Source organism: Butyrivibrio sp. XB500-5 (assembly GCF_003625505.1).
In the GTDB taxonomy this organism is placed as follows: Bacteria; Bacillota; Clostridia; order Lachnospirales; family Lachnospiraceae; genus Butyrivibrio.
Genome location: NZ_RAIS01000006.1, coordinates 115,344 through 173,014, shown reverse-complemented (window position 1 = coordinate 173,014; position 57,671 = coordinate 115,344). Strand labels below are relative to the sequence as shown.

General features: G+C 42.2%; 51 protein-coding genes (2 of these 51 cut by a window edge). 38 read left to right on the top strand and 13 right to left on the bottom strand.

The features are described from left to right. The 3 genes in view from D6856_RS11765 to D6856_RS11755 are tightly spaced (at most 35 nt apart) and all read right to left on the bottom strand, a layout consistent with a single transcriptional unit that may run on beyond the window. Positions 1-399, bottom strand: the 5' portion of a protein-coding gene (locus tag D6856_RS11765; RefSeq protein ID WP_092243112.1) for an aspartate carbamoyltransferase regulatory subunit. It extends 45 nt beyond the left edge of the window; the window shows 399 of its 444 coding nt (coding positions 1-399); the start codon lies at positions 397-399; its stop codon lies beyond the left edge, outside the window. Positions 400-420: 21 nt separating this feature from the next. Next, entirely contained in the window at positions 421-1,368 is a 948-nt protein-coding gene (pyrB, locus tag D6856_RS11760; RefSeq protein WP_092243273.1) for an aspartate carbamoyltransferase, read from the bottom strand. 35 nt (positions 1,369-1,403) lie between these two features. Beyond that, complete coding sequence (locus D6856_RS11755; protein WP_158588925.1) at positions 1,404-2,414, bottom strand: DUF5050 domain-containing protein; 1,011 nt, start codon at positions 2,412-2,414, stop codon at positions 1,404-1,406. 111 nt (positions 2,415-2,525) lie between these two features. On the opposite strand from D6856_RS11755, the gene pheA reads away from it, so the two are divergent. The 8 genes from pheA to D6856_RS11715 are packed head-to-tail and all read left to right on the top strand — an operon-like array spanning position 2,526 to position 11,460. Continuing rightward, positions 2,526-3,653: a prephenate dehydratase gene (gene pheA / locus D6856_RS11750; protein WP_120687036.1), complete on the top strand. Its 1,128-nt coding sequence runs from the start codon at positions 2,526-2,528 to the stop codon at positions 3,651-3,653. Between the two features lie 51 nt (positions 3,654-3,704). Beyond that, positions 3,705-5,252 (top strand): Ppx/GppA phosphatase family protein, encoded by a 1,548-nt coding sequence (locus D6856_RS11745; RefSeq protein WP_120687035.1) that lies wholly within the window; start codon positions 3,705-3,707, stop codon positions 5,250-5,252. 16 nt (positions 5,253-5,268) lie between these two features. After that, the gene (locus D6856_RS11740; RefSeq protein WP_120687034.1) at positions 5,269-7,440 is read left to right on the top strand and encodes an RNA degradosome polyphosphate kinase; all 2,172 of its coding nucleotides are present in this window, start codon (positions 5,269-5,271) and stop codon (positions 7,438-7,440) included. A gap of 41 nt (positions 7,441-7,481) precedes the next feature. Beyond that, on the top strand, positions 7,482-8,066 hold the full coding sequence (locus D6856_RS11735) for a Maf family protein (protein WP_120687033.1): 585 nt from the start codon (positions 7,482-7,484) through the stop codon (positions 8,064-8,066). A gap of 13 nt (positions 8,067-8,079) precedes the next feature. Then, entirely contained in the window at positions 8,080-8,334 is a 255-nt protein-coding gene (locus D6856_RS11730; RefSeq protein ID WP_092243098.1) for a glyoxalase, read from the top strand. A gap of 18 nt (positions 8,335-8,352) precedes the next feature. After that, a complete protein-coding gene (locus D6856_RS11725; RefSeq protein WP_120687032.1) occupies positions 8,353-9,171 on the top strand; it encodes a Cof-type HAD-IIB family hydrolase in 819 nt (272 codons plus the stop codon). Continuing rightward, entirely contained in the window at positions 9,172-10,023 is an 852-nt protein-coding gene (locus D6856_RS11720; protein ID WP_120687031.1) for a PHP domain-containing protein, read from the top strand. It abuts the gene before it with no gap. A gap of 60 nt (positions 10,024-10,083) precedes the next feature. Next, entirely contained in the window at positions 10,084-11,460 is a 1,377-nt protein-coding gene (locus D6856_RS11715) for a TrpB-like pyridoxal phosphate-dependent enzyme (protein ID WP_120687030.1), read from the top strand. A gap of 67 nt (positions 11,461-11,527) precedes the next feature. Here D6856_RS11715 and D6856_RS11710 read toward each other — a convergent pair whose 3' ends face one another. Beyond that, the gene (locus D6856_RS11710; RefSeq protein WP_158588924.1) at positions 11,528-12,403 is read right to left on the bottom strand and encodes a helix-turn-helix domain-containing protein; all 876 of its coding nucleotides are present in this window, start codon (positions 12,401-12,403) and stop codon (positions 11,528-11,530) included. 260 nt (positions 12,404-12,663) lie between these two features. On the opposite strand from D6856_RS11710, the gene D6856_RS11705 reads away from it, so the two are divergent. Genes D6856_RS11705 through D6856_RS11695 form a run of 3 tightly spaced genes read left to right on the top strand, consistent with a single transcriptional unit; the run spans position 12,664 to position 16,236 of the window. Continuing rightward, positions 12,664-13,611, top strand: a complete 948-nt coding sequence (locus D6856_RS11705; RefSeq protein ID WP_243114083.1) for an ABC transporter permease — start codon at positions 12,664-12,666, stop codon at positions 13,609-13,611. A 12-nt stretch (positions 13,612-13,623) separates the two neighbouring features. Next, complete coding sequence (locus D6856_RS11700; protein ID WP_120687028.1) at positions 13,624-14,508, top strand: carbohydrate ABC transporter permease; 885 nt, start codon at positions 13,624-13,626, stop codon at positions 14,506-14,508. Between the two features lie 42 nt (positions 14,509-14,550). Next, positions 14,551-16,236 (top strand): extracellular solute-binding protein, encoded by a 1,686-nt coding sequence (locus D6856_RS11695; protein ID WP_120687027.1) that lies wholly within the window; start codon positions 14,551-14,553, stop codon positions 16,234-16,236. Between the two features lie 84 nt (positions 16,237-16,320). Here the strand turns inward: D6856_RS11695 and D6856_RS11690 are convergent, their stop codons facing one another. Further along, entirely contained in the window at positions 16,321-17,196 is an 876-nt protein-coding gene (locus D6856_RS11690) for an AraC family transcriptional regulator (RefSeq protein ID WP_120656889.1), read from the bottom strand. A 268-nt stretch (positions 17,197-17,464) separates the two neighbouring features. Between D6856_RS11690 and D6856_RS11685 the strand changes: the two genes are divergently transcribed. From D6856_RS11685 to D6856_RS11645, 9 genes are all read left to right on the top strand, one after another. Then, complete coding sequence (locus D6856_RS11685; protein WP_120687026.1) at positions 17,465-18,379, top strand: ABC transporter permease; 915 nt, start codon at positions 17,465-17,467, stop codon at positions 18,377-18,379. A gap of 14 nt (positions 18,380-18,393) precedes the next feature. Further along, positions 18,394-19,266 (top strand): carbohydrate ABC transporter permease, encoded by an 873-nt coding sequence (locus D6856_RS11680; protein WP_120687025.1) that lies wholly within the window; start codon positions 18,394-18,396, stop codon positions 19,264-19,266. 38 nt (positions 19,267-19,304) lie between these two features. Then, complete coding sequence (locus D6856_RS11675; protein ID WP_120687024.1) at positions 19,305-20,963, top strand: extracellular solute-binding protein; 1,659 nt, start codon at positions 19,305-19,307, stop codon at positions 20,961-20,963. Positions 20,964-21,047: 84 nt separating this feature from the next. Beyond that, the gene (locus tag D6856_RS11670; RefSeq protein ID WP_120687023.1) at positions 21,048-22,136 is read left to right on the top strand and encodes a Gfo/Idh/MocA family protein; all 1,089 of its coding nucleotides are present in this window, start codon (positions 21,048-21,050) and stop codon (positions 22,134-22,136) included. 45 nt (positions 22,137-22,181) lie between these two features. After that, on the top strand, positions 22,182-23,348 hold the full coding sequence (locus D6856_RS11665; protein ID WP_120687022.1) for a Gfo/Idh/MocA family protein: 1,167 nt from the start codon (positions 22,182-22,184) through the stop codon (positions 23,346-23,348). Positions 23,349-23,365: 17 nt separating this feature from the next. Continuing rightward, positions 23,366-24,538: a Gfo/Idh/MocA family protein gene (locus tag D6856_RS11660; RefSeq protein WP_120687021.1), complete on the top strand. Its 1,173-nt coding sequence runs from the start codon at positions 23,366-23,368 to the stop codon at positions 24,536-24,538. A 130-nt stretch (positions 24,539-24,668) separates the two neighbouring features. Next, positions 24,669-25,268, top strand: coding sequence for a bifunctional phosphoserine phosphatase/homoserine phosphotransferase ThrH (gene thrH / locus D6856_RS11655; RefSeq protein WP_120687020.1), 600 nt, complete (start codon positions 24,669-24,671; stop codon positions 25,266-25,268). 148 nt (positions 25,269-25,416) lie between these two features. Beyond that, positions 25,417-27,051 carry an Mbeg1-like protein gene (locus D6856_RS11650; RefSeq protein ID WP_158588923.1) on the top strand — a complete coding sequence of 545 codons (1,635 nt, stop codon included), beginning with the start codon at positions 25,417-25,419 and terminating at the stop codon, positions 27,049-27,051. Positions 27,052-27,282: 231 nt separating this feature from the next. Beyond that, positions 27,283-28,977 carry a zinc ribbon domain-containing protein gene (locus D6856_RS11645; RefSeq protein WP_147367836.1) on the top strand — a complete coding sequence of 565 codons (1,695 nt, stop codon included), beginning with the start codon at positions 27,283-27,285 and terminating at the stop codon, positions 28,975-28,977. Positions 28,978-29,053: 76 nt separating this feature from the next. Here the strand turns inward: D6856_RS11645 and D6856_RS11640 are convergent, their stop codons facing one another. Further along, positions 29,054-29,929 (bottom strand): phosphoribosylaminoimidazolesuccinocarboxamide synthase, encoded by an 876-nt coding sequence (locus tag D6856_RS11640; RefSeq protein ID WP_120687017.1) that lies wholly within the window; start codon positions 29,927-29,929, stop codon positions 29,054-29,056. A gap of 37 nt (positions 29,930-29,966) precedes the next feature. After that, positions 29,967-31,607, bottom strand: a complete 1,641-nt coding sequence (locus D6856_RS11635; RefSeq protein ID WP_120687016.1) for an ABC-F family ATP-binding cassette domain-containing protein — start codon at positions 31,605-31,607, stop codon at positions 29,967-29,969. Positions 31,608-31,780: 173 nt separating this feature from the next. Between D6856_RS11635 and D6856_RS11630 the strand changes: the two genes are divergently transcribed. The 4 genes from D6856_RS11630 (at position 31,781) to D6856_RS11615 (ending at position 37,964) form a co-directional block, all read left to right on the top strand. After that, positions 31,781-33,088 (top strand): MFS transporter, encoded by a 1,308-nt coding sequence (locus D6856_RS11630; RefSeq protein WP_092243045.1) that lies wholly within the window; start codon positions 31,781-31,783, stop codon positions 33,086-33,088. Between the two features lie 92 nt (positions 33,089-33,180). Then, complete coding sequence (locus D6856_RS11625) at positions 33,181-34,041, top strand: glycerophosphodiester phosphodiesterase family protein (protein ID WP_120687015.1); 861 nt, start codon at positions 33,181-33,183, stop codon at positions 34,039-34,041. Between the two features lie 109 nt (positions 34,042-34,150). After that, the gene (ppdK, locus tag D6856_RS11620; protein WP_120687014.1) at positions 34,151-36,979 is read left to right on the top strand and encodes a pyruvate, phosphate dikinase; all 2,829 of its coding nucleotides are present in this window, start codon (positions 34,151-34,153) and stop codon (positions 36,977-36,979) included. 73 nt (positions 36,980-37,052) lie between these two features. Continuing rightward, the gene (locus tag D6856_RS11615; RefSeq protein WP_120687013.1) at positions 37,053-37,964 is read left to right on the top strand and encodes a DMT family transporter; all 912 of its coding nucleotides are present in this window, start codon (positions 37,053-37,055) and stop codon (positions 37,962-37,964) included. Between the two features lie 89 nt (positions 37,965-38,053). On the opposite strand, the gene D6856_RS11610 is transcribed toward D6856_RS11615, so the two are convergent. The 6 genes from D6856_RS11610 to D6856_RS11585 all read right to left on the bottom strand — a co-directional run bounded on the left by D6856_RS11610 (position 38,054) and on the right by D6856_RS11585 (position 42,335). Then, the gene (locus tag D6856_RS11610) at positions 38,054-38,731 is read right to left on the bottom strand and encodes a hypothetical protein (protein ID WP_120687012.1); all 678 of its coding nucleotides are present in this window, start codon (positions 38,729-38,731) and stop codon (positions 38,054-38,056) included. A gap of 163 nt (positions 38,732-38,894) precedes the next feature. Then, the gene (locus D6856_RS11605; RefSeq protein WP_120687011.1) at positions 38,895-39,704 is read right to left on the bottom strand and encodes a hypothetical protein; all 810 of its coding nucleotides are present in this window, start codon (positions 39,702-39,704) and stop codon (positions 38,895-38,897) included. 81 nt (positions 39,705-39,785) lie between these two features. Continuing rightward, the gene (locus tag D6856_RS11600) at positions 39,786-40,589 is read right to left on the bottom strand and encodes a hypothetical protein (protein ID WP_120687010.1); all 804 of its coding nucleotides are present in this window, start codon (positions 40,587-40,589) and stop codon (positions 39,786-39,788) included. Between the two features lie 44 nt (positions 40,590-40,633). Then, a complete protein-coding gene (locus tag D6856_RS11595) occupies positions 40,634-41,302 on the bottom strand; it encodes a hypothetical protein (RefSeq protein WP_120687009.1) in 669 nt (222 codons plus the stop codon). 14 nt (positions 41,303-41,316) lie between these two features. Continuing rightward, on the bottom strand, positions 41,317-41,562 hold the full coding sequence (locus D6856_RS11590; RefSeq protein WP_092243019.1) for a hypothetical protein: 246 nt from the start codon (positions 41,560-41,562) through the stop codon (positions 41,317-41,319). A gap of 50 nt (positions 41,563-41,612) precedes the next feature. Continuing rightward, positions 41,613-42,335 (bottom strand): hypothetical protein, encoded by a 723-nt coding sequence (locus D6856_RS11585; RefSeq protein WP_120687008.1) that lies wholly within the window; start codon positions 42,333-42,335, stop codon positions 41,613-41,615. A gap of 217 nt (positions 42,336-42,552) precedes the next feature. Here D6856_RS11585 and D6856_RS11580 point away from each other — a divergent pair, with 217 nt between their 5' ends. The 14 genes from D6856_RS11580 to ilvN (D6856_RS11515) form a co-directional block, all read left to right on the top strand. Then, entirely contained in the window at positions 42,553-45,072 is a 2,520-nt protein-coding gene (locus D6856_RS11580) for a DUF342 domain-containing protein (RefSeq protein WP_158588922.1), read from the top strand. A gap of 196 nt (positions 45,073-45,268) precedes the next feature. After that, on the top strand, positions 45,269-45,952 hold the full coding sequence (locus D6856_RS11575; RefSeq protein WP_092243007.1) for a F0F1 ATP synthase subunit A: 684 nt from the start codon (positions 45,269-45,271) through the stop codon (positions 45,950-45,952). A 27-nt stretch (positions 45,953-45,979) separates the two neighbouring features. Next, positions 45,980-46,198: an ATP synthase F0 subunit C gene (gene atpE / locus D6856_RS11570; RefSeq protein WP_092243006.1), complete on the top strand. Its 219-nt coding sequence runs from the start codon at positions 45,980-45,982 to the stop codon at positions 46,196-46,198. Between the two features lie 35 nt (positions 46,199-46,233). Further along, positions 46,234-46,725 carry an ATP synthase F0 subunit B gene (locus D6856_RS11565; protein ID WP_158588921.1) on the top strand — a complete coding sequence of 164 codons (492 nt, stop codon included), beginning with the start codon at positions 46,234-46,236 and terminating at the stop codon, positions 46,723-46,725. Beyond that, positions 46,718-48,505 (top strand): F0F1 ATP synthase subunit alpha, encoded by a 1,788-nt coding sequence (gene atpA / locus D6856_RS11560; protein WP_120687005.1) that lies wholly within the window; start codon positions 46,718-46,720, stop codon positions 48,503-48,505. The genes D6856_RS11565 and atpA overlap by 8 nt, the downstream gene beginning before the upstream one ends. Next, complete coding sequence (atpG, locus tag D6856_RS11555; protein WP_120687004.1) at positions 48,492-49,430, top strand: ATP synthase F1 subunit gamma; 939 nt, start codon at positions 48,492-48,494, stop codon at positions 49,428-49,430. The genes atpA and atpG overlap by 14 nt, the downstream gene beginning before the upstream one ends. Before the next feature lie 18 nt (positions 49,431-49,448). After that, positions 49,449-50,840, top strand: coding sequence for a F0F1 ATP synthase subunit beta (gene atpD / locus D6856_RS11550; protein ID WP_120687003.1), 1,392 nt, complete (start codon positions 49,449-49,451; stop codon positions 50,838-50,840). Between the two features lie 2 nt (positions 50,841-50,842). Then, positions 50,843-51,268 (top strand): ATP synthase F1 subunit epsilon, encoded by a 426-nt coding sequence (gene atpC, locus D6856_RS11545; RefSeq protein WP_092242995.1) that lies wholly within the window; start codon positions 50,843-50,845, stop codon positions 51,266-51,268. A gap of 46 nt (positions 51,269-51,314) precedes the next feature. Continuing rightward, complete coding sequence (locus tag D6856_RS11540) at positions 51,315-51,818, top strand: hypothetical protein (RefSeq protein WP_147367835.1); 504 nt, start codon at positions 51,315-51,317, stop codon at positions 51,816-51,818. Positions 51,819-51,881: 63 nt separating this feature from the next. Beyond that, positions 51,882-52,940: an acyltransferase family protein gene (locus D6856_RS11535; protein WP_207667279.1), complete on the top strand. Its 1,059-nt coding sequence runs from the start codon at positions 51,882-51,884 to the stop codon at positions 52,938-52,940. Beyond that, positions 52,937-55,405 carry a homocysteine S-methyltransferase family protein gene (locus D6856_RS11530; protein WP_120687000.1) on the top strand — a complete coding sequence of 823 codons (2,469 nt, stop codon included), beginning with the start codon at positions 52,937-52,939 and terminating at the stop codon, positions 55,403-55,405. Before D6856_RS11535 ends, D6856_RS11530 begins: the two co-directional genes overlap by 4 nt. 32 nt (positions 55,406-55,437) lie before the next feature. Next, positions 55,438-57,069, top strand: coding sequence for a biosynthetic-type acetolactate synthase large subunit (gene ilvB, locus D6856_RS11525; RefSeq protein WP_120686999.1), 1,632 nt, complete (start codon positions 55,438-55,440; stop codon positions 57,067-57,069). 15 nt (positions 57,070-57,084) lie between these two features. Then, positions 57,085-57,567, top strand: a complete 483-nt coding sequence (gene ilvN, locus D6856_RS11520) for an acetolactate synthase small subunit (protein WP_092242978.1) — start codon at positions 57,085-57,087, stop codon at positions 57,565-57,567. Positions 57,568-57,634: 67 nt separating this feature from the next. Further along, positions 57,635-57,671, top strand: partial view of an acetolactate synthase small subunit gene (gene ilvN, locus D6856_RS11515; protein ID WP_092242975.1) — the start only. Its footprint extends 467 nt past the window's final position; the window shows 37 of its 504 coding nt (coding positions 1-37); the start codon lies at positions 57,635-57,637; the stop codon falls past the right edge of the window.

Here is a 57,671-nt window from a genome sequence, read left to right as displayed (position 1 = left end):
TTTGCATCTGTAAACTTCGTTCTTTTCATCCGCAAGATAGAAGATCTGAGGAAGCTCCTGCTCAATGGAAGAGATACATCTTGGGTTGTGGCATCTGAGCACTCCGTGGATCTCTTTGGGAAGTACGAGAGCTCTTTTTTCTATGATCTCACCTGCCTTGATAACATTTACTGTGATGTTGTGGTCTATGAAGGCGAGTATGTCGAGGTTAAGAGTATCTATGTCGCATTCGACCTTTAAGATGTCTTTTTTGCCCATAACCTTACTCTTGGCGTTCTTGATTATGGCGACAGTGGAATCGAGCTTATCAAGTCCGAGATGACGATAGATCTGCATTCCTTTTCCGGCTTGGATGTGATCGAGAACGAATCCTTCTTCAATTTTACCGATATTTAACATGAAATACCTCTTTCTGTTTGATTAAAATTTTCTGAGTAGCCCTTCATTCATATGAGCATCTGTCATATCAAGGAGTGTCAGGATAAGCGCCATTCTTACGTATAATCCGTATTGAACCTGCTTAAAGTATGCGGCTCTTGGGTCGCTGTCGATCTCGACTGAGATCTCGTTAACTCTCGGAAGCGGGTGGAGGATAAACATTTTTTCTTTTGCAAGCTCCATCTTTGCTTTGTCGAGTATATAGAAGTTCTTCAAGCGAATGTAGTCTTCTTCGTTGAAGAAACGTTCTTTCTGAACTCTGGTCATGTAGAGGAAATCGAGCTTTCCGATGACTTCTTCGAGTTTAATTACTTCTTCGTATGTGATGCCCTTGGAATCGAGCATTTCTGTAATGTAATCGGGAACACGGAGCTCTTTGGGAGAAACGAATACGAAGTGGATTCCCTCGTATCTTGTAAGAGCATTGATAAGAGAGTGGACCGTACGACCGAATTTGAGGTCTCCGCAAAGACCAATCGTAAAGTCACCGAGTTTACCGTATAAAGATCTGATGGTTAAAAGATCTGTAAGTGTCTGTGTGGGATGTTGATGACCACCGTCGCCGGCGTTGATAACCGGGATAGAAGATTTGGATGCTGCCACCATAGGAGCGCCTTCCTTGGGGTGACGCATTGCGCATATATCTGCGAAACAGGAAATAACACGAATAGTATCAGCGACACTTTCGCCTTTTGCTGCTGAGGAACTGCCTGCATCGGCAAAGCCGAGCGTCTTTCCTCCAAGTCTTAACATAGCTGTTTCAAAACTTAGTCTTGTTCTGGTACTGGGCTCATAGAAGCAAGTTGCAAGGATCTTGCCGTCACACTTATGTGAGTAGGCTTCCATGTTGTTTTCGATGTCATTGGCAACATCGAAGAGCGCCTCGAGTTCATCCACCGTGAAATCCAACGGATTCATCATGTGTCGCATGTTGTTCATACACTCTCCTCGTTATAAAATTATATTTATTTTACTTTCACATCAAAAATGGATGCAGGAGCTGATCCATCCAAAGGTATATGGTACATCACTTCGTCGTTTCCGTAAACCTTAAAATAGATATATTTTGATGTGACATTGAGACTGTTGGTCACGCCGTTAAACATTGTAACCGTGCCGCTTCCGGTAAGGTCGCAGCGCTTAAGGGCTTCGCGGCCGGAAGCAGAGGTTGAATAGTAAATATAGTTGTCATCCATAGTAAAGCAATCGACTCTGTCCATCGTGATCTTGTTCTGCTCACCGTTAAGAAGACTTGTTCTATAGATTGAGTAATTGTCGTCGCCGTTAAGATAGTATATATAACCGCCCTGAACAACAGGGAAGAAGTAATTGCCATATATAACAGGAGAAATTGAATCGCCTGCGTTGGTATAGAGCGCATGGATATTGTGGTCGTTTGTTACTCCTGTGTAGTAGATAACGCCGCTCTCATAGCAAACGGGAGATACATACTCCGTTGAAACAAGAGACGAATTGGTCTGATCGACGCGTATCTTATGGAGAGAGCCGCCGTTTGGCTTAACCTGATAATACAGGTATTCACCGCAAAGCTGAACTTCACCGCAGAAATCACGAAGAAGGCATGTCTGGCTGCGTCCGGAGGTCCGGCATCTGTAGATACCGAACTGATTGGTCGCGGTTCCGAGTCCCTTAACTCTGCCCGACACTTTGGTCGAATCCATATAGAAATATAAAAACTCTTTTGCTCCGCTGATATATTTGACGCCCATACTTGTAAGACGTTTGGGCTTTGATTCGTCGACATTCATAGAATAGAGACAGTTACTGTCGTTGGGATTGGAGAAATAAACCTTACCGTCCATTTCAAAAAAGAGGCCGGAATTATGAAGATTGCCGGCGCTGTTTCCTCGATCGGTCGGTGACATCGTAACCCGTTGTTCCGAAATATAAACTAGCAGGATACCGACAAGTATAAGCGTTGTCAATATTGTGAACAATACAGTTTTTAATTTCATATCTTTCCCCTCAATGTTTATCCTCATAATTATTATAGGCGCGTTATTTCTTGCTATCAAGCTGTATTTGTTCTAAAATTCAAATAGATAATAAGGTTTTCGGAGGACGAAATGGATTTAAAAGATCTGCGCACAGAAATTGATGCGGTCGACAAACAGATAGTTGAATTGTATGAAAAAAGGATGGATATAGCATCCCGAGTGGCCGATTTTAAGATAAATACGGGCAAAAAAGTTTTTGACAAGCAAAGAGAAGATGAGAAATTAACAGAGATTAAAAAGCTTGCAAAATCTGATTTTAACAGAACGGGACTTGTGGAGCTCTTTTCACAGCTTATGTCCATGAGTAGGAAGCTTCAGTATCAAAAGCTTGCCGAGGCGGGGGCTTCAGGTCAGCTTCCTTTTATAAAGATTGATTCTATAGATAAAAAGAATGCAAGGGTTTGCTTCCAGGGAGCGGCAGGATCATACTCCGAAGAAGCCATGAAACAGTTCTTCGGTGAAGATGTTAACAGCATTCCCGTGGACACGTTCAGGGATGCGATGGCTCTTTTGGAAGAGGGAAGTGCCGATTATGCGGTTCTTCCGATCGAGAATTCTACAGCGGGTATCGTAAGCGAGATCTACGATCTTCTTGCCGAGTATGAGCACTATATAATAGGCGAGCAGATCATAAAGATAAGGCATTGCCTTTTGGGTGTTCCCGGTGCAAAGCTTTCCGATATCAAGACGGTTTATGCACACCCTCAGGCTCTTATGCAGAGCGCAAGATTTCTTTCGGATCACAGCTATATACAGCAGGTCGGTATGAAGAACAATGCGTTTGCAGCAAAGAAGGTTTCTGAGGACAAAGACATAACTCAGGCCGCTATCGCAAGTGCGGGGGCTGCGAAGGTTTACGGGCTTGATATCATTGAAGAAGGCATCAATTCAGCCGATGCCAATTCAACAAGGTTTATCATCATTACCAATCAGAAGGTGTTCCTTAAGGATGCCAAGAAGATAAGCTTATGCCTTGAGATTCCGCATGAGGCGGGTTCGTTGTACCACCTTATGTCACATTTTATCTATAACAATCTCAATATGTCCAAGATTGAGTCAAGGCCTATTGAGGACAGAAATTGGGAGTACAGATTCTTTATTGATTTTGACGGTAACCTGGCAGACAGTGCAGTTAAGAATGCACTTAGGGGGCTGCGTGAAGAAGCGAGAATGCTCAGGATACTGGGTAACTACTAAGAAGACCTGACAGCTTAAGTTTTTACGTGATTTTCACAGAGGGTATTGATTATGATGGGTGAGGTATTTGCTGCAATTGATGTGGGTTCATACGAGATCGCACTCAAGATCTTCGAGCTTTCCAAGAGGAAGGGCGTAAGAGAGCTTGATCATATTAGACATCGTATGGATATCGGAAGTGAGACTTATGCAACCGGCAGGATATCAAGTCTTCATGTCGATGAGATGATAAGGATCCTTTCGGAGTATAAGAAGATAATGAAGGAGTATGGGGCTTCACATTATCAGGCATACGGAACGAGCGCGATAAGAGAGACCAAGGATATTTTGATCGTTCGAGATCTTATCGAGCAAAGGACCGGAATTCACATCGATGTCTTAAGTAACTCGGAGCAGCGCTTTATTGATTATAAGTCGATCGCTCTAAGGCACGATAAGTTTGAGAAAGTACTGGAGAAGCCGACTGCGATAGTTGATATCGGAGGCGGAAGTATTCAGATATCTCTTTTTGAAAAAGATACTTTGGTTGCCACTCAGAACCTTATGACAGGTGTGCTTAGGCTTCATACGACAATGGAGCAGGTGCACGCTTCAAGATTAAAATACTCGGAGCTGGTTTCGGAGCTGGTTAATTCAAGACTTTCCGTTTTCGCCAAGATGCATCTTAAGGATAAAAAGATAGAGAATCTTATCATAATAGATGATTATGTTTCTCCTATAATGCAAAAGGTTAGATCAGGTGATGACGGAGACGGCTTTGCCACAAGGGAAGAATTTAACAAGATCATCAAAGTGGCGGATGAAATGAGTGATTACGAAGTTGCCAAGAAGCTCGGGATTCCCGAAGAGAACGTTCCGCTTTTGCATGTTGCAAGTACACTTATAAAGTGTATTTTGGATGCTACTAAGGCAGAGAATCTCTGGGCTCCCGGAATTACGCTCTGCGACGGTATCGCATATGAATATGCGGAGAAAAAAGACTATATCAGATCGCCGCATGATTTTGAGCAGGACATCATAGCCTGTGCTCAGAATATCTCAAAGAGATATATGGGAAGTAAGTCAAGAAGAGAGACACTTAAAAAGATCGCGCTTACGATCTTTGACAGTACAAAAGAGATCCACGGTCTTTCAGACAGAGACAGACTTCTTTTAGAGATCGCGACAACGCTACATGACTGCGGTAAATATATAAGTCTTGTTTATCTTGGCGATTGTTCCTACAACATTATCATGTCGACCGAGATCATAGGTCTTTCTCATATTGAGAGGTCGATAGTCGCCAATGTTGTTAGATTCAATCACGAGGAGTTTGAGTATTATAACAGCGGATCTGAATTCTTTGACGGACTTTCAAGAGAAGACTATCTGAGGATTTCCAAGCTGACCGCTATCATGCGTGTGGCGAACGGACTTGACAGAACACACAAGCAAAAATTCAGGGACGTTACGGTCAGCATTAAAGACAGAAACCTTATTATCAATGTTGATACATCTGCGGATATTACACTTGAGAAAGGACTCTTTTTTAACAGAGCGGCTTTCTTTGAAGAAGTATTTGGACTTAAACCTGTTATTCGTCAAAAGAAATTGATGTAAATATGAGAGGGAATCTATGGCAAAGGGCGGACATAAAAAATTAAATGAATTTGATTTTGAAAATCCAAAGCTCTATATCAACAGGGAACTTAGCTGGATAAGCTTTAATTCGAGAGTCCTTTCCGAGGCGGAAGATGCTTCAAATCCGCTTTTTGAAAGGCTTAAGTTCCTTAGCATATCTGCGAGCAATCTCGATGAGTTTTTTATGGTAAGAGTTGCTTCGCTTAAAGATATGATCAATGCCGAATACAGTAAGCTTGATATCGCGGGCATGACTGCAAAACAGCAGCTTGATGCGGTACTTAGAGATCTGCACAGATTTGTGGATCATCAGTACAACATCTACAACGACATGCTCATTCCGCTTCTTGGAAAAGAGGAGCTGTATATCTGTGATCCCAAGAATCTTTCCGATAATGACAAGGATTATCTGAGCAGATATTTTGATGAGTTTGTTTATCCCGTTCTTACTCCGATGGCGGTTGATTCATCGAGACCTTTTCCGCTTATCAGAAATAAGACGCTCAATATCGGATCTCTTTTGAAAAAGAAAGAGGGAAAAGATGATGTCGATTTCGCAACGGTTCAGGTTCCGGATGTTCTTCCCAGAGTAATTGAGCTTCCGCAGGAATTTGAAGATGAAACAATAAGAAGAGTTGTTCTTTTGGAGCAGCTTATCATGGCGTATGTAGATAAGCTTTATCTTAACTACGATGTAATTACGAGTGCGCCGTACAGAGTTGAGAGAAACGCCGATCTTTCGATAGACGAGGATGAGGCGGAAGATCTTTTAAAAGAGATTGAGAAGCAGATCAAGCGTCGTCAGTGGGGACAGGCGATAAGACTTGAAGTGGACAAGAGCATCGATAAAAAGCTGCTTAAGTTTATTTCAAGAGAACTACAGGTCGATGACAGCGAGATATTCTCCGTTAACGGACCTCTTGATCTTACGTTTCTTATGAAGGTTTATAAGCTTGAAGGTTTTGATGAGCTTAAAGAGCACAGCTACAAGGCACCTCAGGCTGTTCCCGAGTTCGACAAGGGTGAGGATATATTTGAGGTTATAAGTAAGGGCGATATTCTTATGCATCATCCTTACGAGACCTTTGAGAATGTCGTTAAGTTTGTTGAGAACGCGGCTGTAGATCCCAATGTCCTTGCAATCAAACAGACTCTTTACAGAGTAAGCGGTAATTCACCGATTATCGCCGCACTTGCAAAGGCCGCAGATAACGGCAAGCAGGTTACGGTGCTTGTTGAATTAAAGGCTAGATTTGATGAAGAAAATAACATCGTATGGGCCAAGATGCTTGAGAAAGCGGGCTGCCATGTTATTTACGGACTAGTGGGACTTAAGACTCACTGTAAGATCACACTCATAGTAAGACGTGAGGAGGATGGTATCAAGAGATACGTTCATCTTGCGACAGGTAACTACAATGATTCAACGGCCAAGCAGTATACCGATGTCGGACTCTTTACCTGCGCACCTGCGTACGGCGAAGATGCGACCGCTGTGTTTAATATGCTTTCGGGTTATTCGGAGCCTCTTTCATGGAACAAGCTATCACTTGCTCCGTTGTGGCTTAAGGACAGGATCATCGATCTTATTAAAAGAGAAGAAGGGCATGCTCTTTCAGGTGAGCCTGCAAGGATCATCGCCAAGATGAATTCCATCTGTCACAAAGAGGTTATCGCAGAGCTTTACAGAGCAAGCTGTGCGGGCGTTAAGATCGATCTTATCGTAAGAGGTATATGCTGCCTTAAGGCAGGCATTCCGGAGATCTCGGAGAACATAACCGTCAGATCCATTGTCGGAAACTTCCTTGAGCATAGCAGGATCTTTTACTTTGAAAACGGCGGAAGTCCCGAGTACTATGCAAGCAGTGCGGACTGGATGCCTCGTAACTTGGAGCGTCGTGTAGAGATCATGTTCCCTGTTGAAAACGATAAGCTCAAAGCTAAGCTGTGGCACATTCTTGATACCGAGCTTAAGGATACCGAGAAGGCACACGTAATGAACGAGAACGGAGTGTACGTTAAACAGTCGGCTGTTTTGCCTGAAGGATCGAAAAAGATCAACTCGCAGAAGATTTTCGGAGATGAGGCTTCGAAGGCTGTCGGCGAGCTGAATACACAGAATTCAAGAGTATTTGTCCCTGAGATGAATCCGGACAATAGATTTTGAATGTTATAATAAACAAAAAAAGGAAAGAGGATTTATTTGTAATGCGTTATGTTTTGGCATCGGGTTCACCCCGAAGAAAGGAGCTCCTTTCAAAACTAATAAAAGAATTTGAGATTATACCGGCTGTGGGAGATGAGTCCACGACAAAGGTCAGACCGTTTGAAGTTGTCGAGGAATTGTCTTTCAAGAAAGCTTCAGAAATTTTTCACAAAATTTTTACCGAAGATGGCGCAAAGCCTGTTGTAATAGGCGCCGACACAGTCGTATCATATAATTATAAGATACTTGGTAAGCCTAAGGACAGAGAAGATGCAAGGAAAATGATATCTTCCATGCAAGGCAACGAGCACACGGTCTATACAGGGGTGACCGTTTTTTATCAAAAAGACGGGAAAGTAGAGCACTTTACGTTTTCCGAAGAGACTATCGTATATGTGACATCAATGACCGATGAAGAGATCGCTGCTTATCTCGAAACGGGAGAAGCAGACGACAAAGCAGGTGCTTACGGCGTCCAGGGACAGTTCGGAAAGTTTATTAACGGAATCAGAGGAGATTACTTTAATGTTGTCGGACTTCCTATAGCAAGGCTTTACCGGGAAATGAAAAAAAGAAGTTTGTTATAAGTGGAGGTTTTGTATGCACGAGTATGATGAAGCGGTTTTGAAATGTTTTCTTGAGAATCAGGGACAGCTTTTTCCTGAAAATGTAGCAGAGAACATGGAAGAGGCTGAGGCTTTTCTGGAGGATTCCATGGCGGTTGTTGTTGACGGCCCCGATGAAGTTATGGAATACTTTGAAGAGACAGGCGTTGACGTGGAAGATGACAACGTGCTTGATGCAGATGAGGTTTTTGACATAGGAGATGGCAGATATCTCATTGTAGAGGCTTGATGATCGGAGTTTTTTAATATGAGGATATCCGCTAAAAAAATATTTTTCTTTGATCTTGATGGGACTTTGCTTACGAGTAGTAAGCAGGTCTCAGAAAAGACCATGGAAGCCCTTAAAAAATTCACGGATGCGGGAAATCATTTCTGCATCAATACCGGGCGGGCAATTGACAGCGCTAAAGCTGTCGCTTCCGACCTGGGGCTGAATTTTAAGGGCTCTTTTTTATGTGGCAGCGACGGAACGGAGATCTTTGATGTCGACAAGGGTGAATACGTCTACAAGGTAGGCGTTCCGCTTGAACTTATTCGTCCTATCTTTGATCTGGCAAAAGAATATAATGTTCATATCCATGCTTACACGGAGACTCACCTTGTTTCATTAAATGACGGCGAGTGCATGAAATACTACAGAAGAGTTATAAAGACTCCTCTCATTATTACTGATGATATCTTAAAAGAAGTAAAGACGCCTCCGTCAAAGCTCTTATCGGTTGAGCTTCACGACCATGACAAACAGGAGCGTTTCAGAGAGGCTCTTCATAAGATGACGGGTGATGTGCTCACGACTCTTTATTCCAATCCGTATTATCTGGAGATCTTCCCTGCTGAAGCAGGAAAAGGAAGTGTTGTAAAACGCCTTTCTGATTATCTGGGAATCCCGATTGAGAATACGTATGCTGCGGGTGATGAAGAAAATGATATATCGATGTTGCAGGCTGCGGGCTGCGGAATCGCAATGATAAACGGCAAGGATAACGTGAAGGCATGTGCGGATGTCATCACCAAGGAAGACAACGACCACGACGGACTGGCGGAGTATATACTGGGGGCAATATAAATGAGAGCAATTGATCTACACACACATTCAAATAATTCAGACGGAACCTTTACCGTAAAGGAATTGATGGATTATGCATATAAAAAAGATTTGGCGGCGATCGCGCTTACAGACCACGACACGGTCAAGGGACTTGATGAAGCTATAAGCTATGCGGAAAAGCATTGCCCCGGACTTGAGGTCATTCCGGGCGTTGAAGTCTCAACCGTAAATGAGGGCAAGGATTGTCATATCGTTGGTCTTTATATCAATCATCACGATGAGGCTTTTCTTAATAGGTTAAAAGAGCTTCATGATGTGCGCGAAAGAAGAAATGTCGAGATTGCAGCGAATCTTCATAATATCGCAGGCTTTGATTTTACCTATGAAGACGTTCAAAAAGAATTTCCGGGAGCTGTTATAACAAGAGCTCATTTTGCGAAATATCTTTTGGATAAAGGCTATGTCGGAAGTTGGCAGGAAGCCTTTGACAGATATATCGGAGAGGGTAAGCCCTGCTTTGTTCCTCCGAACAGGATAGATCCCGAAACAGGCGTAAGATACATTCTTGATGCGGGTGGTGTTCCGGTTCTTGCACATCCTATTTTGTATCATCTTAGTGATGAGAAGCTTGAAGCGCTTGTTTCAAGGCTTAAGGATGCGGGACTTATCGGAATAGAAGCCATTTATTCAACGTATGATTCACGAGATGAGAGACAGATAAAAGACCTTGCGAAGAAGTATGATCTTCTTATAAGCGGCGGCTCCGATTTCCATGGTAAAAATAAACCGAAGATCGACTTGGGAAGCGGCATGGGAAAGCTGTTTATTCCTGAAGATCTGCTTGATGCGATCAAGGCTGCGAGAGGTTGACAGACCGTGTATTTTTGTGCTTTAATGAATTAAATTGTGAAAATCAGGGGGCATTATTCCATGAGTGAAAATAATAAGATACCTTATAAGATTTATTTATCTGAGGACGAGATTCCCAAGCAGTGGTACAACGTAAGGGCAGATATGAAAAATAAGCCCGCACCGCTTCTTAATCCCGGAACACTTCAGCCTATGGGCTTTGACGATCTTCGTCCCGTATTCTGCGATGAGCTTATCAAGCAGGAGCTTGATGATACAACTCCTTACATTGATATCCCTCAGGAAGTTCAGGATTTCTACAAGATGTACAGACCTTCACCACTTGTAAGAGCGTACTGTCTTGAGAAGGCACTCGGAACTCCCGCGAAGATTTATTACAAATTTGAAGGAAACAACACAAGCGGAAGCCACAAGCTTAACTCCGCTATTGTTCAGGCATATTATGCCAAGAAGCAGGGCCTTAAGGGTGTTACCACAGAGACCGGTGCAGGTCAGTGGGGAACAGCTCTTTCAATGGCATCAGCTTATCTTGGAATTGATTGTAAAGTATACATGGTTAAGGTTTCATATGAGCAGAAGCCTTTCAGAAGAGAAGTTATGCGCACATACGGCGCAAGCGTAACTCCTTCACCTTCAATGGATACAGAGATCGGACGCAAGATCAACGCTGAGCATCCCGGAACAACAGGTTCACTCGGATGTGCTATCTCAGAAGCTGTTGAGGTTGCAACTAAGACAGAAGGCTACAGATATGTTCTTGGATCAGTTCTTAACCAGGTACTTCTTCATCAGACAGTTATCGGTCTTGAGGCTAAGGCTGCACTTGATAAGTACAACATCACTCCCGATGTGATCATCGGATGTGCAGGCGGCGGATCCAACCTCGGCGGACTTATTTCTCCTTTCATGGGCGAGAAGCTCAGAGGAGAGAAGGACTACAGGATCATTGCTGTTGAGCCCGCAAGCTGTCCCAGCTTTACAAGAGGTAAGTTCGCATACGACTTCTGTGATACAGGAATGGTATGTCCTCTTGCTAAGATGTACACACTCGGAAGTAACTTCATTCCTTCAGCTAACCACGCCGGAGGACTTAGATATCACGGCATGAGCCCTATCCTTTCACAGCTATATCACGATGGTTACATGGAGGCTATTTCTGTTGAGCAGACATCTGTATTCGAGGCAGCTCAGCAGTTTGCAAGAGTTGAGGGTATCCTTCCCGCTCCCGAGAGTAGCCATGCTATCAGAGCTGCTATCGATGAAGCTCTTAAGTGCAAGGAGACAGGAGAGGAGAAGACAATTCTCTTTGGTCTTACAGGTACAGGATATTTCGATATGGTTGCATATCAGAAGTTCAATGACGGAGATATGACTGACTATATCCCTACAGACGAAGAGCTTGCAAAGAGCTTTGCAACACTTCCTAAGGTTGATTGATCAGCTTCTTTGGTTTAGATGAAATAACAAAAGAGGAAAATGTCATTATAGGGCATTTTCCTCTTTTTTATATGTTTGCTATTATTCCTTTTCGATATTCCATCTGGTACTGCTTGGGTGAGACACCGACTTGCTTGGTAAATGTACGCGAGAAATTGGAATAGTTGTTAAAGCCTGATCGATAGCACGCTTCGTATGCGGTATTTCCCTCGCGAAGGAGCTTACCTGCAAGGTCGATCCTTTTAGCTATGACGTATTGTGAGATCGAAAGCCCGGATATCTTTTTCACACATCTTGAGATGTATGTTCCGTTACTGTGGATCTCTTTTTCCAGGATCTTAAGTGAGATATCTCCTGTGATATGCTCATCTATATAGTTAAATGTTCTCTTTACGATATCGGGCATCTTATCTTGAGCAATGCCGATATCGTTTCTTTTATATTTCTTATTGAGCTTGACCATGATGATCTTCAGATATGCCATGGCAAGAATGACTGATTCGGGAGTAGTGTTAAACAGGTTCTCCTGAAGCTTTGTGCTTAATTGGTTGATCTCTTCAAGTTCGTTTTCATCAAGGTGGACCGTATGTATCGTCTTATCGTTGTATGGTTTAAAACAGTTGTTTAAGTTGCAATGCTGGGTTGAAGCTTTTTCTATAACTTCTTCGCTGACATTTATAACGATCCTGTCGTATACGCCGGGAGTTGTCAGCTCGCCTCTGTGGAATACATATTTCGGCACGAGAGCAACATCTCCACGTTCCATTTCAACACCTGAATTCTCAGTAAAAAAGTTTAGACAACCTTCTTTGATGATAAGGATCTCATGACACGTGTGATTGTGCATATCATTCGTTCCGTCAAGAGGATCGGTTATCGTCTTGACTTCGCATACAAGCTCAGAACCCATGGCTTGATAAAGTTTTCTTCCCTTTTCGCTCATAATCATCCCCGTGAATCATATTTTGAAAGTATTATATCGTGATTGAGAATATATCACAATGATAAAAATTGCGCAAAGTGATGTGAGTTTTGTACAGATTTATATATCTTTTTTGCTGCAATGTGCATAAAAACGGGAAAATAGATATTAATAATGCAAAAGCATGGTAATATTTTGCAATATTTTAATCATATCAGTAAAGGTGAAGTATACGCTTAAGTGATAAAGTGAGCTTAGAAAATTTGTGGAGGAGTAGGAAAGTGGCTAGAGACAAAGGTTATAAGGCACCCAAAGTTAAATTTGATAAAGTCTACTTAAAAAGATATTATCAACTGTATCTTCTTTTAGCATTACCATTGATCTATCTATTGATATTCAAGTACATTCCGATGTGGTACATACTGATCGCATTCAAAAAATACAGTATCGTACTTCCCGTACACAAGATGGCTTGGGCTAAGCACAACGGTATGGAGTTTTTCATCAAGGCATTTAAGTCAAAAGACTTTTTGATCGCGTTGAAGAACACTATAGTGCTCAACCTAAAGGATCTTATCGTAGGTTTCCCCGTTCCGATCATATTTGCTCTTATCTTAAATGAGCTTAGAGTAAAGAAATTTAAAAAGGTGGTGCAGACCATCACATACATGCCACACTTCCTTTCATGGGTAGTTATCTACGGTTTGGCATTACAGCTTTTTGCTCCCTCTACGGGACTTGTAAATCTGTTTATCGAAAAGCTCGGAGGAACATCGATCAATTTCCTCGGTGAACCCGGTAACTGGGTAAGGACTTATATAGGCCTCGGAATCTGGCAGAGCTTTGGATGGAATTCAATCATTTATCTCGCAGCGATCGCCGGTATATCACCTGATCTGTACGAAGCCGCAAGCGTCGACGGCGCTTCGAGATTCCAGAAGATGTGGCATATAACACTTCCGGGGATCAGATCTACCATAATCGTGCTTCTTATCATGGCACTTGGTAATATCATTGGTTCCGGATTTGACAGGCCGTTTGCAATGGCAAATCCCACAGTACTTGAAAAAGCTGAAGTTATCGCTACATACGTATACAAGGCAGGTATCAAAGGTTCTCAGTTTTCTCTTACCGCCGCGGTTGGTTTATTCCAATCTGTAGTAAATGTATTCTTCCTGTTAGGCGCCAACTGGTTGTCGAGGAAGTTTGGCGAACGCGGAATATGGTAGGAGGTAAGTTAAATGGAAGAGAACAGAGTGGTACATTCCACCGGTAGTAAGATTGGGGATGCGATATTTATACTTATCTGCGTGATCATTTCCTTGTTATGTATCATCCCTATGATAAATCTTTTGGCTAAATCTTTTTCGGGTACGGATTATCTGATCAGAAGAGAAGTATATCTGTTACCCAAGGGCTTTAACGCAGATGCATATATGCATGTACTTAAAGATGCCAAGTACATAAGAGCTTTCGTATGGACAGCGTTCCTTACTTTGGGATGCACAGTGCTTTCACTTGTTATGACGATGCTTTGTGCATATCCTTTGATCTACGATGAGCTCAAAGGCAGAAAAGCGATCAATATATTTGTGACCATCACAATGTTTTTTAACGCAGGTATCATTCCGAACTATCTTTTGCTCTTTAGGATCGGAATGCTGGATACACCTTGGGCGCTGATCATTCCAAGCTGTATGAGCGTATATAACGTCATCATCATGAGAAGCTTCTTTTACGGAATTCCCGAATCACTGAGGGAATCGGCGATGATCGACGGAGCAAGCTTTATAAGGATATTGATGAGTATCTACATACCGCTTTCCAAGCCTGTTATGGCTACTCTTGCATTGTTCTATGCGGTCGGAAGATGGAACGGATACTCGGATGCTCTTATGTATATAAAGAACAAGGATCTGTATCCTTTGCAGCTTCTTTTGTATAACATCCTGAAGAACATCAATGCCGTTGAAGTGGCAACGCAGGAGGGATTCACGACTCCCGGACTTAACGAAGCCATAAAGTGCGCCATAGTAATGTTCTCAACGGTTCCTATTATCTGTGTTTATCCTTTCCTTCAGAAGTACTTCATATCCGGAGTTACTTTGGGAGCGGTTAAGGAATAAGTGGGGTTCTTAATAAAAAAATATATAAATGGGAGGTATAAGATGAAGAAAAAGGTTTTATCATTCTTACTTGCATGTGCAATGACTCTTTCACTTGCTGCATGCGGTAAAACAGGTGGGGAAGCTCCTGCGGCACCTTCGGGAAGCGATGCGGGTGAAGCATCAGCTCAGGCAGAAGGTGCAGCATCAGAGCTTACAGACGGCAAATTTGCCGAGACAAGACACATCACAGTAGAGGTTTATGACCGTAACAACGACGGCGGTTCAGACCCTACAAACAACGTTTACACAGAGTACATCAAAAAGGGAATGCTTGAAAAGCACAACGTAGAAGTTGAGTTTGTTGCTATCCCTCGTTGGACAGAGGTTGATGAGATCAACACTCAGCTTGCTGCAGGAACAGCTCCCGATGTATGCGTAACCTATTCATATCCTACAGTTAAAGCTTATGCGGATATGGATGCGATAATCGATATGAGACCTTATATCGACAACTATAAGAGCGAGCTTCCCAATCTTTGGAACTGGCTCGGTGAGACCAATCTTTATTGGAATTCAGATCTTAACGACGGAACAACATGGGCTATCGAAGCAAAGCTTGCAAACATGAACCGTGTTATCACATTTATCCGTAAGGACTGGCTTGATAAGCTCAACTTAAAAGAGCCTACAACAAAAGAGGAGTTCCATGAGGTCCTTGTTGCTTTCAAGGAGAATGCGGACACACTTCTCGGATCTGATGCAAACAAGATGGTTCCTTATTCAGTATCATATGATGTGGGCTGGAGAGCAGCTACTCTTATCGAGTCTTTCCTTGATCCCGATATGTCTGATAAGGAATACTATGTAAACGGTTTTGATGACAGAAAAATCTGCCAGAACGGAACAAAGGACGGCGTTAAGCTTCTTAACGAGTGGTATAACGAAGGACTTTTGTGGAAGGATTTCTATCTCTACGGATCCGGTGACTCAACAGAGGATGACATGATGAAGGCCGGATATGTTGGAGCATTTACACATAACTGGGATTATCCTTGGAGAAACGGTGAAGATTCAATCGCTGCAAACCTTAAGAGACTTGTAGGTGATGATGCCAAGTACATCGCTATCGATCCTTTTGAGGATAAGAAGGGCGGACACAATAAGTTCCTTGCAGGTCCTATCGACAGAAAGATCTTCTTCCCTGCAACCAACGATGAGCCTCTTGCTTCCATGCTTTATCTTGATTACATTTCAAGCCCTGAAGTTATCGAGTTCCTTCAGGTAGGAGAAGAGGGTGTGACCCATAAGACTCTTGATGACGGCGGATATGAGATCCTTGCTGCAACAGGAGATGCTATTCAGAATTCCGGAATGAACATTGACTATACAATTACATGTAACGGACTTAATCTTACAAACCAGGAGCTTACAGATAAGTCACTCGCTCATACATATGCCGGCATAGATCCTCAGGATATACTTGATGCAGATAAGATCGCTAAGACAGATACAAGGATCGGTATCAATGTAAATGTCGGAGATATCGAATCTGAGAGCGGCGCAGGTGATACTCTTACAGCTAAGAGAGATACTTGCTTCGACAATGCGGTTAAGGCACCTACAGCAGAATTTGATGCTACATGGGAAGCTGGTCTTTCCGATTATCTTTCATCAGGCGGACAGGACATCATCGATGAAAGAACAGAGAAGTGGGATTCAGTTTATTCTTCTGAAAACATAAGATGATAAGGCAATGATACAATAAGACGTTAAAAAAAGCCCTCGGTTTTACATTAGAGATAATGTAGAACCGAAGGCTTTTTATATTATTTATACGTTAGCGATAACGCCTTTTCTGTATTCTATCTGGAACTGTTTGGGAGATACTCCGACTTGCTTTGAAAAAGTACGAGAGAAGTTGGAGTAGTTATTAAATCCCGATTGGTAGCAAGCTTCGTTAGCTGTGTTGCCTTCGCGAAGAAGTCTGCAGGCAAGTGCGATCCTTTTGGCTATGATATATTGGGAGATCGAAAGTCCGGATATCTTTTTTACACATCTTGAGATGTAGGTACCGTTGTTGTGGATCTCGTTTTCCAAAGCCTTGAGAGTGATCTCTTCCGTAAGATGCTTATCTATATAGTTAAAGGTCCTCTTTACGATATCGGGCATCTTGTCTTCGGCCAGAGAAAATTCGTTTTTTCTGTACTTTTTGTTTATCAGAACAAGTATCAGCTTGAAATATGCATCTGTAAGGATTTCCGATTCAGGTGTAGAGCTGAACAGGTTATCTTTTAACATAGAACTGTATCTGTCGATCTCTTCAAGCTCTTCCTCGGTCAGATGAGCAGTATGGATGTGCTTATCATTATATGGTTTAAAGCATTTGTTCAGATCGTATTGTTCATATGAAGCTTCTTCCAAGATGTTCTCGGTCACGTTTATAACGATCCTGTCGTATTCTTCGGGAGTCAGTATTTCGCCACGATGGAACTTATACATTGGGATGAGAGCGATATCTCCGCGTGTCAATTCAATTCCGGCATGATCTGTAAAAAGATTGAGCCTTCCGTTTTTTACGATGAGGATCTCATGATTGGTGTGATTGTGCATGTCTGTAGTTTGATCAAACGGAGCGCTAACATTCTTTATCTCACATAACAGCTCTGCGCCCAGTGAATGGTAGGATCTTCGCCTTTTCTGTTCCATATTTTTTCTCCCTGTTTTTGAATAAATGTATTATATCGTGAAAACGTACATTGTTCAATGAGAAAATATTGCGTTTTCTGATGTAAAAAATATATATTTTAGCGCACTTTTGCCAAAAAACGCCTAAATATCGAATAAATATCGCTTAATGCTATTTTTCATTAAGTTATTTGGCGCAAAGTTCTTATCAAATAAGTGGACGGAATTTAGATGTCATTTTGTTATATTTAAGCCAGCAAAAAACATTTATAAATTTTGGGAGGCTTTTATGAAGGATAATCGTAAGCTTTTGGCCAAAATATGGAATTATCGCTGGTTATATCTGATGCTTGTTCCTATAGTGGCTTATTACGTCATCTTTAAATACATACCTATGTATGGCGTAACCATTGCGTTTAAGGACTACAACGTTTTTAAGGGAGTACTTGCCAGTCCTTGGTGCGGATTAAAAGTTTTTAATAAGCTTTTTGCCAATAAGAACTTTTGGCTCGCTGTACGAAACACACTTATTCTTAATTTCGCAACACTGCTTGTTAGTTTTCCTCTGACCATCATTGTTTCTCTTATGCTCAATGAGGTCAGAAGCGCAGTATTCAAGAGAGTAACACAGTCAATTCTTTATCTTCCTCATTTCATTTCTTGGGTAGTTGTTGCAGCTATTTCAGTAAACATGTTCTCTGTAACAGACGGAACGATCAACATGATCGTTGAGAGAGCAGGCTTTAAAGCTATTCCGTTCCTTTCCGACAATACATGGTGGGTTGTTACTTACGTTATATGTAATGTATGGAAAGAGATAGGATGGGGAACCATTATTTATCTCGCAGCACTTACCGGTGTTGATGAGAGTTTGTATGAAGCTGCATATCTCGATGGTGCTACAAAATTTCAGAGACTTATCTATATAACACTTCCATCGATCAAATCAGTCATAGTAACAATGCTCATATTACAGATCTCCAAGATGATGACCATTGGTTTGGAAGCACCTCTTCTTATCGGTAACAAGAAGGTACTTGGTGTATCCGAAGTTATCAGTACATATACCTACAGAATAGGTATTGAGAGAGCAAAGTACAGTGATTCCACAGCGATCGGACTTTTCCAGTCTGTATTTAACATCATCGTACTTGTTCTTGCAGATAAATTTGCCAAGCTCATCGGCGAAGACGGAATCATCTAATCTAGGAGGCTTATATGACGACAAAGAAAAAACTGTCGGTAGGACTTATCATAAACGGAATTGTACTTTTTATAATCGGTTTTATCTGTCTGTATCCGTTTTTAAACGTGCTTGCATATTCAATGAGCGGATACAATGCGGTTCTATCGGGTAAGGTTACATTTTATCCCATTGATTTTAATGTTGATGCTTACAGGCAGATCCTTGGAAAGACACAGATCTGGCTTGCTATGAGAGCAACAACTATAGTAACGGTTCTCGGAACGGCACTTTCACTTATACTTACGATCTTTGCGGCATATGCATTGTCGATCAAGGATCTTCCGGGAAGAAAAACGTTCACTGTTTTCATTCTTTTCACAATGTATTTCAGTGGCGGTATGATCCCGACATTCATTGTAGTAAAGAGCCTTGGAATGTATGACACATTGCTTTCGCTGTTTTTACCTCAGGCGATCAATGTATTTAACTTTATCGTTATGCGTACTTTCTTCAGAAATCTTCCGGAGAGTTTGTCGGAGGCTGCAAGAATTGACGGTGCTTCTTATATGACGATACTGTTTAAGATCGTGCTTCCTCTTTCGATACCGATCATTGCTACAATCGGACTTTTCTATGCGGTTGCATATTGGAACACATATTTCGATGCACTTCTTTATATCAAGAGTCCTGAGAAATATACATTACAGCTACGACTCAAGAGCCTTCTGTTTGAAGGAGAGCTCAACAACTCAGGCGCCAACGTGGAGGGTATCGGTACTCAGGTTATGACGCAGTCACTTAAGATGGCAACAGTTGCGGTTTCCACAATGCCTATTCTTTTGGTTTATCCATGGCTGCAGAAGTACTTTGTTAAGGGCGTTATGATCGGTTCAGTCAAAGGCTGATCCTGTCTTAGCTTTTATAAATGCGAAAGGAGCAAAATATGAAAAAGAGAGTTATTTCTTTGGTACTTGCAACAGTATTTGCAACTACCATGCTTGCGGGGTGCGGCATCGAGAATAAGCCTGAGGCGGGCACACCAAGCACAAACACAGCTGACACAAAAGATGAGGGAGGACAGGACACTGCCGAAACTGATACACCCAGTAAGTATCAGACAACTTACGGTTCTAAGCAGTTTGATAACGTAACTATCACTGTAGAGCTTTTCGACAGAAGTAATGCGCCTGACGGTTCCACTATCACAGACAACAAGTGGACCAAGTATGTTAACGAACAGATGAACAAGGTTGGTATCAATGTAGAGTTTGTACCCGTTCCCAGATGGGATGAGGTTACTAAGATGCAGGCACTTGTACCTGCAGGGGAGGCGCCTGACCTTACACTTACATACACATATGCTTATGCAGAAGACTATTTTAACCAGGGTGGAACATGGGATCTTTCAGAGTTTGTAGACGGAAAAGATCAGGCTCAGAACTTAAGAGCTTATATCGGAAGCGACGTTCTTGATATCGGACGTAACTCAGACGGAGCACTTTACGGAATCGTAGCAAAAAGAGCTACAACAGCTAAGAGTAACTACTTCATTCGTAAAGACCTTCTTGATAAGCTCGGACTTGAGGTTCCCAAGAATCCCGATGAGCTTTACAACTGCCTTGACAAGATGGTTCATGAGAATCCCAACGGCGACAAGAATGCAGTTGGTGCTATCATCTGGAACGGCTGGAATTTAAAGGAAGTATTCTCAAAGATCGCCAACAATCCTCTCAAGAACAATATCTGCGGCGGCGGTGAGGAAGTTATCCAGGATTACTATGATCCCGGTATGCGTGACTACTATAAGTTCATGAATAAGCTCTACAACAACGGACTTCTTCATCATGAGTACTACACACTTAAGGAAGATGACTTCAAGAGCCAGATCGTATCAGGTAAGCTTTGCTTTGCCGAGTACAGTGTAAACGGTAACGTTGACGTTCTTCGTGGTTCACTTCTTAAGACACTCAGAGAGAATGTTTCTGATGCAGATTTCGTTTCTATCCCTCAGTTTGCAAACGTAAACGACGGACAGGTATACAACGCAGGCTACGGCGAGGGTGGTCTTATCGCATTCTGCCCCAAGACTGCAGACGAAGAGAAGGTTGAGGCTTGTATGACATACCTTGACTGGATGTGCACAAAAGAAGGTGGTTTCGTTCTTTATCACGGATTTGAGGGCGAGAACTATAACATGGTTGACGGCGTACCTCAGGTAATCGATGCTGAGTTCAATGCACAGGATAAGGACTGGATCCGTACAGATATCTTCCTTACAGGTAACCAGGGATACTTCGAGTCTGTTGAGGACTTCAACAAGTGTACAGCTAAAGAGGCTCCCGGCTTCGAAGATTACGTATTACAGAACTATGAGCTTGCTCTTGAAGGAAATGTTATCCACGATGCATCTTGGACATCACCTTCAACTGCTGACCTTATCACTGACCTCAACATCGCAAAGGATGATTATCAGGTTAAGGTTGTAACATGTCCTGAGGCTGAGTTCGATGCTACATACCAGGAGTACATGGATGAGCTTAAGAGCATCGGTATCGATACTATCATCGACGAGCGTACAGAGTACTACGAAGGAAAGCAGTAATAATTTTTCCAAAATGAATTTAATTTAAATTTAAGCGGGGATGGCAGCGTTTATACTGTCACCCCGCATTTTTAAGGAGAGAAGATGAGTAAACAAGACGGAATGAATTATGCACCAAAGGGGAAGCCGAGCCCTGTTGTTAAAGACGGTGAGTTCTGCATTGCTGCAATTGCACTTAATCACGGACATATATACGGAATGTGTAACGGTCTTATCGAAGCCGGAGCAACTCTTAAGTGGGTATATGACGACGATGAGAAGAGAGTTGAAAATTTTGTAAAGACTTATCCCGGAGTTAAGGTTGCCAAAAGCGAAAAAGAAATCTTGGATGACCCTGAAGTTAAGCTTGTTTGCTCTGCGGCTGTTACCAGCGAAAGATGCCCTTTGGGGATCAGGGCTATGAAAGCGGGGAAAGACTATTTTACAGACAAGGCTCCTCTCACAACTTTGGAACAGCTTGAGGAAGCCAAGAAGACAGTAGCCGAGACCGGTAAGAAGTACATGGTTTATTACAGCGAGAGAATCCATGTGGAATCGGCTGTATATGCAGGACAACTCATAGAAAGAGGTCTCATCGGAAAGCCTGTTCATGTAGACGGCTTCGGACCTCACAGGATCGGAGATCCTAAGGGAAGACCCGATTGGTTTTTTGAAAAAGAAAAATACGGCGGAATCCTATGCGATATAGGAAGCCATCAGATAGAACAGTTCTTATTCTTCTGCGGAGAAGAGAACGCGCACGTCGCTTACAGTGAGGTTGCCAATTATAATCATCCCGATCATCCGGGACTTGATGATTACGGTGATGCGATCATTGTTGGTGACAACGGCACAACACAGCACTTCAGAGTGGATTGGTTTACTCCGGACGGACTTTCAACTTGGGGAGACGGACGTACCTTTATCATCGGAACCGATGGATATATCGAGATCCGTAAGTACGTAAATGTCGGAACAAATGACGGAACGACAGATCACGTTTTCCTTGTTAATAAGGATGGAGAGCAGCACTTTGAGGTCGCAGGTAAGGTAGGATATCCTTTCTTCGGACAGCTGATCCTTGATTGTATCAACAGAACAGAGAATGCGATGACACAGGCTCATGCCTTTAAGGCTGCAGAGCTTTGCGTCAGAGCGCAGATGCAGGCGGTAGACTTAAGTCGCCGTTCATGATAGCGCAATATCCTTGAAAATAATAAGCGATAGGAGAACATACTAATGATAAATGTAGCAATAGTCGGGACGGGTAATATTGCAAACATGCACGTTAAGGGACTTCTTGAGTTCCCCGAAAGATGTAAGATTGTTGCTCTTTGCGATATATATCCCGAAAAAGCCGAGGCGATGAAAGAGAAATACCAGATCAATGACTGCGAGATCTTTGCTGATCATAAAAGCATGCTTGAGTCTGATGTAAAGATTGATGTTGTACATGTTTGTACACCTCCTTATGTTCACAGCTCGATCAGTATCGACAGCATGAATGCAGGTTGCAACGTACTTTGTGAAAAGCCTTTGGCAGCCAGCATTGAGGAGTGCAATGAGATGCTTGAAGCTGAGAAAAAGAACGGTGTAGTACTCGGCGCGATAGCTCAGAACAGATTCAGAAACGGCGTATATAAGCTTAAGAAGCTTCTTGACAGCGGACTTGCCGGAAAGCTTTGCTTTGCAGAGGTAGAATCCGCATGGTGGAGAGCTCATTCATATTATGACCTCTGGTGGAGAGGAACATGGGAAAAAGAGGGCGGCGGCCCCACACTCAATCATGCCGTTCATCATATCGATATGCTCAACTGGATGATGGGATGCGAACCCACAGAGGTGATCGCAATGCTTTCAAACGTAATGCACGACAATGCTGAGGTAGAGGATATTTCCGTAGCGTGTGTTAAGTACAAGGACAACAGCATGGCTAGGATCTTAAGCTCGGTTGTTCATCACGGCGAGGAGCAAGGAATCTCTCTTCAGTGCGAAAAAGCTAAGATTTCCGTTCCTTTTGACGTAAAAGCTGAGATCGGTCAGGCCAACGGTTTTCCTAAAGAGGGTGGAAATACTGAACTTATAAAAGAGATCACAGATTACTATAACAGTATTCCCGATCTTAAATATGAGGGACACACAGGTGAGATAGATAACTATCTTACAGCGCTTGAGAACGGAACAAGACCTCTTATCACAGGTGAGGACGGTAAAAGAACCATTGAACTTATCACAGCAATATATGCTGCCGGCATCATGAAAAAACAGGTTGAGATGCCTATTTCGATGGATTCTGAATTTGCTCATACAGGAACTATCGTTAATAAAGCTCCTCATTTCTATGAGAAAAAAGAGAGCGTTGAGAATTTCGCAGATGAATCATTTACTGTAGGAAATTATAAATAAAAGACGGAGAAGCTTAAATGATCAAGTTTGCTATTGTCGGTATCGGTAATATGGGAAGTGTTCATACGGGTAAGCTTTTTGAAGGCGCGGTTAAAGGGGCAACCCTTGCCGCGCTTTGCGACGCTGATCATGAAAAGATAGAGGCCGCAAAGGAAATCTACGGCGATAATATTGAGTATTATGAGGACTATCATGAGCTGATAAAGGCTAGGCCCGCCGATGTTCTTCTTATCGCGACTCCTCACTATCTTCATCCAATAATCGCAGAAGAAGCTTTTGAGCACGGATGGAATGTACTTACTGAGAAGCCGGCCGGTGTAGATACACTTTCTGTTGAAAGAATGAATGAAGCAGCAAAGAAGAGCGGTAAAGCATTCGGTATCATGTTCAACCAAAGAACGGATCCGCTTTATCAGGCGCTTCGCTACTATATCTCTATCGGAATGTTTGGAGAGATAAAGCGTTTTGTCTGGATAATCAGCAATTGGTACAGAACGCAGGGCTATTACGATTCTGCGGGCTGGAGAGCTACATGGAAAGGTGAAGGCGGCGGAGTACTTATCAATCAGTGCCCGCATAACTTAGATCTCTGGCAGTGGATGATAGGAATGCCATCAAGTATTCAGGCGCATTGTATCAAAGGCCATTTCCATGATATAGCGGTTGAGGATGATGCGACGATTTACGCTGAGTATCCTAACGGTTCCACAGGTGTCTTCATCACTTCGACAGGTGAGTATCCCGGAACAAACCGTATAGAGATATCGGGAACGATGGGTAAGGCAGTTGCCGAGGACGGAAAGCTTAAGCTGTTTCTTTTGCACAGGGATGAAGAGCTCCTTAGGCAGGAGAAGTACGGCTTTGTCACAGATGAGAAGGTAAGTAAGATAGAGCTTTCTTTTGGAACGGATAACAATGGCCATATCAAGATACTTCAGAACTTTACGGACCATCTTTTAACAGGAAAAGAGCTTATCGCTCCGGGATATGACGGAATCAATTCTCTGACTATCAGTAATGCCGCATATCTTTCAACTTGGCTTGACCGCAAGATAGAGCTTCCTTTTGACAAGGAGCTTTTTGTAAAAGAGCTTTCCAAACAAAAGGATAAGGACAAGCAAGGAGGAGCTGCAGAGCATAAGCTCAGTACTAACACGGAGTATTCGGGAAGATGGCAGGTTCACTGGTAAAATGTACCCTCATCTTGCATTTGAATTAATGTAAGATGAGGGATTTTCTTTGTTGTCTATGATGCTTTAATGTGTTAAAATCGTCATTGGATTGTTTATTCGGAATAGTAATTTAGATAGGAGTATTATTATGAACATCGTTTGTTTGGACCTTGAGGGCGTTTTAGTCCCCGAAATTTGGATCGCATTTGCTAAAGAGAGCGGTATCCCCGAGCTTAAGAAGACAACCAGGGATGAACCCGATTATGATAAGCTTATGAATTGGAGGATCGGAATCCTTAAAGAGCACGGACTTGGCCTTAAGGAGATCCAGGAGACCATCGCTAAGATCGATCCCCTTCCGGGAGCAAAAGAGTTCCTTGATGAGCTCAGAAAGACAACTCAGGTCATCATCATAAGTGATACATTTACACAGTTTGCAACTCCTCTTATGGAGAAGCTCGGCTGGCCCACAATTTTCTGCAATTCACTCGAGGTTGCGGACAACGGTGAGATCACAGGCTTTAAGATGAGAATTGAGAATTCAAAGCTTACAACAGTTAAGGCTCTTCAGTCTATCGGCTATGAGACCATCGCAAGCGGCGACAGCTACAACGACCTTGCTATGATCCAGGCTTCAAAGGCAGGCTTCCTTTTCCGTTCAACGGACAAGATCAAGGCTGATTATCCTGAGCTTCCAGCTTTCGAAGAGTATGATGATCTTCTTGCTGCTATCAAGAAGGCACTTTGATAATCATTTATTTGAATATTGTAATTAAGAGGAATCGCGTTCTTACAGGAGCGCGATTCTTTTTCTTTATTCATGTTGGTTTGTCTTTTTTGAAAAAAGAAGAATATAATAGAACTAGGGTTTGATTTCATGTACGATGGAGCAAAATATGGCGAATGTAATTAACTATATAAAATGGCGCGGAGATCTGACATTTGGAAGAGCTCCGTTTAATGAAGTAGATAATCTTGCGCTTTCGCTTCTTGTTTACAATGATTTTACGGGAATAATCCCCGGAAAAGATGAAGAGGGAAGCGTAACTGTAAAAAAGGCATCCGAAGAATTTATTAAAACATATTCGTTGGAGGGCGCGCCTAAAACGGACTTTGGCTGGGTGCCCTACTATATGAGGAATTCCAAGAGGTTCGGAGAGCTCAGGCTTTCCGATTATCTTGATATTAAAGATACCGAGAGAGATATGATGATCACGGCATTTACCGTGCATTTTCCAAGCGGTGCCGTTTTTGTGGTGTTTAGAGGAACCACAATGGAAATTGATGACTGGAGAATGGACTTCCAGATCAGTTTTGAAGAGATTAAAGCGCAGAAAGCCGCTGTTAAGTATCTCAATCATATTTTGAATAAATACGCAGGTGATGTGTATGTCGGCGGACATTCCAAGGGCGGTAATCTAGCTCTTTATGCGGCTATGCATATATCCGATGATGTTCAGGACAGAATTAAACATATATACAGCAATGACGGCCCGGGCTTTTGTCCCGAGCTTATCGATATGAAGAAGTTTGAAGATATCAAATGGAAGCTTACGCATATCGTTCCTACATACAGTATAGTGGGAATGCTCTTTGAACTTCCTGTTCCGCACAAGATAGTTGCCAGCGATGCCACTAAGCTTTTGCAGCATTCGGGTATGACGTGGCAGGTAGAGGGAGACCATTTCGTAATCAGATTGCATCTGACAGAAGAAAGTTCGGGACTTAACAGGGTTATTGATGACTGGATCGGTAATGCCACCATGGAGCAGAGAAAGTCATTTACCAAGGATATGTTTGACTCGATGAAGTCGGGCGGCGCGGTTTCACTTGAAGATATATCCAAGAGTGGGATCCACGATTTCGGAACGATAATCCTATCCGCAGCGGGATCGGAGAGTAAGACCAAGATACTCCTTGGCAAGTTCTTCGGGTCACTATGGCGTGAATTTGAGAAGATAAGGATTCTTGAAGCTCTTAAGACGCAGCAAGGTATTATTGATGTCTTTCTTATATTGTTGGGCATTATTTTCCTTGCCACACCTCAGGCTGTATATAACGTTATAGGCGGCGGTGTAGCGATTTCTTGTGCGATCTGGAGCGCCACAAGGCTTATCAAGGCAGGCCTTCGAGAAGAAAAAGCCTATATTAAGCGAGGCAGAATGGTATTCCACATATTTGTGCTTAGCTTTATGGTCTTTATTCTTTCTAATATTGAGAGAATTCCAAAGTGGACCAATGCGCTTGTTTCCATAATATTCTTTTACCTTGCGATTGCCAGTGTGTTCTATATAGTTAAGCACAAGGATACCATCAAAAAGGGCGGAATATTCTGGATGATCACGATAGCCGTTATTAACCTTAATCTCGGCATAATCACATTGTTCATGCCGCAGCGCCTTAACTACGGTAAATCCATCACTGTGGGAAGTTACCTGATACTTATCGGTATCGTAAGACTCGTTATTCAGATTTTGACAAAGAAAGGATTGCCCGAACGACCGGTCAATCCGTATGAAAATGAAGTGTAAAACTACTTTTTTACCGTAGAAAAAAATCATAATAATGTCCAAAGAAAAAGTACCGCCACCGGGATCCTGCCGCAGTGACGGTACTTTATAATTCTGAAAGGTTATTCATGTTCCCTTTCCTCCTTCACTTTTTATATCGTCTTTTAAATTCCCGCCTTTATAGCTTTGAATTAAATTCATATATTTGTTAGAATGATTTACAAAATGTTTATAAATTTAGGGAATGACTATATGAAATGCAATAATTGCGGACATGAAGTGAAAGAGAAATTAAAATATTGCCCAATTTGCGGTAATCCAATGATATCTATTGATGACAGCGGTTGGGAAAAGATAGAAGTAGAAGAGAAGATCTTTAAAGATGTTCCTGAAGATGATCAGGATAAATACGATGCTGTAGAACAGTATAATATAAAAAAGAAAAAAGAGATCAGGAAGGAGAAAGGCATTGTTGCGGTCATCCTAACTGTTTTGTTCGTGTTTATCGCATGTCTTTTTATAATTCCTAATTTCTGGTCTGTTTATTATACGTTTAAAAGTCCCGTTGTATCTAAATTTATCGATCCAGACTCGGATATAGTGAACCTTGCCGAGAATAACGGCGTTATATATAACAATCGAGGCAAAGTCAATTCGGAGTTTAAAGATAATCTCAGCAATATGATCTATATTCCCGCAGGTCATATCGGTATTGTGGTAGATAATGACAATAATCTTTATTTTATAAACTGCGAGGATCTGACGACGGAATATATTGATCACGCGGTTGGATACAGCTGCAGTTATTACGGTGCGGTTTTATATTATATCGATGATGGTGGCAGGCTTAAGGTGAATGACCTTGCCAATAGGAAGTCCTGGATTCATAAAACAAATAATGAAGTTGTCAGTGCGGCAATGTCACCTAATTCAGGTTATCTTTGCTGTGAAGAAACCTGGTATGATGTTAATAATGGCCAACAGTATAAGGTCTGTATAGTCGATAAAAACGATAATGTTATATATGAGTATACTATCGGAGATGAATTCTATGATCTTCTTGGCATGAGCAATGACGGAGACACTGTTTATATGTGCTCTTATAGCCTGGGAAGATTATATTGTCTGCATGATAAGCGTTTAAAAACAATCTATTGGTCGAATATCTACAATGCCGATCAGCTATATTTAAACAGTGAGCAGAATAAGCTGCTTTTTGTAAATAACGGTAAGGTATATTATCACGTTGCGGGAGAAGAAGAGTGCAAGGAAGTGTTCACGGGAACCAATTGCATGGTCTATCCAAAGGCGAATGTCGATATTATCGATAATATGCATTTTATTCTTGAAGAAGATTTTGACGGATACGTTATCTGTGAGCAAGGCTTTGGAAATGAGAGTAAGTACTACTGGCTTAATGAAGATATAAAGCCTATTCCGTTTGCAAAAAATGATATAGAGTATACGGTAGAAACCGTAACTACCGATAAGCATGGATATAAGTTTTTGTACACATACGGATCCGAAATTCATTATGCTACATTAAACGATGGAAAATCAGGCGATGTAACTCTTAAAGATATCAAGGACCCTGTTTTACAGATTGTTTCGGATAATCAAGCTGTTGATATTTGGATATCGACAGCGGGCAATAAGATATATCATGTAAGAGGCGATGCCATCGAACAAATTTATGAGCATCCTATTTCAGACGGTGAAGATCCCCCGGAACTTGCTTATGATTCACTTACTGAATTTTTGTATTATACGACTCCGGATAATAAGCTTATCGGTGTAGATAAAGAAGATGAAGTCAAAATGCTGATAAAAGGTGTTAAGGGCTTTGTCCAAGGAACCGAGGATTCGGGAGATATAATCTTTGAGTTTAAAGGCGGGGCAGAGTATAGGATCATATTCGATAAACTTATAAGATTTGATGATCAGTGATAGGAACAATATATTTATGATAAAAAAGCGGCTTGGGTACTTATGTACTCAAGCCGTTAGTGTTTATTAATAATTATTATACGTTAAGTTCTGAACCTGTAAGGAGCTTATATGCTTCAAGGTACTTAGCGATAGTCTTGTCGATGACATCCTGAGGAAGATTGTAGTCACACTCGGGATTAGCCTTTAAGTAGTCACGAACAAACTGTTTATCAAATGAAGGCTGACCGTGACCGGGTTCATAGCCGTCTACGGGCCAGAAACGTGAGCTGTCGGGTGTGAGCATTTCATCAGCAAGCACAACCTCGCCGTTTTCATCAATACCGAATTCAAACTTGGTATCTGCGATTATGATACCGCGAGTGAGAGCGTAGTCTGCACATTTTTTATAAAGAGCAATAGTGTAATCCTTGATCTTGGTTGCGTACTCAAGTCCTTTTCCGGGGAAAGCCTTTTCAAGTACCTCTACGCTGCGGTCAAAATCGATGTTCTCATCGTGATCGCCGATCTCAGCCTTGGTGCTGGGAGTGTAGATGGGTTCAGGAAGCTTGTCGCATTCCTTAAGACCTTCGGGAAGCTTGATTCCGCATACGGTTCCGTTTTCTTTGTAGCTGTTCCAACCGCTACCTGTGATATATCCTCTAACGATGCACTCAACGGGAACCATATTGAGCTTTTTGCAAAGCATGCTGTTTCCTGTGAAATCAGGTGTTCTGAAGAACTCCGGCATATCAGCTGTATCAACGCTGATCATGTGGTTAGCTACGATGTCTTTGGTGTAATCAAACCAGAATCTGGACATCTGAGTAAGAACAGCACCTTTCTTGGTTACTTTGTTTTTGAGAATTACATCGAAAGCAGAGATTCTGTCTGTTGCTACCATGATCAGGTTTTCACCGATATCATAGATTTCACGAACCTTACCTTCTTTTACAGGACTAAATGTTTGCATAATTGCTCCTCCTTAATATATAGAAAAGATAACTTTATCAGTCGTCTTCCTCTTCCTCAGCTACTGTATTATAAACTGTACGTTTTCTTGCCATCTCGTCACTTTCAAGATACTCATCATAGGTAGAGCGCTTGTCAACAAGTGTTCCGTCGGGAAGGATCTCCATTATTCTGTTGGCTGTAGTCTGAACTACCTGGTGGTCACGACAAGCAAAAAGCTCAACTCCGGGGAACTTGATCATTCCGTCGTTAAGAGCGGAGATTGATTCCATGTCGAGGTGGTTTGTAGGCTCATCGAAGATGAGGCAGTTAGCACCGCTGATCATCATCTTTGAAAGGAGACAACGAACCTTTTCTCCTCCGGAAAGGACTTTAACCTTCTTAACACCGTCTTCACCGGCAAAGAGCATACGTCCAAGGAAACCTCTTACGTATGTAGCGTCCTTGATCTCTGAATATCCTGTAAGCCACTCTGTGATATTGTAGTCATTGTCGAATTCCTTAGTGCTGTCCTTGGGGAAATAAGCCTGAGATGTAGTTACACCCCATTTATAAGTTCCCTCATCGGGCTCGATCTCACCTGTAAGGATCTGGAAGAGAGTAGTCTTTGCAAGCTCATTGCCGCCGACAAATGCGATCTTGTCATCGTGCTGAACAACGAATGAGATGTTATCAAGTACCTTTTCTCCGTTGATGGTCTTGGAGATTCCGTCAACTGTAAGTACCTCGTTACCGATCTCTCTTTCGGGTCTGAAATCAATATAAGGATATTTTCTGCTTGAAGGCTTGATAGTATCAAGCTCGATCTTCTCAAGAGCTTTCTTACGTGAAGTAGCCTGCTTGGATTTACTTGCGTTAGCAGAGAAACGAGCGATGAACTCTTTAAGTTCCTTGATCTGTTCCTCTTTTTTCTTATTGGCTTCCTTCATCTGTCTGATCATGAGCTGTGAAGACTCATACCAGAAGTCATAGTTACCGGCAAAGAGCTGGATCTTGCCGTAGTCGATATCTGCGATATATGTGCAAACTTTATTAAGGAAGTAACGGTCATGAGATACTACGATAACGGTGTTCTCAAAGTTGATAAGGAACTCCTCGAGCCATGCGATGGCATCGAGATCCAAGTGGTTGGTAGGCTCGTCGAGAAGGAGAATATCGGGATTACCGAAAAGAGCTCTTGCAAGAAGGACCTTGACCTTCTGGTTACCGTCAAGATCTTTCATGAGCTTGTAGTGATTCTCTGTCTCGATACCAAGTCCGTTAAGAAGAGACTCTGCATCTGACTCAGCTTCCCATCCGTTCATCTCGGCAAATTCAGCCTCAAGCTCACTTGCTCTGATTCCGTCCTCGTCTGAGAAATCCTCTTTTGCATAAATAGCGTCTTTTTCATTCTTGATCTCGAAAAGTCTTGCGTTACCAGCAATAACGGTATCAAGAACAACATTGTCATCGTATTTGAAGTGATCCTGCTCAAGGAAAGAGAGACGCTGACCGGGAGTTATAGCGATATCACCGTTTGTTGTCTCAATCTGTCCTGAAAGGATCTTAAGAAATGTAGATTTACCTGCGCCATTTGCACCGATGATTCCGTAGCAGTTACCCTCGGTGAATTTGATGTTTACATCCTCAAACAGAGCTTTTTTACCGACTCTTAGTGTTACGTTATTAGCACTTATCATTAAAAATAGCCTCACTTAATAAAATCAATTATCTTTGCAACAGTTCGTATTATAGGAGAATCTTCCATAAAATGCAATATATCCGCGGCCAATTGTTTTTACCGTAATTATAAGCTATTATATATAGACGTGAAAAATGTTTTCTTATTAATACGCATAAAGGGGACTATCAAATGAAGCTTAATTACAAGAGAACTTTACTTATCGGTTTTGCATTTCTTGCTATCTGTGCCTTTTGGCAATTCTATGACAATGAGATTCCCAAGATCCTTAAATATACATTTGGCCTTGGAGAGACCGCTACGGGAGCGGTTATGGCTATGGACAACGTTCTTGCGCTTTTCCTTCTTCCGCTTTTCGGATCTCTTTCGGATAAGACCGAGACCAAGATTGGTAAAAGAATGCCTTACATAATCACAGGAACCGTTCTTTCCATTATATTTTTGTTCGTGCTTATAGCCGTGGCAAGAAACAGCGGAAGCCTCCTTATTTTTATAGGAGTTCTTTTACTTCTTCTTATATCAATGGGAATATTCAGATCCCCTGCGGTTTCGCTCATGCCCGATCTTACGCCTGCACCTGTACGAAGCAGCGCGAATGCGATCATCAACTTAATGGGCACTCTCGGCGGAATCTATGTGCTTGTTATGACCAAGCTTTTGCTTAAAGAGGCTGCAAATCCGGCAGATACAAACTACATGCCTTTTACCTTGAGTGTCATTATCTGCATGGCTATCGGAATAGGTATTCTTGTTCTTACCATTAAAGAGAATGCGATCAAGAAAAAGATAAAAGAAGAGGGCGGTCTTTTATCGCTGGGAGATGAGCTTGAAGAAGACGGGTGCTCTTTCAGAGAAAAGACTACAGTGTCAAAAGAGGTTGAAAAGAGCCTTAGGTTCCTTCTGGTATCGGTATTTCTTTGGTATACGGCTTACAATGCGGTAACAACCGCTTTTTCCAGATTTGTTGTAGAAGTATGGGATTTAAGAAACGGAGCATATGCGACATGCCTTTTGGTTGCAACTGTCGCAGCCACATTAAGCTATGTGCCGATCGCATATATATCGGGTAAGATCGGAAGGAAAAAGACTATTTTAATAGGAATAGTTATCATGGCAACCGGATATATATCGGCCGGAATGTTCCACAGCTTTTCGTCCCTTATTAATATATGCTTTATTATGGTCGGAATAGGATGGGCTTCCATCAATGTAAATTCATATCCCATGGTTGTGGAGATGTGTAAGGCTGGAGATATAGGTAAATTTACCGGTATGTATTATACCTTCTCCATGGCTGCTCAGGTGTTTACACCTATTTTTTCGGGATTTTTGCTTGAGCATATTTCCTACAAAACACTCTTCCCGTATGCGTTTATTTTCTCCGCATTTGCGTTTGCGACTATGCTCATGGTCAAGCACGGAGACACTCGTCCGGATAAAAAGAAGAGTATTTTGGAAAATTTTGATATAGATGACTGATTTTTCTGCAATTTATTGTTGTCAATTAGACAATTAGGCTGTAAAATATTTAGCGGACGCGTTACGAATTATATTACTAGGAAGTGGTTTGAATGTTCTTATTTGAGGTTTTATGCGCTGTTGCAGTTATTTTGATCGCGCTATATTTTATCATGATAATGCCCAGGATGTTCTGCAAACCTTCCAGAGAACCACATGTCAAAGTGCTGTATGCTCATCGCGGACTTCATGACAACAACAGTGAGGCCCCCGAGAATTCAATGGCTGCTTTTAAGAAGGCTGTTGATGCAGGCTACGGAATAGAGTGCGATGTTCAGCTCTCTAAGGACGGAGTTCCTGTTATATTCCACGATTTCACTCTTGAGAGAGTGGCAAGGAATGAGGACGGAACACCTGCAAAAGGTAAGGTTATCGATTATACCTATGAAGAGCTATTGCAGTTTAGGCTCCTTAATTCCAATGAGCGCATCCCCAAATTTGAAGATTTCCTTAAGCTTGTAGACGGCAAGATACCGCTTATAATCGAGCTCAAGATTGAGCTTAAGGACCTTTCGGTATGCCCGAAGGTAGACAATCTTCTCAGAGATTACAAGGGAGTTTATTGTATAGAATCTTTCAATCCTCTGGGACTTATATGGTACAAGAGACATAATCCCGGTATCATGCGAGGACAGCTTTCAGATGAGTTCCACAAGGAAAAGCCTGAAGAATTCAATACATTTTTGTATTTTTCCCTTACATATCTTTTCCTTAATGTGCTTGCTAAGCCCGATTTTATAGCTTACAACCACAAATATCCTTATAACTTGTCGCTGTGGCTGTGCAGACATTTATATAAGAATTTAACCGCAGCATGGACGATAAAGAGTGAGGAAGAGCTCGACAGAGCCAAGAGAAACTTTGATATCTATATCTTCGATAGTTTCATACCGGCCGATGGCCCCAATCTTTGATAATTAACTGCATCTTTTTACTATTTGATAAAAGAACCGCAGTAGTTATAAATAAAAATGTATATATGAAAGGTTGCCATTATAGAGGAATGGCAAGAAAGGTAAAACAATGGCGAACAAGTGGGTTTATATGTTCAACGAAGGTAACATGACAATGCGTAACCTTCTCGGTGGTAAGGGTGCTAACCTTGCTGAGATGACAAGTATTGGTCTTCCTGTACCTCAGGGATTCACAATCACAACAGAGGCATGTACACAGTACTATGAGGACGGTCGTAAGATTAACGACGAGATCATGGCTCAGGCTATGGAAGGCGTTAAGAAGATGGAAGAGATCAACGGTAAGAAATTCGGCGACCTTCAGAATCCTCTTCTTGTTTCTGTTCGTTCAGGAGCTCGTGCTTCTATGCCCGGTATGATGGATACAATCCTCAACCTCGGTCTTAACGATGAAGTAGTTGCAGCAATGATCAAGGGTAACCCCGATCCTGCATTCGAGCGTTTCGTATATGATTCATATCGTCGTTTCATCCAGATGTTCTCTGACGTAGTTATGGAGGTTGGTAAGAAGTACTTCGAGCAGCTTATCGACCAGATGAAAGAGAAGAAGGGTGTTAAGTTCGACGTTGACCTTACAGCAGCTGATCTTAAGGAGCTTGCAGAGCAGTTCAAGGCTGAGTACAAGAACCAGCTTGGTAAAGACTTCCCTTCAGATCCCGTAGAGCAGCTCAAGCTTGCTATCGAGGCTGTATTCCGTTCATGGGATAACCCTCGTGCTAACGTATATCGTCGTGATAACGATATCCCTTATTCATGGGGAACAGCCGTTAACGTAATGCCTATGGTATTCGGTAACCTTAACAATGAATCCGGTACAGGTGTTGCATTCACTCGTGACCCTGCTACAGGTGAGAATAAACTTATGGGTGAGTTCCTTATCAACGCTCAGGGTGAGGACGTAGTTGCCGGTGTTCGTACACCTATGCCTATCGCTCAGATGGAGCAGGAGTTCCCTGAGGCTTATGCTGAGTTCATCAAGGTTTGTGATACTCTTGAGAATCACTACCATGACATGCAGGATATGGAGTTCACAGTTGAGAACAAGAAGCTCTACATGCTTCAGTGCCGTAACGGTAAGAGAACAGCTCCCGCTGCTCTTAAGATTGCTTGCGACCTCGTTGATGAGGGACACAAGACTCCTGAAGAGGCTGTAGCAATGATCGATCCTCGTAACCTTGATACACTTCTTCACCCTCAGTTCGATGCTGCTGCTCTTAAGGCTGCAACACCTATCGGAAAGGGTCTTGGTGCATCTCCCGGAGCTGCTTGCGGTAAGGTTGTATTCACAGCTGATGACGCTGTAGAGTGGGCTGAGAGAGGCGAGAAGGTTGTTCTTGTTCGTCTTGAGACATCACCTGAGGATATCACAGGTATGAAGGCTGCTCAGGGTATCCTTACAGTTCGTGGTGGTATGACATCACACGCTGCCGTAGTTGCTCGTGGAATGGGTGAGTGCTGCGTATCAGGTTGTGGCGACATCAACATGGACGAAGAAAACAAGAAGTTCACACTTGGCGGAAAAGAGTTCCACGAGGGAGACTTCATTTCAATCGATGGTACAACAGGTAACATCTACGAAGGACAGATCGCAACAGTAGACGCTCAGATCGCCGGCGAGTTCGGACGTATCATGGCTTGGGCTGATGAGTTCAGAAGACTCAAGGTTCGTACAAACGCTGATACACCTGCTGATGCTAAGAAGGCTAGAGAGCTCGGTGCTGAGGGTATCGGTCTTTGCCGTACAGAGCACATGTTCTTCGAGGAAGACAGAATCGCTGCATTCCGTGAGATGATCTGTTCAGATACAGTAGAGGAGAGAGAAGCTGCACTTGATAAGATTCTTCCTTATCAGCAGAATGACTTCAAGGCTCTCTATGAGGCTCTTGAGGGATGCCCTGTTACAATCAGATTCCTTGATCCTCCGCTTCACGAGTTCGTTCCTACAACAGAGGACGAGATCAAGAAGCTCGCTGATGCTAAGAATAAGAGCGTAGAAGAGATCAAGGCTATCATTAATTCTCTTCACGAGTTCAACCCTATGATGGGTCACAGAGGATGCCGTCTTGCAGTTACATATCCTGAAATTGCTAAGATGCAGACTAAGGCTGTTATCCGTGCTGCTCTTGAAGTTCAGAAGGCACACGCTGATTGGAACGTTAAGCCTGAGATCATGATTCCTCTTGTATGTGAGGTTAAGGAGCTTAAGTACGTTAAGAAGGTAGTAGTTGAGACAGCTGACGCTGAGATCGCTGCTGCAGGCGCTAAGCTTGAGTACGAAGTTGGTACTATGATCGAGATCCCCAGAGCTGCTCTTACTGCTGACGAGATCGCTAAGGAAGCTGATTTCTTCTGCTTCGGTACAAACGACCTTACACAGATGACATTCGGATTCTCTCGTGATGATGCAGGTAAGTTCCTCAATGCTTACTATGACACAAAGATCTTCGAGAACGATCCTTTCGCTAAGCTTGACCAGACTGGTGTTGGTAAGCTTATGGAGATGTCACTTAAGCTTGGTAAACCCGTTAATCCTGCTCTTCACGTTGGTATCTGTGGTGAGCACGGTGGTGATCCTTCATCAGTTGAGTTCTGCCACAAGATCGGTCTTGACTATGTATCATGCTCACCTTTCCGTGTGCCTGTTGCTAGACTTGCTGCTGCTCAGGCTGCTATCGCTGACAAGGCAAGCAAGGCTGATACAAAGTCTTTCGTAGACGATGAGACTAAGGAGAAGCTCAACGAGGCAGCTAAGAAGGCTGAGGCTATTGCTAAGGAGCTCGCTGAGACTTCAGCTGAGGTTGCTAAGGCTGGTCTTGCAGGTCTTAAAGCCGGACTTGAAGAGGCTAAGAAGGTTTACAACAACTCAAAGAAGAACTAATAGTTGAAAAACTATAGTGATAAGGAAAGGGCTGTCCGTTTGGGCGGCCCTTTTATTAGAAAGGAAAACAATTATGTGGTTGTTTTTTGCATTGGCTACGACTTTTATATGGGGCCTGGCCGAGCTCTTTTATAAAAAGGGAGCAAGAGAGCATGAAAAGTATGCTCACCTTAAGATATGCGTATGCGTCGGTGTTGTAATGGGAATACATGCGCTCTTTACGCTTATTACCAAGGATATAAATTATGATCCGATAAATCTTATCAGATACCTTCCCGTATCTCTTTGTTATATCGTATCAATGGCGTTTTCATTCTTTGGAATGAGATTTCTTGAAGAGTCTATTTCAGACCCAATAGAGAACACATCGGGAGCTCTTTGTTCACTTATGTGCGTTGTGTTTCTCGGAGAAACTATAGCAAGAGGATCGGTTGTCGCTATAATAATCATCGTTATTGGTATTCTCGGAATCGGATTTTTGGATAATACCGGTGATACGGACAGGAAAAAGAAGATAGGAAAGAAGATGGCTATCATAGCCTTTGCAATGCCTTTTTGCTACGCCATGATCGATGCGCTCGGAAGCTTTCTTGATATATATTTCTTAGACATGGAAACAAGCCCTTTATTTGGCGTTACGGAAGATACGATAGAAGAGGTAGCAAATACTTCATATGAGCTTTCTTTCTTTATCGTAGCGGTTATTTTAATGATCTTTATGCTTGTAAAGGGAGTTAAATTTGAACTGCCTACGCAGAGAGATAAGATACTTGCAGCTGTATGCGAGACTGCAGGTCAATTCACATACGTCTATGCCATGAGTGGAAACGGCGCTATCGCCGCACCGATAATATCATCCGTATGTGTGGTTTCGTTGATATTATCTCGACTTGTTTTAAAAGAGAAGTTAAAAGCCAAACAGTATTTCTTTTTGTTCTTAGTTATAGTTGGAATTTTAATCTTAGCTATTATAGAGGGAGATTGATTTAAAGAGTAATTTTGTGTATATCTGAAAAAAGTGCTGTTCTCGGACGAGAGCAGCACTTTTCGGATAACACAAATCTTACTCATGAATCAGTACAATCTTGTTGCCTGATCGATCAGGCCAAATGGACTGTCATTGGTTCCTGCTATAGAAAAAAGCATAACATATCCGTCTTTGGTAAGACACAGGAATCTTTGCCTGAAGTTTACACCGTCGACTTTTCCGGTGACATTTAAAGAAGGATGCTTCTCTCCGAGAAAAGCTATTGAATCTATGGTTGCATTTAGATCGCTGAATCCACCGACATTGTTATAATCGTCTATTACCTGCTTTGCCTTGGATTCAACAATGCTTTTTTCATCGTATTTATCTGTTATGTTCTTGCCAACATAGGTAGCTATAACGGTGAATACCGAGGATTTGTTGGTGGTCGCATTAGCTAGGATAACAGGTGTGCTGCCGTTGATCTGATCGATAATGGCATTTACGGCGGCAGGATCGGATACTTTTTTGCCCAGCTCCGTGAGCTTTCCGTCTCTATCGAACTTCATTCCTTTAAGAACAGGGAAGCGTACGTTGAAAAATGAGTTTTCATAGGCTCCGTCTTTAATCTCACCGAGTGTAAATACGGTGTTTTGAGTTTCTGTCGCGTTTGCCTCGTTTTGAGGGAGCTCATTCGTTTTTTCGGTTGCATATGCGGGAGCTGAAAACAGCATAGATAATGCAAGTACCGGAATTATTATCTTTTTATTCAGTAATTTATTCATGGTAATTCTCGTTTTCCCTTTATTTTATATTAAGCGTTATATATACTTTATCACGTTCTATCGTATATGTGAAATCAAGAAAAAAGACCTGTAGGAGATTAGTGTCTCCACAAGTCTTTATTTCCGGCGCTTATATATTATTTTATGATTTTTTTAAAATAGATTAGTTAAGCTTAGTAGCGTTTGCGATAGGAGCGAAATCCTTCTGCTCAAATCCGCCGAATCCGATTACAAGAACATATCCGTCCTTAGGGATGCAAACGTATTTGTGGTTGTAATTAACGCCTTCGATGGTTCCTGTAACATCCATGCAAGGGTGCTCCTCGCCAAGGAAAGTAGTAGTACCAACAGATGTCTTTACATCAGTTAATCCGTTATTCTCAAACATTTTTACGATAGAATCAAGCTTAGACTCGATAAGAGCTTTTTCGTTGAGATAATCGTCTGTGTTGTCGGCAACATAACCAACGTGAATATCCATTGAAGAATCAAAGTTGTTATTTGCATTAAGAAGCTGTACAGGATAATCTGCTGAGAGGATTACTTCAATAACTCTCTTAGTAATCTCTTTTGCAACGGGGCTTGTTGAATAGTTGTCAACAAGTGTCATGATACCTTCTTCATTAAACTTAAGATCCTCGGGTGCTTCGACCTTAACGTTGAAGAAAGAATTCTCATAAACATTTCCTTTAACTTCGCCGATGTTGAAGTTATTCTCGATAGCTTCTTCAATTACAGCCTCAGTGCTGGCATCTGTAGCTGCGATATCTGTTGAAGTTTCTGCTGTAGCTGCATCTTCAATAGAAGATGCTTCTGCAGCAGCGTCCTCTGTAGAAGAAGCTTCTGTTGAAGCGTCAGCTGATACCTCTGTATTTTTTTTGTGATGATGGTGAGATTTCTCGCATGCGAATGTAGGCACGCTAAAGAGCATAGATAAAGCTAAAACTGATACAAGTACTTTTCTAAGTTTCATAGTTTTCCCTCTTTCCTATTTTTTATATAAGCGCCTTATCAAGAGTATCAGTTTTAGCTCTTTTTGTAAAATGTATTTAATTTAGTTTAATGAAGTTGTCTTTCCAAAATAGTCGATAAAGTCAGCAAAACCGCTAAGTTCAAACAGGTAAACATATCCGTCCTTAGAGTAGAAGAGATAGTTGGCAATATAATTCTCTTCACCTAAAGTACCTTTGAAAGTATAAACATCATGACTTTCTCCGAGGAAATTTGTACTTCTTGTTTCAGAAGTAATATTTGTGGGAGGAAGATCGCCATTTGTGTTTTTATAATCGTTTGTTGCTATTTCAAGAAATTTATCCTGATTAAAATTATTATCCTTATAAATTGTTACTGTAAAAGAATCCATATCAAGTCCTGCGTACTGAACAAGCACAGGTGAACCTGATTCTACCATCTGCATAGCAGTAGCGGGCCATTCAGCTACGGAAACGTTGTTCTTCTTGGCAAAATAATCATCTTCCGAAAGCCATACGTTGTCAGGTAGAGTCATTTTCAAATTTAAAAATGAGTTTTCGTAAACGCCTGCTTCACCTACTTTTACAGTTTTGCCGAGCATTGCGGAAGGATCCTGTGCAGAAGCGGATGCGTTGGAAGCAGGAGCGGAGTTTTCGCTTGAAGTCTCATCAAATCCCATATCGGTGTCTTCGAGTGATTCATACTCAGAATCAACATCAATAGATTCGATTGAGGTTTCTACACCGGAACTCATTTCTACATCCGTGTTACCGGATTCCTCGACAGTTTCAGTTGCTGTTTCATTGATCTGATCCTCATCAGAACATCCCATAACTGAGAGGATAGTAGCGGCTGCAACAATTGCAGCGATAATTTTCTTATTCATATTTTCATTTTCCTTCTTTTTGTTTTTATATAATTTCTTTTATATTACTTTTTTAAAAGTGATGATTTCTTTAAAACTTCTGTCTGGTTACGACCATATCCGTCTATAAGTACTTCCATATAGCAATCGTCTTTAAAATAGAAAGTGTGAGCGGATGTAAAATTACGTCCGGCATATTGTCCTTTAACTAAGATTACAGGACGATCCTTACCAAAACAGTTAATCTTTTTAAGTCCGCTTTCGGAAATTGTAAAATCGGGATCTTCATTCCATGCATCAATAGTAGATTGAAGGTCTTCTTTTGCGATAGTCTTCATGAAAATCTGTTTTTCTTCTTTTGAATCGAATTTTCCTACAGCGATTGAAACGACATTATTGTTGCTTTCGAAATGCTGAATATATACATGCTCGCCGGCATTTATTGCAGCAATTCTCTTGTCTGCGGAATAACCGTTGGGATCAACTCCGTTATCGGCTGCAAGATCGGCGTCAGTTCCGATTGTTGAGTTTTTGAATAACGGAATCTTAACTCCGAAATATTCGTTTGTATAGGATTTGCCGTTAGTAGATCCCAAAATGGATGCGTCAACGCTGCCTGCAGCAAAAGCTTCATTGGAAAGACCGATCATGCATGCGCCGAAGATTGTAAGCGCTGACAAAGCCAAGGCTAAGATATTTTTAATTCCCATTTTTCTTTCAATACATTTTTTCATTTTTTCTCTCCTTATTATTCACTAAAATCTAAATCTGAAATCATTTTTGAAAAACCTGCATTGGGTAGTACTTCCTCTTCGGCAGGTGATTCTTCTTGTTCTTCGTACATGTAGTCGTGAGCGATTCTGTATGGCTCATCGGCATGTGTCTTGTTAAAATGTGTCATGGTAAAGAAATTGATAATTATAAAAATGATAGCTCCAACAATATAAACTTCCATATTTAATCTTTTAAGATCTTTTTCCATACTTTTTTCCATGATTTTGTTCCCCTTTTTTAATCAATCCCAAACAATAATTTCTATCTATATCAATTAAGCTTAGTGGCGCCGTCCAAAATAATACAAACTTCTTCGGATGGACCGCCGACAGCGAATGTTCCGATATAACCATCTTTTAAAAGACAAATGACTTTGGCGTGGAATGTTACGCCTTGAGCTGTACCCGTCATTGAGAGACATTCATGTTCTTCTCCTATAAAAGTGGTCTTTTCAATCGATGTGCTGATATCTGTTAATCCCATTCCCTCGTACTGCGATATAAGAGAATCCTTGCTGGCTTCAATTATTTTCTTTTCGCTTAGTAGAGCGGTGGCGATTTTTCCTGCAGAACCAATCGAAACTGTGAAGGCTGAAAGATTATTATCTGTAGCATATGCTACGGCAAGGGAGCCTTGCTTATCCATCGCTTCTTTCAGCTGTTCATTGGTGATAGTGTTATCAACCAATCCGTTAAGTTCTGCAACCTTAACTTCATCCGCGAACACCATTCCTTCTGATACAGGAATCTTAACATTAAAGAATTCGTTTTCATAAACATTGTCTATGACTTCGCCGGATGTGAAGTTTGCATCTGTTGAAACCTCAGTGGAAGATTTGTCTGCCTCATCAAGCGAGTCATCATCGGACGCTTTGACTTCAATCCCCGATGATGTACCAAGCGTCGCCGGCTGAATCAGTACTTTGTCCCCACAAGCAACAGATGTAATTGCGATTGCAATTGACATAAGTGTTACTATTATTCTTTTTTTCATACCTGATTACCTCTCCGAGCTAAATATTAACTCTAACGTAATATTACTTTAATAGATATTAAAAAATATGTCAACACTTTTTTAAAAAATATCTCATTTTTATTTCATAAAGCTTTTAAAACTACAGTTTATTGAGAAAAGTACATATTGTATGGTAGAATTAATATATATTTGGAAGAAATCTGAATATTCTTTATCTTATGAGGGCATAAAATTTATGACAGTGCAGGATGATGAGCTTGTGAATGAATTAAATAGTTATGCCGGACTTGAATCTTTTAATAAGAACGCCTATGAGAGAGAATTAGAGTTGTGTGCAAACTTAGGAGCCGATGTTGAGAAACTTAAGGCTCTTGGTTTTAATGCCCTCCAGCTTGCTGAGATAAGGAAGGGTATTGCAGATAAAATAGATGTTTCTAAATATACTAACCCTGAAATGCCTTGGACGGAGATGGAAGAACTTCGTCTTGAGATGTCTCAGGGTATTGATATGTCATCATATAGGGAACAGGGTTTTGACCTTCAACAGCTCTCACAGATCCGCCAGGGTATTGCTATGGGAATAGATGTTACGGTTTATGCAAAACCTGAGTATCTGGCAGATCAGATGAGAGAATTGCGCATTGGTCTTTCCAAAGATCACGATGTTCCCATTATCTTTTATCAGGACCCGTCTTATGACAGTATGCAGATGAGAGAGATTAGAAAGGGGCTTGAAGCCGGTATCGATATTTCTCATTATGCTTCTCCGGCAATTCCTTATATGAAAATGAGAGCTGTCAGAAAGAGCGCGGTTGACGGGCTCATATTCAGCGGCGGAGAGATCACCAAATATAATGCAAATATACTTGAGCAGCTTCACCTTGCACATCTTGACGGGGTTGATATTCAAAGATACATAAAAGACAGCTTTGATGCCGAACAGCTTGAGCAGATCAGAATCTGTTTAAAGGAAGGCATCGATATAGACCGTCATATAACCGGTGATATGAGAGGCGATGCGATCAAAGAAATAAGGCTCGGACTTGAAAGCGGTGTTGATGTCGGTCAGTACGCAGATCCGTCATACGGATGGATGCAAATGTACGAGCTCAGAACGGGACTTGAGCATCAGATAGATATTTCGCCTTATGCAAAGCCTCTGTACCAGGCTGATCAGATGCGTGAGATTAGGCTTGGCATAGAAGAAGGCCTTGATATCAGTAAGTATTCAACGATGATGTATACCGCTACCGATATGAGGCGCATAAGAGAGAAGCTTGAAAAGGGTGAGATAACCAGCGGTGAAAGGAAGGTTGCGGCTGATAGTCCCGCTGCACTGGACAGAACCGAGGGTATCAGTGATGACGCTGTGCTTCTTAATTCTATGCTGGCGCATAAGGATGATTATATTTCTTTCTCGGCAGACGATATGCTCTGTATGTTAAAGCTTCCGCTTAGAAGTGACGGTGCTTCTTATACGGAAGAACTGATATTTAACTTCCTATTAAAATGTAGGATCAGAATGGGTATCGATAAAGAGGGCATCAAAAGGATGCTTCGGCATATCAATTCCGGTGAGAATTACGTTGTTGCCGCAGGTAAAGGCCCTGTTGACGGTGTTGACGGATATTATGACTTCTTCTTTGATACCGAGACCAATAACGAACCTATAATATTAAAAGACGGTACGGCCGATCTTTCCAATATGGATACGCTTAAGCAGGTTCGCGTAGGCGATAAGCTTGCTTATTATCACAGAGCGACCAAGGGTGAAGACGGATACAATGTATTCGGAGAAGCTCTGAAAGCCAGAAACGGTAAAGAAATCCCGATACTTAAGGGCGAAGGCTTTATGATCCTTAACGACAGAGTTACTTATGTTGCGAAATATTCAGGCGCCATAAGTATGGTTGACGGTGTGATCAATATTCAGAAGGTAATGATCGTTCCGGAAGTTAAGGTGACGGATAAAAAGATCAATTATGACGGCGTTGTATATGTAACGGGCGACGTTCATTCAAGCAGTGATATCAAGGCTACCGGAGATATTATTATCGGTGGTCATATGGAAAGCTCCGAGATCGTGAGCGGTGGTAATGTCATAATTAAAGGTGGTGCGACTTGTCCTATAAGAGGTTCAATCACTGCAAAAGGAGATATTTCCGCCAAGTTCTTTGAGGGAGTTACGATCACAGGTAAGAATATATCCGGTAACTACTTTATTAACTGTAAGATCAACTCAAGCGGGCTTATAAAGACTTACGGACGTGTCGGAATTATATACGGCGGAACGTGCCAGTCGCTTGTCGGAATAGAAACGGCTTCCGTAGGAAACAGGTCAGGTGCCAAGACAATCATCAATCTTGGAGTTAACGGTTCACTCCTAACTGAGTACAATAATATTCAAAAGATGATAAGCAGAGAGGAAGAGGATCTCAGAACCCTTCAGACAGAGAGTCTTAAGCTCCAGGAAGCAGGCGCTGTCGATAGGCAAAAGATGCAGTGGAAGATCAAGATCAACGCGGCTATCGGAATGAAAGAAGCTAAGATAAAAGAGCTTTCTGCCAAAAAGATAAGGATACAAGCCGAAATCGACAAAGGAAGTGCCGCTCAGGCCGTCATATCGGAAGTGGCTTATGCCGGAACCATATTCGTCATAGACGGAATTGTTCTTAGAATAGAGAACGACAGAAAGACTTATGACAAGATGATCGTCAAAGCAAACGCTCAAAAGGATGCGATCGAGATCATCTAATTTTGAAGCGAACGTTAAATAAAATCCATGAAAGGACGAGGCAGAGAAGCTTCGTCCTTTTTGACGGAATATTCAGAAAACTTTAACTGCGTGGCGAATATTATTTGCGCAAAATATGTTTTAACCGTGAAAAGGATTGCACAATTACCGCATAAATTCTATAATAGTCTATAGTTTTGATTAACAGGAGAGCTGTATGAAAGAACTATTTAATGAACTTCTTAAAGAAGATAAAGCATTTATTCATGTTCCTTACGGGAACGGTTTATTTGATCTTTATAAGTCGGTTGTTGTTTCTTGGATAGTAATAGGTATTCTTATTCTTTTAATCTTATTTCTTACCCATGGTTTTAAGGTGCACAATATTTCAAAAAGACAGGCCGCCGTTGAAAGCTTTGTACTCTGGATAAGAGGAGTGACGGGAGGTATGCTCGGAGAAGAGGGCGTCAGATATCAGGACTATATGGCTACGGTACTTATTTTTATCTGTGCCTGCAATATGGTCGGATTGTTCGGAGCCACTCCGCCGACTATGGATCTGACCGTTACGGTAGCTCTTTCTCTTATGAGTATAATTCTTGTCGAAGCGGCAGGGCTTCGCAAGAAAGGTCTAGGAAAGTGGTTTAAGGGCTTTGCACAGCCGATGCCCGTGATCGCGCCCATGAACATACTTGAGCTTGCCATAAGACCTTTGTCTTTGTGCATGCGACTTTTCGGTAATATCTTGGGAGCGACGGTAATCATGGAACTTATCAAGCATGTTATGCCGGTTATTTTCCCCGCATTATTAAGTGTTTATTTTGATATATTTGATGGTGCAATACAGGCGTATGTATTTGTATTTTTGACATCATTATATATAAAAGAAGCAGTCGAGTAATATTTGACGCTAAGGAGGAACAGTAAGATGAATTTAACAGCATTAGGTGCAGCTATTGCAGCATTTACAGGAATCGGAGCAGGAATCGGTATCGGCCTTGCCACAGCTAAGGCTACTGATGCGGTTGCAAGACAGCCCGAAGCGGACGGAAAGATCATGAAGCTTCTTCTTCTTGGATGCGCGCTTGCCGAGGCAACAGCTATTTATGGCTTCGTTGTGGCTATTATGATTATCTTTTCTACATGATCTTTGATTAAACTATTAGAGACGAGGGTATAGACGTGTTAAATGTTAGTATCTTAAGTATTGGGTGTACAGTTTTTAATCTTTTGCTTTTGTTCTTTGTAGCCAAGAAGTTTCTTTTTGGAAGAGTAGATGCCATTCTTGTAAAGAGAATGGAAGAGGTTGACGAAGCTACTTTGGAAGCAGAAGAGGCCAAGCAGAAAGCTCTTAATACGCAAAAAGAATACGAGGATAAGATAGCGTCCGTTGATGTTGAAAAAGAGCATATTCTTTCCGAGATCAAGAAGAAGGGCTATGTTGAGTATGATCGTATAGTTAGCGATGCCAAGAAAAAGGGAGAGCAGATCCTCGTAGAAGCCAAGCACAATGCCGAGGTTGAGAATGAGCGTGCAAAAGAAGTTTATGCGGCTCAGCTTACAGACATGGTTATCGACGCGGCTTCCAAGATTGCGGCAACCAAGCACAGCAGTGAAGATGACAAAAAACTGTATGACAAATTTATAATTGAAGCCGGAGTAAACAATGAGTGATGTTTTAAAAGCTAAGCTCCGCTATGCAGATACGGCTCCGAGCGGAGAGCAGTTTGACAAGATCAAGTCTGTTCTTTGCAAGAAGTTTGAAGTTGATGACATAGAGGTTGAGCTTGTATGCGATCCTTCCATCGGCGGCGGATTCATAGTGTCTTGCAAAAACTATGAATATGACTGGTCGGATGCCGGAAGGGCCAAACAGCTTCGTGCTGAACTTAATAAGATAAGCCGCAAGACCGGCGACAGAGAGACGGGCAAGATCATCTCAATGCTCAGCAATAAGGTTGAGAGATTTGATCTTTCCATTAAGGACCGTGAAGTCGGAACAGTTACCTGGGTCGGAGACGGCATTGCAAATATTGACGGAATAGAACATGCATTTTACGGTGAGATCATTGAGTTTGAGGGCGGTACCAGAGGTATGGCTCAGGATATAAGAGACGATCACATAGGATGCATTCTTTTTGGTAATGATACATCGATCAGACAGGGAACAAGAGCTGTCAGAACATATAAAGAGGCCGGTATCCCTGTTGGAGAAGCCTTTATAGGAAGAGTTATCGATGCTCTCGGAGCGCCTATAGACGGACTTGGCGATATCAAGGAATCGGGCTACAGACCTGTTGAGGAACCCGCACCCGGTATCGTTGAAAGGCAGTCTGTGTGCGAACCAATGGAAACGGGTATTTTATCAATAGATACAATGTTCCCTATAGGAAGAGGACAAAGAGAGCTTATTATAGGCGACAGACAGACCGGTAAGACTTCCATTGCACTTGATACGATCATCAATCAGAAGGGCAAGGACGTTATCTGCGTCTATGTTGCCATCGGTCAGAAGGCATCAACCGTTGCCAAGATCGTACAGACCCTTAAAAAGACCGGAGCCATGGCTTATTCCATAGTTGTAAGTTCAACGGCTTCCGATATGGCGCCTCTTCAGTACATAGCACCGTATTCGGGAACGGCTCTTGCAGAGTATTTCATGCACCAGGGCAAGGATGTTCTTATAGTATATGACGATCTTTCCAAGCACGCCGTTGCTTACAGAGCACTTTCGCTCCTTCTTGAGAGATCGCCAGGACGTGAAGCTTATCCCGGAGATGTATTCTATCTGCATTCAAGGCTTTTGGAGAGATCAAGTAAGTTATCTTCAGAGCTTGGAGGAGGCTCCATTACGGCGCTTCCCATTATAGAGACACAGGCAGGTGATGTATCTGCTTATATCCCTACCAATGTTATTTCTATTACCGACGGACAGATTTTCCTTGAGAGCGATCTTTTCTTTGAAGGAATGAGACCTGCCGTTAACGTCGGACTTTCCGTATCTCGTGTGGGATCTGCGGCGCAGACCAAAGCAATGAAAAAGGCTGCGGGCAGTATAAGAGTAGATCTTGCGCAGTACAGAGAAATGGCTGTGTTTACGCAGTTCAGTTCCGATCTGGACGAAGCGACCAAGAAACAGCTTGATCACGGTAATGTATTGATGGAGCTTTTAAAGCAGCCTCTTGAGCATCCTCTTGCGATGCATGAGCAGGTTATCATACTCGTTGCCGTAGGTTCGGGAAAACTTGATATGGTTCCCGTCAAGAGCGTTAAAGATTATAAAGAAAGACTTCTTACTTACTTTAATACGGAGCAGGGTGAGATCTGCGAGGATCTTACCAAGAGCAGGGATCTTTCAGATCTTTTGAAAAAGAGAATTTTGGACGCCGTAGATGAGTTTAACGATGCGGAGAACAAAAAACTGAAGGAAGAAATAGCAAGTGGCAACTATTAAAGAGATCAGGGATCGTATAGAAAGTGTCAACGATACCCGGAAAATTACAAATGCGATGTATCTCATATCTTCAACCAAGCTCCAAAGAGCAAAGAAGATGCTGACAGATACCGAGCCGTTTTTCTTTTCCACTCAGGCTATGATATCCAGAATTGTAAGGCATTTGCCTGAGGAAGTTGAGAATATCTTTTTGGAGACAAGGCTTGATATTCCCGAGGAAGATAGAAGACGCGGCTACATCGTCTTTACCGATGATAAGGGACTTGCGGGCGCATATAACCACAATGTTATCAAGCTTGCCGAGGAACATATCAAAGAGGACGGTGACAGATGGAAGCTCTTTGTGATAGGCGAAGTCGGAAGATTTCATTTTGCTACAAAGAATATGAAGATTGAGGAATCTTTTATATTTACATCTCAGAATCCCACTCTTCACAGAGCAAGAAAGATTGCGGCAGAGATACTTGAGTATTACTACACAAGACAGGTTGATGAGTTTTACATCATTTATACAACGGTTCACGGCAATAAGACGGAGACCAGATTCCAAAAGCTCCTTCCGCTTGATATCATTACGGACATCAGAAAAGAGAAGGTGCCTACAGGTACAATGCTTGAGGAATTTCTGATGGAACCCAGTCCTTCCGCCGTATTGGATAATATAGTTCCCAATTATATTACGGGATTTATATACGGAGCGCTTGTAGAAGCATTTTGCAGTGTACAGAGCGCGCGTATGATGGCGATGGATAACGCCAACAAAAACGCCGAGAAGATGATAATGGATCTTCAAAGAACCTATAACAGGCAAAGGCAGGCGATGATAACTCAGGAAATAACTGAGGTTGTCAGCGGTGCCAAGGCGCTTAAGCATGCCAAAGAAGTTAAGGCAAAAAAAGCAGCCAAAGCCAAAGAAGCTAATTAATGAATCGAGGATATTCTTTTGAAAAACGGTAAGATTTTACAGGTCATGGGACCGGTTGTTGACGTAAAATTTGAAGACAACGATCTTCCATATATCAGCGACGCTCTTTATGTATATGTAGAAGATAAAAAGCGTGTCATGGAGGTTTCGCAGCATATCGGCGACAATGTTGCAAGATGCATCATGTTATCTCCAAGTGAAGGCTTATGCAAGGACATGGAAGTAATCTCTACAGGAGGACCTATTACTGTTCCCGTAGGTGAAGGAGTTTTGGGCCGTCTGTTTAACGTAATGGGCGATGTTATCGATAACAAGGGAGAAGTAGCCTGCAGCGAGAAGTGGGAGATTCACAGAGAAGCTCCGAATTTCGTAGATCAGAGTCCTGTTGTCGAGATACTTGAGACCGGAATTAAGGTTATCGATCTTCTTGCTCCTTATGCAAAAGGCGGTAAGATCGGACTTTTCGGAGGCGCCGGTGTAGGCAAGACCGTGCTTATTCAGGAGCTTATTCAGAATATCGCAACCGAGCACGGCGGATACTCCATCTTTACTGGTGTAGGAGAGAGATCCAGAGAAGGAAACGATCTCTGGCTTGAAATGACGGAGTCGGGAGTTATCGATAAGACGGCGCTTGTCTTCGGACAGATGAATGAGCCGCCCGGAGCCCGTATGAGAGTAGCCGAGACTGGACTTACTATGGCTGAGTACTTTAGAGATGTTAAGCATCAGGATGTGCTTCTTTTTATAGATAATATTTTCCGTTTTGTGCAGGCAGGCTCGGAAGTTTCATCACTTCTTGGAAGAATGCCTTCGGCTGTCGGTTATCAGCCGACACTTGCAACAGATCTCGGTGCACTTCAGGAGAGGATCACTTCAACGAGATTCGGCTCGGTTACATCCGTACAGGCTGTATACGTTCCCGCCGATGACCTTACCGATCCCGCTCCCGCAACGACATTCGCACACCTTGACGCTACGACGGTTCTTTCACGTAAGATCGTAGAACAGGGTATTTATCCTGCGGTAGATCCGCTTGAGTCATCAAGCCGTATCCTTGAAGAGGATATTGTCGGAAAAGAGCACTATGAAACTGCCATTAAAGTTCAGGAGACTCTTCAGAAATACAAAGAACTTCAGGACATCATTGCTATCCTCGGCATGGAAGAATTAAGTGATGATGACAAGCAGACTGTATACAGAGCCAGAAAGATTCAGAGATTCCTTTCTCAGCCTTTCCATGTTGCTGAGCAGTTTACCGGAATCCAAGGAAAATTCGTTCCTCTTAAGGATACGATAAAAGGCTTTAAGGCAATCATCGACGGCGAGATGGACGAATATCCCGAGGCAGCGTTCTTTAACGTTGGTTCGATCGAAGAAGTTATTGAGAAGGCTAAGCAGATAGAGGCGTAATTATGAGTAAAGAAAAAGCCCCGACCTTTGGACTTAGGGTTATATCTGTAAACGGAATATTTTATGATGACAGAGCAGAGGAGATTATCCTTCCCTGCGCTGACGGTGAGCTTGCTATCCTTGCCAATCACGAGGAGCTTATCCTTGCGCTTTCCGACGGAGTTATCAAGATCAAACAGCCCGGCGGAGAGTGGCTTTACGGAGTTGTGAGTTTGGGGTCTGTACAAGTAGCCAACAATAGGTGTATAGTTCTTGTGAATACCGTTGAAAGACCTGAAGATATTGACAAGCAAAGAGCAAGGGAGGCTTATGAGTTTGCCATGGAGCATCTTCAGCACAAACAGTCTATCAAAGAGTTTAAGAAATCTCAGGCGGGACTTGCGAGAGCTCTTACAAGACTCAAGGCGGCATCCAAATATTCTGACTAATATACGGAGTGATATTTTGAAAAAGTTTTTTAGAAAAAGTTTTTGTTTGGGTTTGGTTTTTGTGTTCATATTCATGGCAGTCGGATGTGGAAAGAAAAACGATAAGCTCGAAGCTTATAAGACCGAGATGTCTGAGTTTTATGATAAGCTCTCGCAACTTGGTGATTCCATAGATGCTATCGATCCTAATTCCGAGGGCTCCAAGGAAGAGCTTCTTGGATATCTTGATGAAATGAATGATATATATCAGAAGATGGGACAGTGTGAAGTGCCCGATGAGTTTTCCGGTGTTTCCGAGATTACCGTCGAAGCTGCAGAGTATATGCAGAAAGCCAACGAGTGTTATCATCTTGCTTATGACGGCGAATTCGATGAAGAGAATGAACAGCTTGCTTCTCAGTATTATGAAAGAGCCAACAACAGAGCGATGGTAATCTTGCAGGTTCTTCACGGAGAGGTTCCTTCCGGTGAAGGAGTTTCCGTCACGACAGAAGATGCATATCAGTTATCGACTATAGATTCAGAGGATTCAGATTCAAGCACTGAGTAACATCAGTGCTTCTTTTCTAGTATAATAGGAAACGCTCCGCAGTGATGCGTCGGAACTATGCCCATGGAAATGAAAGAAAATAAATTTTTATATCTTATAAGTTTTATAGCATGCATGCTTGTTATTGTAATCCATACAGGTTTTCCGGGAAATTTCGGAACAGTTATGGAAGCTGTCAGTAGGATGGCTGTTCCTTTTTTCTTTGTTTTATCCGGAAGATATCTTCTGAGGGACGGTGACGACAACGCTCAAAAGATACGTGAAAAAAGCGGAAGATATTTCATAAAGATATTAAAAGTCACCGCCTGTGTATATATCATTTATTTTATCTTTTCGATAGCTGTACATTTGTATCTGGGTGATTCAATCAAAGAATGGCTTTTTTCAAAATACGGATATAATGAGGCTTTAAGATTCGTTTTGTTTAACTCCGGAACATTTGTATATGACTCTGCATTTGTGTTCGATCATATGTGGTTTTTGTTCGCACTTTTGTATGTTACGGGACTTATCTATATTTTTGCACCTGTACTCAGGAAGTGGTATAAATTCCTTATTGTTGCATTGCTTGTCTTATTGTATTTCGGGCAGGCACTTCAGACATTTTATCCGATAAGACCGTTTGGAATAAGCATAGCGACTTGGTATGTTATGAGGAACTGGTTGTTTATCGGTATGCCCTTTGTGCTTCTTGGCATATTTTTGTCCGATCTTTTCAGGGGCAAAAGAAATGAGCTTAAAGATTCGTATATAGATGTAATGAGTGCGAAGAAGCCGGTCTTTATTTTCATGACAATATTCGGAACGCTGTTGTCTATAGTTGAAGCATTTATTTTCGGTAAAAAAGAAGTGTATTTAGGATCTTTGATCGTAGTCGTCGGAATATTTCTTTTGTCTGAATGCAAAGTTTTTTCCGGGGATCATTTGTATAAGATCGGGAAAAAGAGCTCTAATTACATTTACTATTATCATGTGCTTGTTTTGGCAGTGGTAGATAGATTATCATATGCAGAGATAATTCCGTATCCACCGATGTGGCTAAAGCCGTTCTTGATAGCGGTCTTATGTTTGATATTGTTTTATTTCGCTCCTATATTTATAAAAAAGGTAAAAGATAGATGAACAGAGAACAATTTTTGGAATTTACAAAAGACAGGATAATATTTCTTGACGGTGCGACGGGCTCCAATCTCATAAAGGCCGGTATGCCGGTCGGAGTTTGCCCCGAGGCGTGGATCCTTGAACATAAAGATGTAATGAAGGAGCTTCAGAAGAATTATGCTGAGGCGGGTTCCGATATTGTCTATGCTCCGACATTTACCGGAAATAGGATAAAACTAGCTGATTACGGCCTTGATAAAGATATAGTTAAGATAAATACCGAGCTTGTCCGGTTGTCAAAAGAAGCCGTTGCAGGCAAGGCTTTGGTTGCCGGAGACCTTACGATGACAGGAAAGCAGCTTAAGCCTATAGGCGACCTTGATTTTGAAGAGCTTGTCGATGTTTATAAGGAACAGATCAAGATTCTTGAAGATGCAGGCTGCGATCTCCTTGTTGTTGAGACCATGATGAGCCTTCAGGAGTGCAGAGCTGCGCTTATAGCTGCAAAAGAGGTATCGGATCTTGCGGTAATGGTCACACTAACATTTGAAGCTGACGGAAGAACGCTCTTTGGCTCTGATGCAGCTGCAAGTGCCATTACATTGGAAGCTCTCGGAGCTTGCGCCGTCGGAGCAAACTGCTCGACGGGTCCCGATAAGATGGAAGAGATCATTCGCAGCATGGCGGAGGTTACTTCTATACCGATAATTGCTAAGCCAAATGCAGGACTTCCTTCCGTTGATGAGGACGGAAACACTACCTATGACATGGACTGCGATACTTTCGTTGTCGAGATGGAAAGACTTGTTAATGTCGGAGCCTGTGTGCTTGGCGGTTGCTGCGGTTCAACACCTGCTTTTATCAAAGGAATCAAAGATAGATACGGTGAAGTTAAGCCCAGTACTATCGTTGACGGTGAAGATAATCATATTAAGAGAAAAGATCCTTCGAAAAGATATCTTTCATCAGAGAGAAGCTCGCTTTCTTTTGGAATGGACGATCTCTTTATGATAGTTGGTGAGAGGATAAATCCCACAGGTAAAAAGAAACTCCAGGCGCAGCTTCGAGAAGGAAATCTTGAGATGGTAATGGATTTTGCCCAGAGTCAGGAAGAAGACGGAGCTTCGATACTTGATATAAACGTCGGAATGAGCGGAATCGATGAAAAGAGCATGATGCTTACGGTTATGGAAGAAGTGAGTTCCATAACGGATCTTCCGCTTTGTATCGACTCTAGTAGCGCCGAAGTAATGGAGGCTGCTCTTCGCAGATACCCGGGAAGAGCACTTATGAATTCAATATCACTTGAAAAGGGTAAGGCAGAGGTTTTCCTTCCTCTTGCAAAGAAATACGGTGCGATGTTTATTCTTCTTCCTCTTAATCCCGAGGGACTTCCGAAGTCATCGCAGGAGAAGATAGATAATATAAACAAACTTTCACAGATGGCATTTGATATGGGAATGGTCAAGCAGGACATTGTTGTTGACGGTCTCGTTGCAACAGTCGGAGCCGATCCAAAGGCGGCGCTCAACACACTTGATACGATAGGCTATTGTCATTCAAACGACTATGCAACTATCTGCGGATTATCCAATATCTCATTCGGACTTCCTCAGAGAAGTAATGTAAACACTGCGTTCCTTACAATGGCGATCCAGAACGGACTTACCATGGCTATTGCCAATCCGTCTCAGGAAATGCTGGTAAATGCGGCTTTTGCGTCAGATCTTTTACGCAATAAGGAAGGCGGAGATCTTCGCTACATCCAAAGGATGCAAAGGTATGAGATTAATAATGCACAGGGTGATGCTCCTGCAAAAGAGGTTAAAAAGGACACTCCCGCTGATGGTGATATTCTTGGTATAATAAAAAAAGATGTGCTTAACGGTTCAAAGAGAAATATCGTAAAAGATACTGAAAAAGCAGTGAGCATGGGCATTGAACCCAGAGTCATTCTCGATACGGTCTTGATGCCTGCGATCAACGAAGTCGGAGATCTTTTTGATAAAGGAAAGTTTTTCCTTCCGCAGCTTATAGCGGGCGCTGAAGCCATGAAGCTTTCTATCGGTTATCTCGAGCCGCTTCTTAAGGATAGCGCAGATACCGGCAAGGAGCTTCCTTCGATCGTTATTGCTACGGTTCACGGCGATATTCATGATATCGGTAAGAACCTGGTGGCTCTTATGCTTAAGAACTACGGCTTTAGAGTGGTTGATCTTGGAAAAGATGTTCCAAAGGAAGAGATAGTTAAGGCTGCGAAAGAGAATAATGCAAGTATCATTGCTCTTTCAGCTCTTATGACGACTACGATGAAAGAGATGAAAAATGTGGTCGATCTTGCCAAGGACGAGCATCTTGATGCAAAGATAATTATAGGCGGAGCGGTGGTCACACCCGATTATGCCGAAGAGATCGGGGCGGACGGTTATTCATCAGATGCGGCCGATGCGGTAAGACTGGTTAAACAGATACTTAGTATTGAATAAATATAGACTTATGTTTATTGAGGAGGATTGTTATGATTGGAGCTGAGGCGATAGTTAAGTGCCTTGAAAAAGAGAAGACCGAATACGTATTTGGTTATTCCGGAGTTGCAATTGATCCTTTTTGGAACAAGATTCTTGATACCAACATCAAGAGTGTTCTTATAAGGACTGAGCAAAATGCTGCTCATTGCGCAAGCGGATTTGCACGTATCAGCGGTAAAACGGGAGTGTGCGCCGTCACATCAGGCCCCGGTGCGACCAATCTTATAACGGGAATTGCTACGGCATATGCCGACAGTATCCCTCTTGTTTGCATAACAGGACAGGTAAACAGCGACATGATAGGAAGTGATGTCTTCCAGGAGGCTGATATTACCGGTGCCGTTGAGTCTTTTGTTAAATATAGCTACCTCGTAAGAGATGTTGCGGACATTCCGAGAATCTTTAAGGAAGCTTTTTATATTGCGAGCACAGGTCGAAAAGGCCCTGTACTTATCGATATTCCTTTTGACATCCAGAATGCGGAGTTCCCCGGCAAGTTTGTATATCCCGAGACAATCTCCATGAGAACCTACAAGCCTACGGTTAAGGGCAATATGGTTCAGATCAAGAAAGTTATTAAAGAAGTTGAGAAGGCCAAAAAGCCTATTATCTGTGTGGGCGGCGGAGTTCATTTGAGTAATGCAACCAAGGAACTTAGACAGTTTGCCGAGCTCAACAACGTTCCCGTTGTTTCAACAATGATGGGAATAGGAGTAATGCCGACAGAGCATCCTCTTTATTTTGGAATGGTCGGTAACAACGGTCAGTCTTATGCAAATAAAGCCATGAATGAATCCGATCTTCTTTTGATGGTCGGAGCAAGAGTTGCGGACAGAGCAGTGAACAGACCCGATCTTATCACAGAGAATAAGGTTATGGTCCATATAGATGTCGATCCCGCCGAGATAGGTAAGAACGTCGGTCCTACAATACCTCTTGTGGGCGATATCAAGCATATCTTCCAGGATTTCCTTGAACAGGACGATCATGCGGACGATCATTCCGAGTGGATCGCTACTATTAATGAATACAAAGAGGCAGCTCTTTCCAAGGCTAAAAAGAGTGTTAAGAAGAAAGCCTACGTTGAGCCTAAAGAGTTTATAACAAAGCTCTCCGGCGCAATGAAGAACGATGCGGTCTATGTTGCCGATGTCGGACAGAACCAGATGTGGTCTTGTGCTTATCATATAGTAAAGAACGGCAGATTTATTACTTCGGGCGGAATGGGAACGATGGGATATTCAATCCCGGCTGCGCTCGGTGCCAAGCTTGCAAGTCCCAAGAAACAGATAGTTGCCGTTACCGGAGATGGAGCATTCCAGATGTCCATGATGGAGCTTGCGACGATGAGACAGTACGGCGTTGCGGTCAAGATTGTGGTAATGAAGAACGGTTATCTCGGAATGGTAAGAGAGCATCAGCACTTTGCGTATAACGACAACTATTCCATGGTTGAGCTTAAGGGGGATCCCGATCTTTCGCTTATCGCGGCTGCATACGGTATGGGCTATGCGAAGGTTGACGGATCGAGCAATCTTGAAAAAGAACTTAAATCTTTCCTTTCAGACGATTCATCGGCGCTTATGGAGGTTATAGTTGATCCCAAGGCGCTTACCAAGTAATAAGGAGGGACTGTGATGAGAAGAATATATTCAGTCTTGGTAGAAAACAGAGCAGGTGTACTCTCCAAAGTATCGGGACTATTTTCAAGAAGAAATTTCAATATCGAATCGCTTGTTGTCGGTGAGACTGCCGATAAGAGCGTTTCATGTATGACCATCGTTTCATCGGGTGATGAGCGTACTATCGAGCAGATCGAAAAACAGCTTAATAAGAAGATCGATGTTATCAAGGTTAAGACCTTTAAGGAGAGCCTTAGTATCAACAGAGAGCTTATGCTCATAAAGGTTAAATACAACAAAGAGAACAGAAGAGATATCATGGAGAACTGTGAGATCATGAATGCCTCTATAGTAGACATGTCCAAGAATCTTATGGTTATCCAGATCTGTGACACTTCGGAGAGAATAGAACTCTTTATAGAAATGCTCAAAAGCGTGAGTATTGTTGAAATTGCACGCACCGGAACAGTAGCATTGACGAAGTGTAAAGAGCAGTGATATAATCTGATTTAATTGGTTAAAAGATTAAAGTGTAAAAGAATCAATTATATATGGGAGCTAAGTAATGCAAAAAAAGGTTTTTCAGCTTCTTGTAGATAACA

What these genes read in the sequence shown, in the direction of transcription:
- pyrB (WP_092243273.1), bottom strand. Translation starts at nt 1,368, where the DNA reads ATGCGACACATGATGAATCCGTTGGATTTCACGGTGGATGAACTCGAG.
- D6856_RS11755 (WP_158588925.1), bottom strand. Translation starts at nt 2,414, where the DNA reads ATGAAATTAAAAACTGTATTGTTCACAATATTGACAACGCTTATACTT.
- pheA (WP_120687036.1), top strand. Translation starts at nt 2,526, where the DNA reads ATGGATTTAAAAGATCTGCGCACAGAAATTGATGCGGTCGACAAACAG.
- D6856_RS11745 (WP_120687035.1), top strand. Translation starts at nt 3,705, where the DNA reads ATGATGGGTGAGGTATTTGCTGCAATTGATGTGGGTTCATACGAGATC.
- D6856_RS11740 (WP_120687034.1), top strand. Translation starts at nt 5,269, where the DNA reads ATGGCAAAGGGCGGACATAAAAAATTAAATGAATTTGATTTTGAAAAT.
- D6856_RS11735 (WP_120687033.1), top strand. Translation starts at nt 7,482, where the DNA reads ATGCGTTATGTTTTGGCATCGGGTTCACCCCGAAGAAAGGAGCTCCTT.
- D6856_RS11730 (WP_092243098.1), top strand. Translation starts at nt 8,080, where the DNA reads ATGCACGAGTATGATGAAGCGGTTTTGAAATGTTTTCTTGAGAATCAG.
- D6856_RS11725 (WP_120687032.1), top strand. Translation starts at nt 8,353, where the DNA reads ATGAGGATATCCGCTAAAAAAATATTTTTCTTTGATCTTGATGGGACT.
- D6856_RS11720 (WP_120687031.1), top strand. Translation starts at nt 9,172, where the DNA reads ATGAGAGCAATTGATCTACACACACATTCAAATAATTCAGACGGAACC.
- D6856_RS11715 (WP_120687030.1), top strand. Translation starts at nt 10,084, where the DNA reads ATGAGTGAAAATAATAAGATACCTTATAAGATTTATTTATCTGAGGAC.
- D6856_RS11710 (WP_158588924.1), bottom strand. Translation starts at nt 12,403, where the DNA reads ATGAGCGAAAAGGGAAGAAAACTTTATCAAGCCATGGGTTCTGAGCTT.
- D6856_RS11700 (WP_120687028.1), top strand. Translation starts at nt 13,624, where the DNA reads ATGGAAGAGAACAGAGTGGTACATTCCACCGGTAGTAAGATTGGGGAT.
- D6856_RS11695 (WP_120687027.1), top strand. Translation starts at nt 14,551, where the DNA reads ATGAAGAAAAAGGTTTTATCATTCTTACTTGCATGTGCAATGACTCTT.
- D6856_RS11690 (WP_120656889.1), bottom strand. Translation starts at nt 17,196, where the DNA reads ATGGAACAGAAAAGGCGAAGATCCTACCATTCACTGGGCGCAGAGCTG.
- D6856_RS11685 (WP_120687026.1), top strand. Translation starts at nt 17,465, where the DNA reads ATGAAGGATAATCGTAAGCTTTTGGCCAAAATATGGAATTATCGCTGG.
- D6856_RS11680 (WP_120687025.1), top strand. Translation starts at nt 18,394, where the DNA reads ATGACGACAAAGAAAAAACTGTCGGTAGGACTTATCATAAACGGAATT.
- D6856_RS11675 (WP_120687024.1), top strand. Translation starts at nt 19,305, where the DNA reads ATGAAAAAGAGAGTTATTTCTTTGGTACTTGCAACAGTATTTGCAACT.
- D6856_RS11670 (WP_120687023.1), top strand. Translation starts at nt 21,048, where the DNA reads ATGAGTAAACAAGACGGAATGAATTATGCACCAAAGGGGAAGCCGAGC.
- D6856_RS11665 (WP_120687022.1), top strand. Translation starts at nt 22,182, where the DNA reads ATGATAAATGTAGCAATAGTCGGGACGGGTAATATTGCAAACATGCAC.
- D6856_RS11660 (WP_120687021.1), top strand. Translation starts at nt 23,366, where the DNA reads ATGATCAAGTTTGCTATTGTCGGTATCGGTAATATGGGAAGTGTTCAT.
- thrH (WP_120687020.1), top strand. Translation starts at nt 24,669, where the DNA reads ATGAACATCGTTTGTTTGGACCTTGAGGGCGTTTTAGTCCCCGAAATT.
- D6856_RS11650 (WP_158588923.1), top strand. Translation starts at nt 25,417, where the DNA reads ATGGCGAATGTAATTAACTATATAAAATGGCGCGGAGATCTGACATTT.
- D6856_RS11645 (WP_147367836.1), top strand. Translation starts at nt 27,283, where the DNA reads ATGAAATGCAATAATTGCGGACATGAAGTGAAAGAGAAATTAAAATAT.
- D6856_RS11640 (WP_120687017.1), bottom strand. Translation starts at nt 29,929, where the DNA reads ATGCAAACATTTAGTCCTGTAAAAGAAGGTAAGGTTCGTGAAATCTAT.
- D6856_RS11635 (WP_120687016.1), bottom strand. Translation starts at nt 31,607, where the DNA reads ATGATAAGTGCTAATAACGTAACACTAAGAGTCGGTAAAAAAGCTCTG.
- D6856_RS11630 (WP_092243045.1), top strand. Translation starts at nt 31,781, where the DNA reads ATGAAGCTTAATTACAAGAGAACTTTACTTATCGGTTTTGCATTTCTT.
- D6856_RS11625 (WP_120687015.1), top strand. Translation starts at nt 33,181, where the DNA reads ATGTTCTTATTTGAGGTTTTATGCGCTGTTGCAGTTATTTTGATCGCG.
- ppdK (WP_120687014.1), top strand. Translation starts at nt 34,151, where the DNA reads ATGGCGAACAAGTGGGTTTATATGTTCAACGAAGGTAACATGACAATG.
- D6856_RS11615 (WP_120687013.1), top strand. Translation starts at nt 37,053, where the DNA reads ATGTGGTTGTTTTTTGCATTGGCTACGACTTTTATATGGGGCCTGGCC.
- D6856_RS11610 (WP_120687012.1), bottom strand. Translation starts at nt 38,731, where the DNA reads ATGAATAAATTACTGAATAAAAAGATAATAATTCCGGTACTTGCATTA.
- D6856_RS11605 (WP_120687011.1), bottom strand. Translation starts at nt 39,704, where the DNA reads ATGAAACTTAGAAAAGTACTTGTATCAGTTTTAGCTTTATCTATGCTC.
- D6856_RS11600 (WP_120687010.1), bottom strand. Translation starts at nt 40,589, where the DNA reads ATGAATAAGAAAATTATCGCTGCAATTGTTGCAGCCGCTACTATCCTC.
- D6856_RS11595 (WP_120687009.1), bottom strand. Translation starts at nt 41,302, where the DNA reads ATGAAAAAATGTATTGAAAGAAAAATGGGAATTAAAAATATCTTAGCC.
- D6856_RS11590 (WP_092243019.1), bottom strand. Translation starts at nt 41,562, where the DNA reads ATGGAAAAAAGTATGGAAAAAGATCTTAAAAGATTAAATATGGAAGTT.
- D6856_RS11585 (WP_120687008.1), bottom strand. Translation starts at nt 42,335, where the DNA reads ATGAAAAAAAGAATAATAGTAACACTTATGTCAATTGCAATCGCAATT.
- D6856_RS11580 (WP_158588922.1), top strand. Translation starts at nt 42,553, where the DNA reads ATGACAGTGCAGGATGATGAGCTTGTGAATGAATTAAATAGTTATGCC.
- D6856_RS11575 (WP_092243007.1), top strand. Translation starts at nt 45,269, where the DNA reads ATGAAAGAACTATTTAATGAACTTCTTAAAGAAGATAAAGCATTTATT.
- atpE (WP_092243006.1), top strand. Translation starts at nt 45,980, where the DNA reads ATGAATTTAACAGCATTAGGTGCAGCTATTGCAGCATTTACAGGAATC.
- atpA (WP_120687005.1), top strand. Translation starts at nt 46,718, where the DNA reads ATGAGTGATGTTTTAAAAGCTAAGCTCCGCTATGCAGATACGGCTCCG.
- atpC (WP_092242995.1), top strand. Translation starts at nt 50,843, where the DNA reads ATGAGTAAAGAAAAAGCCCCGACCTTTGGACTTAGGGTTATATCTGTA.
- D6856_RS11535 (WP_207667279.1), top strand. Translation starts at nt 51,882, where the DNA reads ATGGAAATGAAAGAAAATAAATTTTTATATCTTATAAGTTTTATAGCA.
- D6856_RS11530 (WP_120687000.1), top strand. Translation starts at nt 52,937, where the DNA reads ATGAACAGAGAACAATTTTTGGAATTTACAAAAGACAGGATAATATTT.
- ilvB (WP_120686999.1), top strand. Translation starts at nt 55,438, where the DNA reads ATGATTGGAGCTGAGGCGATAGTTAAGTGCCTTGAAAAAGAGAAGACC.
- ilvN (WP_092242978.1), top strand. Translation starts at nt 57,085, where the DNA reads ATGAGAAGAATATATTCAGTCTTGGTAGAAAACAGAGCAGGTGTACTC.